We start from the raw sequence: 55,524 nt of genomic DNA on the forward strand, positions 1-55,524 counted from the left end.
TATTCAAAACACCCCCTTCAATAGAAGGGGGTGTTTTTTTATGCGTGGGAAAAAGAAATTTAAAAACCAAGAATAAAAAATGCTATATATGTAGACATAAAAAAGCCCCAACATCCTGTCGAGGCGTTTTCGTATTGATTATTAATTTATTAATTGTTGTCGTGCATGCTTTAGAGCGGTTCTTAAGCCTTCTTCTAAAGTAGGATGATAGAACGGTTTTTTCAAAATATCATCAATGGTTAGCTCTTCTGAAATCATCCAAGCCAGCAAATGAGCCATATGTTCTGCAGATTCCACTAAAAATTCAGCACCTAATAGTTTACGAGAAGTTTTATCTACATACACTTCTATAGCACCTGCATTTCGACCAAGAATTAAAGCACGTCCTTGCTTTTCATAGGAAACAATACCTGTAACAAAATCAATTTTTGCATCTATTAGCTGTTTGAAATTTTTTCCAACCGTGGCCATTTCAGGTGAGCTAAACACAATGCTTAAGGGCGTAAGTGTCTTTAAATTCTCAATTTTTGGATAATTTAAGCAATTATGCACTGCACCACGTCCTTCATGAGCTGTTTCATGCTGAATTGGAGTATTGGTATATGCATCACCTGCAATAAAAATGGGATAATTACCAACTTGTTTAGTTTGATTGTCGATAGGAAGTTTTTTATGGTCTGTAAATGTATTATCGATATTTACGAGCTGAAGTGTATCTAAATAACTTTTTCGGCCCGTTGCAACGAGAAGATATTCTGCATTTAGTTGTTGCGGCTGATCATTTTCCTGAAAGTGAATCATAACTCCTTGAGTGCCAAGCTGAACTTTAGTCGGTAATGTTTCGAATTTAATATTTAAATTTTTACTGATTTCCTCTTGGGCTAACTTTTGTAAAGTTGGGCTGCTTAGGGCACCCACTTTGCGACTACGTGCGAAAACAGTGGTTTTAACGCCTAATCTTTGCATGGCTTGTGCTAGTTCAATAGCGATCACTCCGCTACCAATGACCGCTAAAGATTTAGGTAGTTTTTCTAGTTCAAAAATCTGATCTGAAGTGATGAGACGATTACCAAGTTGTTTTTTCCATTGTGCATCAAAAGTTGGGGTAGAGCCTACAGCAACGATAAAGCTTTTTGCTTGATATTCTTTTCCATTTACGGCCACCGTATTGGAATTAATGAATTGTGCCTGTCCTAAAACTTTATGTTCTGTTGGCCAGCTATTTACATCTTTAAGTGTGGCATGAGTAAAATGATCTCGGAGTATACGCACATGTTGCATGACTTGTGATGTATCAATTTCTGGTGCAACAGAAAGACCTACTTTGTCAGAAGTTTGAATATCATGCATACGATTTGCAGCAGCAATAAGAACTTTACTTGGCATACAGCCGACACGGGCACAGGTTGTATCCCATGAGCCTTCATTAATAATTAGAATATTCTGGGTGTATTTAATGGCTTCTTTATATGCAGCAATACCTGCTGTACCTGCACCGATAATAATAATGTCATACATTGTGAGACAGCTCTCATTTTTATATTTTTTTAGGTTAACACGGTAAAACATTTATCATGCTTTTGTTTACATAAACTACTAACTATGATTACATATCAATCAATATAAATTAAATGACAACACTATTTTTATAGGGATTTTGGGGATTTTTAATGAGTAAAAATGTTGGATTGAAACTATCAACAGTTGCTTTGGCTGTTTTACTTGCAAGTTGTGGTGGAGGAGGGAGTGAGGGATATTTTAATCAGCAGTCTGGTTCAAGCACTAGTCCTACTACCAATCCAAATACAGGTGAAGCTGTTCAATCACTGAATATAGGCACAATTCAGCTAAAAGACTTAAGCGGGAATGTGACCTCAGTTATTACAGGGGAAGGTGTAATTGCAAATGTTAAAGTTACAGATCAGTCTGGAAATGGGGTTAGTGGAGCTTTGGTAACATTTGCTTCTACTGGCGGGGTCGTTTTTGGCACTTCAAACAATGCTGTAGTGACAAATGCGAATGGTGAAGCAAGCATTTCTGTAAAACCTATAGATGCAAGTAGCACCGGTGCATATAAAATTTCAGCAAGTGCTGAATATGATAATAATACAGCTACTGCTAAAGATGTGATATTTACTTTGCAACCTTTAAATGTCGTTCTATCGAATTTAGCTGCAGCAAATACAAGTCTTTCATCTGGTGCGTCAACGAATATTACTTTAAAGACCTTAAATCGAGATGCTGCTACTCAAAACAATGTAACGGTTAACTTTACTGCAAGTTGTGGTACTTTTGAGCCAGCATCTGTAATTTCATCAAATCAGGGCGATGTTATTACTTCGTATAAAGCGATTGCGTCGAATGGTAATTTATGTGAAAACTCAGCTGTGATTACAGCATCTTCACCAAGCAGTTCTTCATCTACAGCAACTACGGTTAATATTGCCGCAGTTCAAGCCGATTCTTTGGTATATACAACAACTTCTGATGTCAATCTTGGTATAAAGAGCAGTGGCTCAGCAGCCTCAGGATCTATTGAATTTACTCTTTATGCTAATGGTGTTCCTGCGAAGAATAAAGAAGTTCAGCTGTCATTGGAAAAAGCGCCAATTGATCTAAATTTTGTGTCGCTCAATAACCGTGATCCACAAGTTGTAAAAAGTGACTCTAACGGAAAAATTCTTGTTAATTTATATCCCGGCGATATTCCGGGTCCTGTAGAGATTAAAGCGACGTTGGTGTCCTCACCAAATATCTCTGCAGTTTCTAGAGGGGTTAAGGTTTCCTCTGGCCGTGTCACCCAAAAAGGCGTAAGCCTTTCTGTCTCTAAACAATCTTTGCGTACAGATATCGATGGTGATGTAGCAACTATTGTGGCCCGTTTAGTTGACCGTACAGGTAACCCCGTACCAAAAGATACAGTGATCAGTTTTGTTAGTGAAGGCGGCAAAGTTGATTCCAACTGTATGACGGATGAGAACGGTGTTTGTTCAGTCACTTTAACTACACAGAGTCCAAGACCTTTAGATAACCGAGTAACTGTTTTAGCTTATCTTGAAGGAGATAAGAGTTATAACGATAATAATGGCGATAATTTATATACAGTGGGTACCGATACTTTAACCAGCAATATTGGTGATTTCTTCAGAGATGATGATGAAAACACGCTTTATACCGTAGGTGAGTTCCTCTACAAAAAAGCGGCCGGTGCTTTGCAATGTGCAGCATCATCTATTACACAGCCAAATATTCCAAATACTTGTGATGATAATTTAAGTGGTGTTTTACGTCAGCAAATTTTATTTGCTTTTGCACATGATACGCCAACCTATGTTTGGAATAACGGTTTTGAAAGTAATGGATTAATTTCTAGTGGTTCGGGTAATTTTAGTTTCCAAGTTTTTGGCAATACGCAAAAAACGGTGCCAATGCCGTCTGGAACCCAAATTTCCGTAGAAGTTAAGGATAATACTGACTCAAACAACTTATCATGCGAAGCGGACATTAGGGCTGGTAATATTACCGTACCAAATGTAATGGGTTTATTAACACCAAGTACTTTTGCAAATTCTGGAAATGAGTTGGTGAGTTACTCAGTCCGTTTAAAAGGTTGTGTTGCTGGAGATGATGTTAATGTTATTTCAAGTGTGCCAAACGGCAAGATTCAAAAGTCTTTCCTAGAAATTAAATAGACATAAATAAAAACAGCGCTTCGGCGCTGTTTTTTTGCTTTATATTTTTAAATCGAAGTTCCTACACTCACCCCAACCTTAGGTCGAACATTCATTGAATGACATCCAACAATTACACATGAAATAAGAAATAAAAGAATAATTTTATTCATAGAATAATCCTAATTTTTGCTTCATTAAAGAATAGGCAAGGGCATATATCACTTCGATCTATCATTCATATAGGTTTTTGAAGCTCATAATCATATTTTGTAAATTCCACCTGGTCTGTTTTAAAATATTATTATATTAAATAGGTTGATAAATACCGCTGATATGAGATTGTTCAGCAATATGCCTGAATTGATTGAATCAAGCCAAATGGATGTATCAACAACCGGAATGGGATGATAAATTTAAAATCTTAAGAAGTTTCATTTATTTTTTGTCATTTGACCAATAACACCCATAACAAAGATTAAGCTAATGATTAAATTAATAATTTATACGAATAACTTGGTATTAAAGGTCAAAATGAAACTGAAAAAGCACGCTCAGCAACGTGCTTAGTCATCCAATAAATCCATTTGTTTTGCCAGTTGGAATAAATTGTTTGAGCGATTACCGGTACGACAGAACATCAAAACCGGTTTTGGCAACTCATTAAAGTGATTGGCAAATGTACGCACATCGACTTCAGTAATTTGACCTGCAACCACGGGTTGAAAAACATAGTCTAAGCCTGCATTACGTGCAGCTTCTTCAATTTGTGCACTTGTAGGCTGCTCTGGACCACCTTCCATATCTGGACGATTGTTGATAATGGATTTAAACCCTTTTTCAACAACTTGTGTTACCTGTTCTGGGCTAATTTGACCTGCAAAGCCGACATTTTCACTCATTTTGTCACTCCATAATTTGCTCTATAGATATATGCTTTATGATAGCATTAAGCTGAAACTTGAGTTTAATCTGTTGAAATTTTTATAAGCAATTACAATCATAAAATAACGCACTGGAGCGCGTATGCATTCCTATACGGTTGAACCACTCTATGTAAATAGTGGGCAAGAGGTCATTGCTGCGGATTTTTATCGTCCCAAAACCGAGCATAAACCTGCTGTGATTATTATGGCACACGGTTTAGCAGCTTTACGTCAATTTAAACTGGTTCAATATGCCAAGCGTTTTGCTCAGGCGGGTTATGCCGTTGTACTGTTTGATTATCGTTATTGGGGCGGAAGCACCGGTCGTCCACGTGAGCTGGTCTCGATTCAATCTCAATTGGAAGATTGGCGAACTATGATTGCGCATGTAGTAGAGCGCAAATCAATTGATTCACGGCGTATTGTACTCTGGGGAACCTCTTTAAGTGGCGGCTATGCCTTAAATTTAGCGGCAGAATTAAAAAATGTCCAAGCGGTGATGGTGCAAGTACCCTTTGTAGATGGTACAGAAAGCGCCAAGCTTTATCCTTTACAGCAATTGCCGAAAGCACTCAAGATATCCAGTCAGGACTATATGGGGGCAAAAGTGGGGATGTCACCAAAAACATTACCTGTTGTGAGTAAAAAAGGCTTATGCTTTATACCGACAGCAGATAGTTATGAGGGATATCTCTCCCTTATTCATCCAGATTATTACTGGAGTGGCGAGATTCCTGCACGCGTCTTTTTCAATCTAATCCGTTATCGTCCTATTCAGGATGTGCGTAAAATCAGTGTGCCTGTTTTATTTATTGCCTCCAAACAGGATAGCTTGATTCCGATTGAATCGAGCCGTGAAACAGCGACCAATATTGCACCTTATGTACAATACCATGAATGGGATATGCAGCATTTTGATATCTATCATGGTCAATGGTTTGAAAAAGCCATATCAACCCAATTAGAATTTTTACACCAACATATTGGAGTAAGCTAATGATTATTGTATGTCCTGCGTGTGGTGCCAGAAACCGAGTACCTGAAGATAAACTGGAAGCCAACCCAAACTGTGGTCAGTGTCAGCATGCACTTATTCCACTGGCGCCAATTGAATTGAATGAGCACAATTTTAGTAACTTCGTTACCCATAGTGAATTACCTGTACTAATTGATTTGTGGGCGGAATGGTGTGGTCCTTGCAAGATGATGGCACCTCATTTTGAACAGGTCGCCAAACAGAATCCGCGAGTGATTTTTGCGAAAATTAATACCGAAGAATCACCTCGACTCAGTGGTGCATTTAATGTGCGTAGTATTCCTACCCTGGTTTTGATGAATAAAACCAATGAAATTGGTAGAATAAGCGGCGCGCTACGATCTACAGAGCTACAACAGTGGCTGGATCAACATTTAAATGCCAATACTGGGAGTTAACGTGTCAGATATTCATGTAAAACCGGAAGGAACGCTTTCCCTCCAAACAATTGCAATGCCAGCAGATACCAACTGGAGTGGTGATGTTTTTGGTGGATGGATCGTTTCACAAATGGATTTGGCAGGTGCAATTCACGCAGAGCGTTTTAGTAAAGGACGCTGTGCAACCATTTCAATTAATCAGATGACTTTTTTGGTTCCCGTAAAAGTCGGTGATGTGATTAGTTGTTATACCAAAATTTTAAAAGTGGGTAATACCTCAATTCAAATGCAGATTGAAGTATGGGATAGCCACGACAGTTCTCGTGAACCGGTTCGCGTGACAGAAGGGGTATTTACCTTTGTTGCGGTAGACGTAAAAGGTGGAAAGCGTCAGATTCCTGAAGATGTCAAACAAAAATATTTAGCTTCCCAGCAAGAGAAATAATTGCAAGTGTGAAAAAGCCCAATCTTGATTGGGCTTTTTTATCAGTTCATTTTTTTAGCATGGTCTTGCAGAGTACTTAGAATGATTCATGTTTAGTGATAAGCAAGCATCAGCAAAACCATATTAGTTGTTTAACTGTGACTTAGAAATCCAGGCCCAAAGCATTTCACATTGAATGGGTTGTTCCCCCGATTCATCCGTTACCTGGACAGTTACCAGTGTTTCGCCTTTCTCAGTGCTCTGCATTAATTTCTGCTGCTCATCGGTCAAGGTCGCGGTTGCAACCATTGCACCTTTGGATGGACGTTTAAAATCAATTTTAAAGCTTTTGATTAAAACAACACAGGAGTCCGGAACATTCATCCCGGTGACAAAACCTGTGGCGGTTTCAGCAATCAATGCCATCGCACAGGCATGAACCTGGCCAATATGGTTTTGCATGGCCCGATGGTTTTCAATCTTGACCACCACTTTGCTATGACTGACTTCCATGTAGCGAATATTGGCACTACCGACCATTGGCACGACACGACCAAACACTTTGCTCCACAGTCTGCTGCGGATACCTTGCGGTAATTTAGCCGTTGCTTTTACCAGTTTTGATAAGCGATTGGTCGGTGTCATGCGGTTCCTCGACTGTGATTACATCACAGTATTAGTCTTTGAAATTATTGAACTGTAAAGGCACACCAAATTGTTGTTCTTTTAAAAATGCCATCACTTGTTGCAAAGTATCGCGCTTTTTATCAGTCACACGAATCTTGTCGCCTTGAATAGAGGATTGCACTTTCACACCGCTTTCTTTAATGGCTTTATTAATTTTTTTTGCGGTATCGGAGTCAAGGCCATCTTTAAGCTTGATCACCTGAATCACATTTTTGCCAGAAGCGGTCATTTTTTGCGGGTCAAGCGCTTGAATATCCACTTTACGTTTAAAGAAGTGATTTTCCAGCATGCTATAAACTTGTTCACATTGGAAATCGCTTTCGGTACTGATTTTGATTTCCTTGTTTTTTTCATTCAGTTCAATAGAAACGTCTTGTCCACGGAAGTCAAAACGGGTTGCAATTTCTTTTTGCGTGTTTTGAACAGCATGATTTACTTCAAAAATTTCTAATTCAGATACAATATCGAAAGAAGGCATGGTTTAGACCTTTACAAAGGGAAAGAATATCTGAGATGCTAGGGATGTTTTCTTCATTTGCCAAGTGTTGTTTACATCAAAGGAGTGCGCAATGATCCGTAAACAAGAAATTACAACATTTGAGTTCCCAGAAAATGCAATTATCTGGGATGTTCGTGATACAAAAGCCTTTGCTGAAGGTCATGTGAAAGGTGCTGTTAATCAGCCCATTGATGGCTTGAGTGCAGACAGCTTAACTCAGGTGGAGTCGGATCAGCCTATTTATATTTTATGCGGTGGTGGTAGTAAGGCTCCACGTGCAGCTGAGAAGTTAGAGGGTCTTGATAGCTCACGTGAATATGTCATTCTGATGGGTGGCACTCGCGCTGCTCGTGATGCAGGCATGTCACTAGAACAAGGTGCATAAATCATCTTGTGAAAAAAAGCGCCGAAAGGCGCTTTTTTATTGGGGGTAATATTTTTTCCTCTCCTTTTAGGAGAGGGGGCAGGGAGAGGTAAAATATTTTCACAATAAAATAAAACCCTCACCCTAGTCCTCACTTGCGCTGCGTTTTAAAGCAGTGCTTTAAAATTTGCTCAGGAGAAAGAAACGCCTCCCTTTTTCAAAGGGAGGTCGGGAGGGATTAAATTTGAGGCTTAAAATAAGGTTTCTTTGCTTTCACTTTCTTTTCGAAACGTCTAGCACTGAGTTTTTTCAGTAAATTCGATGAAACAGGACAGGCTTCACCCAACACCTGAGCAGCCAAAACTTCACTGCACAGCGGTGCAAATAAAAATCCTTTCGAACCCAATCCCGTCAGTGTGTAAATCTGCTGATCTTCTTGTAGCCACCCCACGACAGGAAAATAATCCTGAGTTTGTGCACGTACTGAAGCACGGCCTTGGCAAGTTTCAAGCGGTGGCAAAGTTTTGGCATATTCAGGAAAAACGCTGTGAATTAGTTCATAGTTATGCACATGATCTTCCGCCAGGACTTCATCATCAGCCCGGTTTGGATAAAAAGATGCGCCTAAAATAAGGTGATCGGCATCGAGCTGCATGCAATAGCCGCCATAACTATAGGCTTGGTTGGCATCTAAAGGCAGTGCAGAGTTGTTTAACCAGCTGACTTGACCGCGAATTGGTTTTAAAACAGGAAAATGCTCAAAGAAATTTTGGCTATTGCGCGCAGCACAGACTATGACGTGATCAAACTCACCCAATAATTGCTGTGAACTGGAAAACACATTTACTAAAGCCGCTGGTTTGATTTCGGAAACTTCCGCCTGCTTATATTGAATCAGAGGATGTTCTAAAATTTGATCACGTAATTGATGCGGTAAAACTGCACCAGCCTGCAATAAATTCAGGTTTGGATAGGAAGTGGTGAGGGAACTATCCATTGCCTGTTCGGCTTGAAGAATGTTTTCCGGATATTGCTCTGCCAGCTTGAGTAATTCATCAGCATTTTTCAGGGCTAGCTGGCTGACCTGAATCGGGCGAAATGCTTTAAATTTTGCATAATGATTTATGGCATGCTGCCAGGCCAGAGTCATTAAATGATCTGCACTTTGTTCAATCGGACACAGCTTGGGATTCAGCAAAGCTAAAGGATTGCCGGAACCTCCAGAAAGAGGAGCTGACTGGTCATAGATCATCACTTGATGGCCACGCTGAGCAAATGCCCAGGCACAGCTTAAACCTGCGATTCCTGCGCCAATAATCGCTATCTGGCGCTGTTTAAAAATCGCGGCGCGTAGCTCAGTTTTTTTTTCAGTGGCATCTAAATCATTAGACGATTCAGACTGTTTTTCAGGTGCATTCCAGATGGCTTTGAGCATTTCCCGTTTATGTCTAAAACCACGCGGACGTGAAATAGAAATACCGTGATTTTTTAACCCACGTTTCAGTACACCAGCCACACTGAACGAAGCAAAAGTGCTGCCGAAATCGGATAAACGCACAATGTTGTTTAAAACATTTTCTTCCCACATATCCGGATTACAGGATGGGGCAAAGCCATCTAGAAACCATGCGTTGACTGTTACTGTTTTTTCCATAACAGGAAAGACATCATGGGCATCACCTAGCCATAAATCCAGGCTAAAACGCTCATCAGGGAAAGATAAACGGTGACAGCCGGCAATCGGCATTGGGTACTGTGCAATCAGTTGATCAGCTAAAGGCTTGAGTTCCGGCCAGGCATTTAAAGCGCGAATCAGGTCAGTTTTGCTGAGTGGAAATTTCTCGACTGAAATGGCATGCAGATGGCTATGATTATCTGGACGGACTTGCTGCCAAAGCTGCCATAAGGCTAGAATATTTAACCCGGTACCAAAACCGGTCTCACCAACACAAAAATATTCAAAGTCATTCAGGTTTGCCAAGCGGGTCGATAAATCATTGCCATTTAAAAACACATGTCGTGTTTCAAGCAGGCCATTATCTTTAGAGAAGTAGACATCGCCAAACTGTTTGGAAACGGGAACATCAATGCCATCGACGTGTTGCCAATCCAGATCGGCAGTTTGGATAGGATGAGACAAAACCTAAGTAACCTTTAAATTCATCGGTAAAAACGAAATGAAGCCGTAAATGTAGCCATTACCACTGACGACGACGTTTGGTATAGACATAACTTGCAATTAGAAATCCGAGCAGGACACCAACGGCAATCGTTGCTGCACCGTATAAAAACATCTGTGCACTACGTTCACTTTGCAATACTTGCACCTGAACGCCCAAACTGTCATTTTTTAATTGCAGTTCCTGGTTCTGTGACAAGGCATCTAAATTGGCTTTTTCCAATTGCTGTAAACGCGTAGCCTGATCTTTGACCAGAGCCTTCACTTTGGCATCTTGCACTGCTTTATTCTTGGCAATTTGTTCTGCGGTTAGGGGCTTGGCTTCTTGCGGTAAACCGTTGGCATCCAGACTAGCAGCAGGAACAGTACCAGGTTTATTTGCAGCTAAAGTTTGAAGTCTAGTCTGTGGTGGAGGTGTTGCAATCGTTGCTTGAGCAGCAGGCGCTACAGCGGGTGTTGGAGCAGGGGTAGGTTCCACTGCCCAAGCTGTTGAACAGATGAAAGCGAAACCCAATAAGCTTGAAACTACAACACGCATGATTTTATCCTTGAGGGAAAGCTTTATTAAAAGGTTTCACATCAATATGACCATAGATGCCTTCTTTTAGGAAAGGTTCATCTTGCAGCCATGCATCTAACGACTCGCGGTTTTCAAAGTCAACAATAATCGTGCTGCCATAAAAACCTGCTTGTGGATTACCAGGATCTTTAGGCATTGCACCTGCCACAATCAAACGACCCTCATCATTTAATTTTTGCAGGCGTTCCAGATGTTTTGGACGTGTAGCTAGGCGTTTTTCGACTGTACCTTCGTTATCGGTACAGGTTACAACGAATAAAGGCATATTTTTTCTCGATCAGTTGACCTGAATTAGGCTTCAGGCGACTTAAAATATTTGCGCAAGACAATAAACTGAATAATGATAAAGGAAAACATCACAATCATGTCACCAAATGCAGTAAATTCGCCCCAATATTTTCCGCCAGCAAATAAAAATGCGAAGAAAACATGCAAGAACGACATGAAGACAAACATTCCCGCCCAGGCGAAATTCAAATTTTTCCAGCCTTTTGCGGTTAAATTGAAAATAGGGCCAAATAAACGCTGAATCAGTGGATTTTTGTCTTTGGTAAAATAAGGCGAAAGCAGGAAAGCACCTGCAAAAACAATATTTAAAAGAGCTGCTTTTAGCCGGATATAAAAATCATCGCTCAGCATCAAGGTGATACCACCAAAAATGACGGTCATAAACAGCACAATCCATTGTTGTTTATCCAGGCGGAATTTTTGGGTGACAAATAACACACCATAAACCACCAGCATTGAGATGATCAGACCTGCGGTAGCCACCAAAATGTTATTATTATCTACACCCCCTGCCGAACCGATCAAATGTAATAGCGGATGATCGGTATCTTTTGGATCAACAGTTTTATATAAATAAAAGAAAATAATGAGGGGCACAAAGTCTAAAAGTGCTTTCATGTTAGAGTATCTAAATCTGATCAAATAAATGACATAGTATAAGTTATGCAAGGCGTAGATTTACATACACATAGTAATATTTCTGATGGAACTTTGTCTCCAGAACAACTTGTGCATGCGGCCGTAGAAAAAGGTATTCATACCCTTGCGCTGACGGACCACGATAGCATGGATGGCTTAAAATTAGCTGAAAAGATTGCACAGGATTTGCCGCTGCATATTATTTCCGGAGTGGAAATTTCCAGCCAATGGTCACGTCCGGCAACGAAAAAAAACTATGCTGTACATGTGGTTGCATTGAATATGCAAAATCCGCAACCTTTACTTGTCTTGCTGGAACAGCAAAAACAGATTCGGGCGATTCGTGCCAAACAGATCTGCGATTTACTCGTTCCTCTAATTGGTGAAGATATTTATGCCGATGTGATTGCCAAAGTGGATAACATTCCTGACCGAGTGACACGCACCCATATTGCTAAAACCCTAGTCGAAAAAGCTTATGTGAGTCGTCCACAACAGGCCTTTGATAAATATATTAAAGAAGGCAAAAAAGCCTATGTGAAATTTGATGGCTTGGGTTTGCAAGAAACCATTCAGGTCATTCATGAGAGCCAAGGTTTCGCCGTACTTGCGCATCCGACTAAATATGATTTATCAGCAACTAATATTCGTTATCTGATTGAAATATTTGCCCAGTTTGGTGGAGATGCAGTAGAGCTTCCTCCTGCCATTGAACCAGCTTCAACCCGGCAGATGGTCGATCGGATGATTGAGCAGTTTGGACTTAAAGTGTCGGTAGGCAGTGACTTCCATGGTGACAATATGCCGTGGATTAAACTGGGCAATATCCCGCGTGTTAAAGAAGGGCAAGTGGGCGTTTGGGAGAGTTTTCGTTGATTAATATTTTTAACCTCTCCCTTGCGAATTCAGAATATATTCTGAGAATTTTCATCTCCTAAAAGGAGAGGAGACTCCTTCCTTTTAAAAGGGTGGGCAGCACTACTGCGCAAGGAGAGATTTTTATAAAAGATTATGATCTTGTGCCTGAATCGGTGGCGGAGTCGGTTTACCTAAAGTTCCTAGCAGTTCAATCTCGATAGTCCGTACCATTGAATCTAAAGGTAAGTCATTACTTTGTGTACCAAACGGCTCTTCAATTTCTGAACTTAAGGCATCTAAGCCTAAAAAAGTATAAGCCAAAATACCGACCATTAAAGGCGTCGCCAGACCTAAGGTTGCGCCTAGACTAAAAGGCAACATAAAACAGAAAAAATACACGGTACGGTTCAGCAAAACCGAATAAGCAAAGGGTAAAGGTGTGGTGGCAATACGGTCACAACCGGTTTGCACCAGGCTCAATTCGGTCACATGCTGATTCATCTGGGTATAAATAATATCGGAAATTTCACCCTCTTTAAGTGCCTGCATTAGCTCCCATTGAATCAGGCTTAAAGTATATTGCGGTGCATTGGCTTGCTGATACAGCTGGGTTATGGCCTGTTGGCTCATGCCGCTGGTTTCCACCAGAGCCAGGGGATTGGCTGTTTGATGACGTAAACGATCACGCAAGACATTGGCAAACACAATTACGTGCTGGATGATGCGTTCACGGCGACCTTGGCTGAACATACGACAGTCACGGTCAAAATGTCGCGCATTGGCTATCAGCATGCCCCAGAGTTTACGGGCTTCCCACCAGCGGTCATAACAGGCGGTGTTTTTAAAGCCCAGAAAAATCGACAGGACGACCCCAATTAAAGTAAAACCCACCAGTGGAAGTTCTGGAAAATGAAAGTAACCAATATAAGACAGCCCGCCAATCACTGAGGAGATCAGCATGACCACACCTAAAGGCGGCAAAACCTTGGGCAGAATGGTCCCGCGCCAGGAAAAGAGCAGCTTGAATACACTAGGTTGATCACGAACAATCATGTTATTAGTATCATCAAAATTTTTGTTGATCTTCAGTGTTGGCACGGCTTTTGTCAATAATTGTTACATTTTTATTGAGGCTGAATAAGCCCATGTTCAGCAAAAGAATAACTCCCTTCCGGGGAAATAATACAATGGTCAATCAGACGGATTTCTAATAAGTCACAGACCGTTGCAATATTCTGGGTTAATTCGATATCGGCTTGCGAAGGAAGGCCCAGACCAAAGGGATGATTATGTGCAATCACGATGCTACTGGCATGTTGATTGATCGCATAGCGCAGCAACTGATTTGTAGAAATTTCACACGAATTTAACGAGCCATAGAACATTTTTTTAAAGCTTATTTTTCTTAAATGGGCATCGAGGCAAAGCACGGCAAAAACTTCCTGCGTTTCACCCAGTAATTCGAATTTTAAAAAATCCAGTAATATTTTTGAATTGCTTAATTCAATTTTTTCCTGCTTTAAATGGGCGGAAATATAACGTCGTCCCAGCTCCCTTACCGCAATCAGTTGGGCATATTTACTTGCCCCAATACCATGAAACTGGCTTAAATCCTGAAGCTCGGCATCAAAAATAGGGTTGAGCCCACCAAAATGCTGCAATAGCATTCGGGACAGTTCCACCGCAGAATGTTGCTTAGAGCCTGAGCGTAAAAAGATGGCCAGCAGTTCCGCATCCGACAGGCTAGCGGCCCCTTGTAAAATCAGCCTTTCGCGTGGACGTTCCTGTTCAGGCCAGTGTTTAATCGATAAATTCATTGTTTTTAGACTTTTTTGTTATTAGTAATGGTCATTACCGCAAGTTGCTGACTTGGGTATGACTTTATTTAATGCTATTGTGAGCGCCACTGCAACAGAAAGGTAGCCTGTTCGTGAGCTTCGACTTGAGTGTGATTCCAAATAAAAACATTGTTTTAGCGGTAACTGGTGGTATTGCGGCATATAAAAGTGCCATTTTGGTCCGTCGTTTAAAAGATGCCGGCTTTAATGTCCGTGTGGTGATGACGCAAGGTGCGCAAGCATTTATAACGCCGTTGACTTTCCAGGCTTTGTCGGGAAATCCGGTGCATACTGAATTACTCAATCCTGAAGCTGAAGCGGGCATGGGGCATATCGAACTGGCACGCTGGGCCGATTTATTGCTGGTTGCGCCTGCAAGTTGCGACACGCTGGCAAAATTTGCTGCGGGTCTGGCCGATGATTTACTTAGTACTTTATATCTGGCAACCAAAGCACCGGTTTGGGTAGCCCCAGCCATGAATCAGCAAATGTGGGCAGCCAAAGCCACGCAGCGTAATTTAAATACCCTTGTGGAAGATGGCGTGCATGTGATTATGCCGGATGCCGGATCACAGGCCTGTGGCGATGTCGGTTTAGGACGTATGCCTGAACCGGAAGATTTAGCCCGTCAAGTCACCGAATACTTTCATAAAGCACAGCGTGCGATTGCGGAAAAATTTGGCATGCTGGCTGGTAAGCATGTGGTGATTACTGCGGGTCCAACGCGTGAAGCGATTGATCCTGTGCGTTATATTTCTAACCATAGTACCGGCAAGATGGGCTTTGCCTTGGCTGCGGCGTGTTATGCAGCTGGTGCGAAGGTCACTTTGATTGCAGGTCCGGTGAGTCTGGATACGCCAAATGGGGTACGCCGTATCAATGTGCAATCTGCAATGCAGATGCTGGAACACAGTATGGATCAGCTGGATAAAGGCTGTGATATCTTTATTGCCACGGCTGCAGTGGCGGATTACCGTGTGGCTGAAGTTGCCGAACATAAAATCAAAAAATCCGGCGATGAGCTAAATGTGGCTTTAATTAAAAATCCGGATATTGTCGCAACCATTGCCCAACAACAAAAACGTCCATTTATGGTGGGATTTGCTGCCGAAACACGTAATGTTGAAGAATATGCAGCGGGCAAACTGGTGGCGAAAAAACTGGATATGATTGCCTGTAATGATGTTTCACGTCCAGATATTGGTTTTGCCTCGGATGAGAATGCCATGATTGTGTTCTTTGCCGAGCAGTATCAGATGCAGCAGCGCGATCTAGAAAAAGCATCGAAACAGGAAATTGCCCAACAGTTGGTGGAAGCGATTCATGATGCTTTGCATCATGACATGCAACCGGTTTAAAACTAACTGACTTGATTGATAAAAAATGCAGCGAATCCGTTGCATTTTTTATGCAAGGTGCGCTATGTTTAAAGCTTTAAATTCAAATTTGAAGAATAAGTAAATAATAACAATAGCCCTAATTTTTGAAATAAATCTTTAAAAGGACATCCACATGATTAAAAAAACCTTAATTACAGCGCTGCTTTCAGTTGCTTTGTCGTTCAGTAGCCTGAGTTTTGCCGGTGAGCTTGGGCAGAGTATGAGCACGCTTGCGAAAAACTTTAAAATATTTAATAAGGCGGAGAATCCGAACGATGCACTGCAAGCACTGGATAATATGAAGGCTGCGGCTTTAGATGCAAAAAAAGTGAAATTAAAAGCTCATGATGAGAAAGCACCGAGCTCAGATGCTTTATTTGATCAGCTGGTGGCAGACATTGATAAAACCAGAATATTGGTTCAAGCGGGTCAATTAGATCAGGCCAAAGTGGAAGGTAAAAAAATTGCTCTAGTGAAAGATCAGGGGCATGCAGTTTATAACCATCACTGATTTAATGCACATTTCACCGTTCAGGGTAAAGCGTGGTAAAAAGCTAAATTAAGCTCATTTCCTACTTTTTAGTCACTATCCTCTGAACTGTGCAAATCATGCTACAGCCAACAGCCTGAAAAATGAAAATAAAAATGCCAGCCTACTTTTGAATGAGCTGGCATTGTTTTTTTATTAGATTGCTGGCAATTAATTTGCAGCCAGATTTGACTGATTTTCTTTCACGTATTCTTCAGTACGTTGTATCGCTTCCTGAATATTAATTAATGCGATTTCGACATCTTTTAAGGTTTTGGCATTACCGCCACTTAATGCCTGACGCCATTTTCGTGCACCCGGCAAATTCTGGAATAAACCTAAAATATGGCGGGTAATAATCGAAAGCGGAGCGCCTTCCTGCATGCGTTTGGCAATATATGGCATCATTTGCGCCATAATATCAAAACGGTCAGGGGCTTCTAGATTCCAGATTTGTCCAAGTTCAGCCAGTAAATATGGATTGTGATAAGCTTCGCGCCCAATCATCACGCCATCGACATGTTTTAAATGCTCTTGTGTTTCAGCCAGAGTTTTAACGCCACCGTTAATTTCAATGAGCAGATTTGGACGTTCGCGTTTTAAACGGTAAACATCTTCATAACGTAAAGGCGGAACATCGCGGTTTTCTTTAGGCGATAGGCCTTGAAGCAGGGCAATACGTGCATGCACGATAAAATTGTCACAACCGGTTTGGGCTATAGTATCGACAAAATGCAGCATTTCTTCGTACGACTGCATGTCATCAATACCGATACGATGTTTGACCGTAACAGGTATATCCACCGCATTACGCATTTCAGCAATACATTCTGCTACCAAGTCAGGTTCTGCCATTAAGCATGCGCCAATTTTATTGTTTTGTACGCGGTCACTTGGGCAGCCGACATTTAAGTTGACTTCGTCATAGCCCCAGTCTTGGGCCATTTTAGTACAAGTCGCGAGGTCTTTCGGATTCGATCCACCGAGTTGCAGCACAATCGGATGTTCTTCGTTGTTATAGTCTAAATGGCGATTCGCACCACCAAACAGAATGGCACCAGTCGTCACCATTTCGGTGTACATGATGATATTCGGATTAAACAGGCGAGCAAAAAAACGATAGTCACGGGTAGTCCAATCCATCATCGGCGCGACCGAAATGCGAGGAGTTAGGGACTGGAGATTAGACATAAAGTAGACCTGATTACACGAACAACAAGACAGCAAATTATACGGGGTTTAGCAAAAAAATCGACCATCTTGAGGGATTGATTCATTTCAGAATAAATTATGTTAAGAAGATGAGGACAGGTAAAAGTACTTATTATTTGTATTGAAATAGAATTTCTGCATAAATCCTGAACAGTTTTATTTTTCTGTATACGACTGAAGTATGAGTTTGTCTTGAATGAATAGATTTATTCAGTTAGCATTGCTTTGGGTAAATTTAAATGATTTTATCATTTAGAAAAAAATCAAAAAGTTACATCAAAAAACTTAATAAATTTCTTCAGACTTAGATTTATGAAATTAATACCAACAATTCTTTGTGGTGGATCCGGTTCCCGACTCTGGCCGATATCTCGTGAGCAACATACCAAACCATTTATTCGTTTAACGGATGGTGAAAGTTTGTTGCAAAAAGCTTTTCTACGTGGAGTTTCATTGCCAGCGGTAACCGAGATTTTAACTGTGACGAATAGGGAATTACAGTTTAAAACATTAGATGACTATATAGAGGTGAATAAAACTGAAATACCAACCAGTTTTATTTTGGAACCTTTTGGTCGTAATACTGCAGCGGCTGTAACTTTGGCTGCTTTACATGTCATACAAAACCATGGTGAGGAAGCTCTGCTATTAGTGCTCGCTGCCGATCACTTGATCAATAATTATTCTGCATTTTCAGAGGCCGTAAATCAGGCAATTACTCTTGCAAGTGAAGATAAGCTGGTGACTTTTGGTATTACTCCGAATGCACCAGAAACTGGATATGGCTATATCGAGGCTGATGGAAATAATGTTAAGCGCTTTGTAGAAAAACCATCTCTAGAATTAGCACAGGAATATGTCACTTCTGGTCGTTTTTATTGGAATGCAGGCATATTTTGCTTCTCTGCTGGAACGTTAATTCGTGAAATGATGGAGCATTGTCCAGAGGTTGTGGAATCTGTGCGTACTTGTCTGGAATCTTCTCAGACCATACAAGGTGATAATCGTAAGCAAATTGAATTGAATAAGACTTTATTTGCAGCTGTGCCTGATATTTCAATTGATTACGCTGTCATGGAGAAATCTTCCAATGTAGCGGTGATTCCTTGTGATATCGGTTGGGATGATATTGGTTCCTGGACTGCGATGGATCGCTTGGGCGAACATGATGAAGCGGGTAATACCGTCATTGGTGAGGCAATTCTTCACGATGTTCAGAATAGCTATATTCATAATAATGGTACAGGAAGACTAATTGGGGCAATTGGGGTAGATAATCTGGTGATTGTTGATACTCCTGATGCTTTGCTGGTGACAGATAAATCACGGGTTCAAGACGTTAAGATTTTGTATAACGCACTTAAAGCGCAAAATCATGAAGCTTATAAACTTCATAACACAGTGGTTCGTCCATGGGGCACATATACTGTTCTGGAAGAGGGTGCCCGTTTTAAAATTAAACGTATTGAAGTGAAACCCGGCGCAAGCTTAAGTCTGCAAATGCATCATCATCGCAGTGAACACTGGATCGTGGTCAGTGGTATGGCTAAAGTGCTCAATGGAGAGCGTGACTTTTTTGTTAATACCAATGAATCCACTTATATCCCGGCCGGCCATCAACACCGCTTGGAAAACCCAGGCGTACTTGATTTAGTGATGATTGAAGTACAAAGCGGTGAGTATTTGGGTGAAGATGATATCGTCCGTTTTCAAGATAATTATGGACGCGTTTAATGATTGGCTTTTTAAAACCTTTATGGGGATATCGTGGTTTTATCTATGGAAGTGTCAAGCGGGAATTTCAAAGTAAATACCGCAATTCCTTATTGGGAGGAGCATGGACTTTTCTAAACCCATTAGCCATGATTGTAGTCTATACAGTAATTTTCTCTCAGGTGATGAAGGCTAAATTACCCGGTATTGAAAGTGGCTTTGCATATAGTATTTATTTATGTGCAGGCGTGCTGACCTGGGGATTGTTTGCTGAAATTGTGGGTCGCGGTCAAAATATTTTTTTAGAGAATGCTAATTTATTGAAAAAAATTAGTTTTCCACGCATGTGTTTACCCATTATTACTGTGCTGAATGCCAGCGTGAATTTTGCTATTATTTTTTCTTTATTTTTGATTTTTCTAATTATTGTTGGCTTTTGGCCAAGTTGGGCGATTTTTTCGATTATTCCTATACTACTGGTTCAACTTATATTCTCAATAGGCCTGGGCATGACTTTAGGCGTGCTCAATGTCTTTTTTCGAGATGTCGGTCAGTTTTTTGGAATTTTTTTACAATTTTGGTTCTGGTTAACACCTATTGTTTATCCAGTCGCTATTTTACCAGAATCCATAAAATCCATAATAGTAATAAATCCAATGTATCCAATTATCCAAGCATATCAGGGGGTTTTAGTTTCTGGTCAAATGCCTGATTTTATAACTCTTGTTTATCCATTGATATTGGGTTTAGGGCTGTGTGCCTTAGGCTTAAGCTTGTTTCGTAAACATGTTGGTGAAATGGTGGATGAGCTTTAATGGGCACAATTACAGTTACTAATTTGGGTAAAGCATATAAGCAATATTCCAATAGATGGATGCGTTTGCGGGAGTGGTTTACACCTGGCAAGGCTAAATATCATGAACTTAAATGGGTATTGCAAAATATTAATTTTACCGTTCAACCAGGTGAGGCAGTAGGCATCATTGGGATAAATGGGGCGGGAAAAAGTACATTACTAAAACTCATTACTGGCACCACGCAGTCCACAACAGGCAGTGTCCAAATAGAGGGTCGAATCGCAGCAATGCTCGAGTTGGGGATGGGATTTCATCCTGACTTTAGCGGTCGTCAAAATGCCTATATGGCTGGGCAGTTATTGGGAATGACCAGTGCAGATATAGATCGGTTGATGCCAGATATAGAAGCATTTGCTGAAATTGGTGACTATATTGACCAACCTGTACGGGTATATAGTAGCGGTATGCAAATGCGTCTGGCGTTTAGTGTAGCAACTGCAATTAGACCTGATGTGTTAATTGTAGATGAAGCACTTTCAGTTGGTGATGCATATTTTCAGCATAAAAGTTTTGAACGGATTCGAGAGTTCCGTAAACAAGGCACTACATTATTAATCGTTAGCCATGATAAACAAGCCATTCAAAGCATTTGCGACCGCGCTATTTTATTAAGTCAAGGCCGAATCGAAATGGAAGGTGAGCCAGAAGCAGTCATGGACTATTACAATGCTTTGTTGGCTGAAAGAGAAAATCAGACTGTAAGACAACACGTTTCTAATGACGGGAAATTGCAAACTATTTCAGGTACAGGCGAAGCGACAGTAGATGAGGTGATGCTGCTCAATGAACAGGATCAGCGAGTTGAATTTATAAATGTTGGTCAACAAGTTAAATTAAAAGTTGTGGTAAGAGCTGTTAACGATATTCCCGAACTTGTTCTTGGTTATATGATTAAAGACAGGCTGGGCCAGTCCATCTTTGGTACAAATACACATCATCTGAAACATAAAATAAAAGCAGTAAAAAAGGGTGCTGTAGTGAATTTTACCTTTCAGTTTGCTGCTAATTTGGGGCCAGGTACTTATTCAGTTGCAATTGCTTTACATGCTGATGACACCCATATAAATAAGAATTACGAATGGCGAGACTTGGCGCTCGTTTTTAATGTTCTTAATATAGATAAAGAAAATTTTGTTGGGGTAGCCTGGTTACCATCTACTGTGGAGCATTCTCAGTGAGCGATAATTTTTATAGGGCTTTTGAGGAAAAATATCGGGGACCAAGTGAGTTAATTATCTCACGCCTACGGGCATATCTTCCTTTTATTTCACCTTTGAAGGAAATCTATCCAGTAGCACCAGCGACTGATTTAGGTTGTGGGAGAGGTGAGTGGCTTGAATTACTCCTACAGGAAGACTTTTTACCTCAAGGTGTAGATCAAGATGAGGAAATGCTTCAAGGCTGTGTTGATCGAAATCTTCCTGCTCAGAAAGGAGATGCTACTGAATATCTTTCAGCACTTCCTGATGAAAGCCAAACTATAGTTTCAGCTTTTCACGTTGTAGAGCACATCTCTTTTGATCAGTTACGTACATTAGTTTCAGAAGCGCTACGCGTATTGAAACCAGGTGGCTTATTGATTATGGAAACTCCGAATCCTGAAAGTATTGCTGTTGCCACTAAATTTTTTTATTTAGATCCAACTCACCAAAGACCAATCCCCCCCCAACTACTTTCTTTTTTGCCAGAGTATTATGGTTTTTCCCGTACAAAAATCATGAGATTACAAGAATCTAAAGAACTTGTAGGGAAATTATCACCTACATTAAATGATGTATTTGAAGGTGTAAGTCCTGACTATGCGGTGATAGCACAAAAGACGGCTTCAACTGAAATACTGGAGCTATTTGATCATGCATTTAATCAAGAATATGGTTTACAACTAAATACTTTAGCTGAACGTTATGATACGGCTTTTTTAGATAAGGTACATCAAGCTGAAGTAAAAGCCCGACAAGTAGATAATATTGAAAATCAGTTAAAACATATTATCCATTTAACAGAAAATAAGGTACATCAAGCTGAAGTAAAAGCCCGACAAGTAGATAATATTGAAAATCAGTTAAAATATATTAGCCATTTAACAGAAAATAATGCTCATAATTTAGAGTTAGAGCTAAGCAAGCTACAGCAGGAGATCGCTAGTTTCGAACTAACTCAGCAGGAATTACACTCACAAATAGGCTATTGGCATGGAAGAGTTTTAGATCTACACCAAAGTACGTCTTGGAGAATAACCCGTCCTTTAAGATTTATAAAAAAGGTTATATCGGGTGAAATATTTGAAACTACTCATCGTATTAGATCCTATGATATGAGTAAAAAAGTATTATATCTACTGATCAGATCTAGCATTAATTTTGTTTCAAATAAACCATACCTACGTTCTGGAATCATATCAATTACCAAGAAATTTCCTCGATTACATCAACGTCTTGTTCAGTTTTCGGCAAAAGGAAATCTAACTTTCAATACAAAAGTAGAGGGCATTAGCTTAAACAGCAATGAAACTATAATTTTGACTCCTTATGAATCTGAAATAAATAAAAAACTTAAGAAAGTTATTAATGAAAAAGGAGCCGATAATGCGGATTGTTGTTGATGTGCAATGTGCCCAAAGTGAGGCCTCAGGTCAAAGAGGTGTTGGCCGATATGTTGTAGAAATTGTTAAAGCACTGGCTAAATTAACTAAAGATAAACATGAGCTAATTTTACTTGCAAATTCATCACTCGGATCTAGTAAAGCTGAAATTTATGATATTTTTGGTGCCTCAGTTCCGCCTGAAAATATTAAGTTCTGGCTGCAACATTTTGACGATATAAGTGGGATTTCAGGTAATCCTGCACATAGAGCCGTTGCAGAATTAATCAGAGAATGGTGTATTTGTAAGCTTAATCCTGATGTGTTGTGGATTCCTAATTTTCAAGAAGGATGGAACGAGAATGCTGCTACGAGTATAGGCAGATATCATAGTGACATGATTATATGTACAACCTTACATGACGTAATACCACTGATCTATGAAGATAAATATCTCAGCAGTTCTATTCGAGGTTGGTATTTAGAAAAGATTGATCAAACAAAAAAATCAGACTTAATTTTAACTGTTTCTAATTATTCTAAACAAGAAATATGTAACCGTCTTTATATTGATCCAGATGATGTTGTAGTTGCTGCAAATTCTTATAGATCAGATGTTTTTTTTCATAAGTCATGTTCTGTTAAAGATGTTATAGCGTCCCTTAATGATGAAAAGTTTTTTCTATATGTGGGAGGGGCTGATGATCATAAAAATTTAAGTTCCTTACTTAAGGCTTATTCAAAACTTAGTCCTAACCATCAGAATTCCTATCCCCTTGTTATGGTAGGAAAGGATATCCAGCAGGCAGAAGAACATTTTAGAAAAATTGCAGAGAAATATTTAATACCTAGACAATGTTTAATATTCTTAGGTTACGCACCAGATGAACATATTTCTATACTATATAATAAATGTGCTGCATTTGTTTTTCCCTCCTATAGTGAAGGCTTCGGATTACCTCCATTAGAAGCAATAGCATGCGCTGCCCCAGTTTTGGCTGCAAATTCTTCGAGTTTACCTGAAGTAGTGGGTTGTCCAGAGGCCCTATTTGATCCATTTGATATTGATGAATTAGCAGGAAAACTTAATAAAATTATTATTGATAAAAATTATCGTTCTTTATTGATTGAACAGGAAAAAAAACAGCTTGAAAAGTTTTCTTGGGACAAATCTGCTGGCTTAATTTTAGAAAAGTTTGAAGATCTTTATTTAAATAGAAAAATTAAAGATCAAAAAATAGATGAAGAAGATCTAATTATTAAAGAAGCAGGAGAGTTAATCAAAACTTATCATTTGAATGACAGGGAAATCAGAGTAATAAGTAAATCTATCGGTGCAAATCACCCAAGTGTTAAAAATAAGATTTATATAGATATTAGTTGTTTAATTCATTTTGATCATGCCACAGGTATACAACGTGTGGTAAGAGCCATACTGCATGAATTATCGACTAACGAATTTAGTAATTATTCTGTTGAACCAATTTTTTCTTATAGTGGACATCATTATTTTTATCATTCTTTAAATATAAATGGAAAACTGCATCCTGTTGAAGAATCTTCTCTTAGAGAGTCAATTGTACATTTTTTCCCTGGTGATCATATTTTAATTCTCGATCTTCATCCCGGCAGTTTTATTGCCAAAAAACCAATATTAAATGAACTACAGATACGTGGAGTAGTTGTCGGTGTAGTGGTTTATGACTTGTTGCCAGTTCAGTTCCCAGAATTTTTTGTACCTGACCTATCTAATGAGTTCATAGAATGGCTTAAAGTTGTTGCACTCGCAGATTATGCCCTATGTATCTCTCAAGATGTTGCGACAAAATTAAAAGAATGGATTAACGATAATGTAACTGAGCCAAATCGATTTCTTAAAATCAGACATTTTTATCTTGGGGCTGATATAGATAGTTCGATACCATCTACAGGGCTCCCGAATGATTCAAATTATGTATTAGAAAAAATAAAAAATTCAAAGTCATTTTTAATGGTAGGTACTGTTGAGCCACGCAAAGGGCATGATTTAGTATTAGATGCTTTTGACATTTTTTGGTCTCAGCCTGACTCTGACAAAGTGCTTGTTATTGTGGGGAAAGAAGGTTGGCGCAATGAGAAGGTTATCAACAAGATAAGAAATCATAAACAACTTGGAAAAAGATTATTTTGGTTACAAGGAATAAGTGATGAATATTTGAATTTGGTATACAACTCTTCAACGTGTCTAATAGCTGCAAGTGTAGGCGAAGGATTTGGTCTTCCACTTATTGAAGCAGCAAAATACAATATTCCCATAATCGCCAGAGATATTCCTGTATTTCGAGAGGTTGCAGGGAGTCAAGCAGCTTATTTTAATTGTACTCATGATAGGGAATTAGCCACCTTTATAGAGAATTGGATTGAACTTTTTCTACAGAATAACCATCCAAAAACTTCTTCTATTAATGCTTTAACATGGAAGCAAAGTACAGTTCAACTTATGAAAGCATTTGATTTAACTTGATATTTATATTGCGGAATTACTAATTTATTATTAGGTATATTATGATGAAAATTTCAATTATTACGGGTATTACCGGTCAAGATGGTGCTTATTTAGCACAGCTATTACTTGAAAAGGGGTATACAGTTTACGGGACTTATCGCCGTACAAGTTCGGTGAATTTCTGGCGTATTGAAGAATTAGGGATTGATCAACATCCGAACCTTCATTTGGTTGAATACGATTTAACGGATTTGTCTTCGAGTATTCGACTTTTACAAACTACCGGTGCGACTGAAGTATATAACCTGGCAGCACAAAGTTTTGTCGGCGTGTCTTTTGATCAACCTGTAACGACAGCAGAAATTACAGGTATTGGACCTTTAAATTTACTTGAAGCTATCCGAATTGTGAATCCAAAAATTCGTTTTTACCAAGCTTCAACTTCTGAAATGTTTGGTAAGGTTCAGGCGATTCCACAAGTGGAAGACACTCCATTTTATCCGCGTAGCCCATACGGTGTTGCAAAGCTGTATGCGCATTGGATCACCATCAATTATCGTGAAAGTTATAACATTTTTGGTTGTAGCGGCATTTTATTCAACCATGAGTCTCCGCTACGTGGTCGCGAATTTGTGACCCGAAAAATTACCGATTCAGTGGCAAAAATCAAACTGGGTAAACTGGATGTACTGGAGCTCGGTAATCTGGATGCCAAGCGTGATTGGGGCTTTGCTAAAGAGTATGTAGAAGGCATGTGGCGTATGTTGCAGGCAGATGAGCCTGATACATATGTGTTGGCAACAAACCGTACTGAAACTGTTCGCGACTTTGTAGCGATGGCATTTAAGGCTGCGGGTTATACGCTTCGTTTTGAAGGAAAAGACGAAAATGAAGTCGGAATTGATAGCGCAAGCGGTCAAGTTCTCGTACGTATCAATCCAAAGTTCTACCGTCCTGCTGAGGTGGAATTATTAATTGGTAATCCTGAAAAAGCCAAAGAAAAATTAGGTTGGGAACCTAAAACAACCTTGGAAGAGCTTTGCCAAATGATGGTAGAGGAAGACTTACGTCGTAACACACAAGGTTTCTCATTCTAATGATTAATGCAGTCAAAACAGTATTGATTACTGGCAGTGAAGGTTTTACTGGACAATATATGGCAGCAGAAATGCAAGCTGCCGGATATCATGTAGCAGGCTTAGGTTCTAAGTCTGCTCTTACTGTTGACTATTATCAGGCTGACCTGACGAATATTGCAGAATTAACTGCAGTAATTGCACAAGTACAACCTGATATCGTCATTCATTTGGCTGCAATTGCATTTGTTGGACATGGCGATGCGAATGCTTTTTATCAGATTAATTTACAAGGCACACGTAATCTTTTAGAAGTATTAGCAAAAGCTGAAAAAAAACCAGAAGCAATACTGCTTGCAAGTAGTGCAAATGTATATGGAAATACCTCGGAAGGAAGCCTTTCTGAAAATACATCGCCTGCACCTGCCAACGATTATGCGGTAAGTAAATTAGCCATGGAGTATATGGCCAAACTTTGGCAAGACAAATTGCCTATTATTATCACTCGACCTTTTAATTATACCGGTGTCGGTCAGACAGAAAATTTCCTATTACCCAAGATAGTTGCTCATTTTAAATCTCAAGCGAATGTAATTGAATTAGGTAATCTTGAGGTATGGAGAGATTTTAGTGATGTACGAGCAGTGGTTAATGCTTATCGTTGCTTAATCGAGGCAAAAGCATTTGGACATACGGTTAATGTCTGTTCTGAAGAGGTCTATTCATTACGTGAAATAGTGGCTATGTGTGAAGAAATTACTGGTCATCACATAGACATTCAGGTCAACCCGGCATTTGTTCGTGCCGGTGAAGTCAAAACCCTGTGTGGAGATGCGACCTTACTAAAAACAATAATAGGGGATTGGCAAGTCCCCAAACTTCATGAAACTTTAAGCTGGATGTTAAAAAGCGAATGAAAGTTATTTTATCTATAGACGCTGTACGCTTTCCGCTGACCGGTATTGGCCGATATACTTATGAACTGGCAAGACATTTACAAGATTCTCCGGAGATTACAGATCTGCGCTTCTTTACTGGTAAAAAATTTTTACCAGAGTTACCTAAGGTGACTGAAGAAGCAGGAAATCAGCATAAACTTAAGCAGTTGGTTCAAAGTAGTTATTTAGCGACAGAAGCTTATAGATTATTAATGCCTTGTTTAAAGGCAAGAGCTTTACGTGGCAATAAAGATTTCTTGTTTCATGGTCCCAATTTTTTTCTTCCGCCCTTTGCCGGTCCAAAAATCGCCACTTTTCATGATTTATCTCCGTTTACCTGGAGTGAATGTAATACGCCACAGCGTATTAAATACTTGCAAAAAGAATTAAAAAACACATTAAAACAAGCAGATGCCTTAATCACAGACTCTGAATTTACCCGACAGGAATTGTCTAATTATTTTTCTTGGCCGATCGATAAAATTCATGCAGTACCCCTAGCATGTGGTCCAGAGTTTCATCCCCGGTCAGCGGATGAATTGGCTCCATGTTTACAACAATACGGTTTAAAAAGTGGCGAATATGCACTTTTTGTGGGAACGATTGAGCCACGTAAAAATATTATGGCTTTATTAAATGCCTATGCCATGTTACCTATGAGTCTTAGACAACGTTATCCACTGATATTGACCGGATATCAGGGCTGGCGAAGTGAAGACATACATCAAAAAATTCAAAAGGCTGAAAAAGAAGGTTGGGCAAAGTATTTAGGCTTTTTGCCTGCAGAGCATTTACCTTTTATTTTTTCTGGAGCTAGACTGTTTGCATTTCCTTCTTTATATGAAGGTTTTGGTTTGCCGGTCTTGGAGGCTATGGCTTCGGGTATACCTGTGGTATGTTCAAACAGTTCATCATTGCCGGAAGTGGTCGGTGATGTAGCGTTAATGTCCGAAGCTCAAGATATAGATCAATTATCTGAACTTTTAGCTCGGGGATTGCAGGATGATACTTGGCGAAAATGGGCCATTGAAAAGGGCCTAGAACGAGCATCGGTATTTTCCTGGTCGCTTTGTGCACAGCAAACTACTCATGTATATAAAAAAATAATGGTGTCTTCTTCTTGAAAGTTTTACATTTTTATAAGGCTTATTATCCCGATAGCCTGGGCGGTATTGAACAACTCATATGTCAACTTGCTGAGGGGGTAAGAACTCATGGAGTTTCTGCTGAAGTCTTGACACTCAGTAAGCGAGGCGCGACCCGAAATCAGCCATATGCTCATCATATTACGCATACGTCCAAGCAAGATTTTTATTTAGCATCGACTGGATTTTCACTATCCGTTTTTAAAGATTTTCAGGAATTAGCTGAACAGGCAGATATTGTACATTACCATTTTCCATGGCCATTCATGGACTTGGTGCATTTTGCCACCCATTGCCAGAAACCTACTGTATTAACTTACCACTCAGATATTGTTAAGCAGAAGCTACTATTACAACTATATAGCCCTTTGTTGCATCGATTTATGAATAGTGTGGATCACATTGTTGCAACTTCTCCCAACTATACGGTTACCAGCCCAATCCTGCATCGTTACCAGCATAAAACGAGCATTATTCCAATTGGACTTGATCGGGCGTCCTATCCTCCAAGTGATAGAGCACGTCGGGAATATTGGCAGCAGCATTTGCGCGGGCGTTTCTTTCTGTTTGTTGGTGCACTACGTTATTACAAGGGGCTGCACATTCTGGTCGAGGCTATGAAAGATGTGGATTTGCCCGTTGTCATTATGGGGGCAGGGCCTATGGAAGATGAATTGCGTCAGCAAGCTGACAAAATGGGTTTAAAGAATATTCATTTCTTGGGGCGATTGCCTGATGAAGATAAATTTGCTCTGCTTGAACTATGTTTTAGTGTAGTGTTTCCATCACACCTTCGTTCAGAAGCCTTTGGTATTTCTTTACTGGAAGGAGCGATGTATGGCAAGCCTTTAATTTCAAGTGAAATTGGAACTGGCACAACATACATTAATATTCATCAAGAAACGGGTTTGGTTATCCCGCCATCAGATCCGGTAGCTTTACGCGATGCCATGCTCGCGTTGTGGCATGATCCTATTTCAGCTCAGCGATATGGACAAAATGCCAAGCAGCGTTATGAAAAACTTTTTACTGCTGATCTTATGACAGATCAATATGTAAAATTGTACCGTTCGCTACTCGATAATAGTCATGATGCAGTAAAAAGTTAGAAGCTCAATAATAAAAATGCAAGAAAATCAGGCCTATCTGTCCTTTCTGCTCAAAGCAACAACACAGCAGAAAGGAGTGGATAGGCCTTTTATATGGCTATATGAATTATTCAATACAAAACCACTGACTAGTCAATTCTGTATATTGTAAATTTCATAAAATTGAGTATGTTTAATTATGAGAATAATAAAGTATGAGCAGATAAATGATGCTTTTAGAAGAGATTTTTAAAAGTAAAAAAGCAGAGCATTCAGATTACTTCAACTTAAGAATCCACCGGGGCTTAAGCTGGCTAAAAAAATCAGTCGAACTGGATAGCGACCTTGATCTTAAATTCATGAGTCTGTGGATTTCATTCAATGCCATTTATGCACAGGACGCCGGATTAAATCAGGACAAGCAGTCATTACGGCAGTTCTTATATTTAATCTGTCAAAAAGATCAGGAACATAAAATCTATCATATTTTGTGGGATAAATTTAGCCAACCCATCCGCCTGCTTTTAGAAAATCCCTATGTATATCAGGGCTTCTGGGATTATCAGAATCAGAAAATTAGCCAGCGTAGCTGGAAGGAAGACTTTGATCAGGAAAAGAAAAAGGTTCATAAAGCCTTACAGGAAAAATCCTCGGTAGATATTTTATTTGTTGTTTTTAATCGCCTTTATACTTTACGTAACCAGATGATCCATGGCGGTGCAACCTATAATAGTTCGGTTAATCGCCGGCAATTGCAGGATGCCTGTAATATCTTGGTGGCCTTATTGCCCATATTCATGTTGGTACTTTTGGAAAATGCCAAAACCCTAGATTTAGGCAAACCGTTTTATCCCGTGGTGCAAGTATCCTAAAATAAATTCTGAAACTGAAAATCCAGATAAAAAGCTGTTTCAATAATCAGATCCAGCTTTTATTTTACGAAGGGGAAGATGCACGAGTGTGATAACGCATATCCAGAAATGCAAAAAAGGCAGCGCAAAGGACCAGACTCAATCCGGCCATACAGGTCATGTTCCAGCCGCCATGATGCCATGAATAAACGCCGAGTGCCGAACCACACGCCCCACCAATAAAGTAAGAGGTCATATAGATGGAATTAATGCGTGATTTGGCATCTGGACGCAACCGGAAAATAATACTCTGATTACTGGTATGCACCACGGTCAAACCCAAGCTGATGATACCGTAACCCACAACATAGCCCCATAAAGCCTGGCCGCCAATATAGAAAAACAGCCAGCTGATCATCAGCAATGCCAGACCGATCCATGTGAGAGCCAGGGTATGTCCCTGATCGGCAATTTTGCCGATTTTAGTGGTCGAGAGAGCTCCAAATACACCAATTAAAGTCACTACACCCACCAGAACATCTGATAAATGAAAGGGTTCGGAACTAAGTAAAACGGCAATGGTAGAAAACAGGGTACTCATAGCAGCAAAAATAAAAGCACCAATCAAAGCGCGCAATCCCAAACGTGGTTCCTGTTTTAGTAAAACCGCCATAGATTTAAAAATTTGCGCATAGCTCATTTTTAATACTGTGATGTGAGGCAGTTTGGCTTTGAGTAAAAAAGCCAAGATCAGCATTAATACCCCACTGACTGCATAGATGAGTTTCCAGTTGAACAGATTAGAAAGTAAGCCTGCCAAACTGGTAGACAGCAGTAAACCGACGAGCAGCCCACTCATCAGGAAGCCAACCACTTCACCAGTTTTTTCCGGTTTCACCGCCATAGTCGCAAAGGGAATAAGAATCTGGGCTGCAACAGAAAACAAACCTGTAATCATGGTTCCCAGCCAAAGCATGGGTAAATTGACCGCGAAAGCACAAATGAATAGTCCAATGGCAGCGAAAAACATGAGCAGTGGAATGAATTTGGTTTTATTGACAATGTCACCCACCGGCACAATAAACAGCAAGCCAAGTGCATAAGACACCTGGGCAAAAGTCACCGTTAACGCCACTTGTGACTCAGCTACATTAAAATATTGCTGGATGGAATGGATTAAAGGCTGGCAATAATAGTTGGCTCCCGCACACAGACCACAAGCCATGGCCATTAGCCAGAGCAAGGATTTATCCTGGCTGATGTCGAGAGAAGTCTTCATAACAGTCCTTGTTTTATTTCAGGCAAGCAAAGATGGCTGGCATTGCCAAGTCTATGCAGAGTATACAATCTGGAAATGCAAATATACGGGAAAAGCACTCTCTTGTTTGGTTTTTTAGGGCTATTTTGCAAGCCTTGTTTTTAGGTTTAGTCTGATCTGAATTAGACCGGACAAAACTTAATGCGAGAATTTCTTTTTCGACAGGGTAATCATCATTACCCCAATAATATTCAGCACACAGCCCAACCACTGCATGGCATTTAAATGCTCACCCAGAAAAATGGTGGCCAAAATAATGGTCAGAATCGGGCCAATAGAGGCAATCATGGCCGACTGTGCAGCACCCAGCCGGGCAATACTTTGCGCCATCAGAATGGTGGGTAAAACAGTCACTAAAAAGCCCAGGGCAATCCCGTACCCAATTACACTGGAAGGAAGCTGTGCCAATAAATACAGCGGTTGTGGTGTGGCAACAAAATAATGGATTAATGTACCCATACAGGCCACAGAGAGGGTCAAACCGGTGAAATTCCAGGAACCAAATTTTTCAATCAGGCGAGGGGTGAGCAATAAATATATGGCAAAACTAATGGCACTGGCGAATACCAGACTTGCCCCAAGCCAGAAATTACCTTCATGAGAGACATTGCTTTGTTCCTGCAACATCACAATGACCGTACCCCCGTAACTTAAAGCGATGGCCAGCATACTTTGCAGGCTCAGTTTCTGTTTATAAATAACACTGGAAGCCAAAACGGTCAGGGTGGGATAAAGAAATAAAATAATCCGTTCGAGGGATGCACTGATATACATCAGACCGGCAAAATCCAGCCAGCTTGAAAAGTAGTAACCGATCAGCCCGGCAACAATCAAAAGAACCCAGTCTTTGGCTGCCATGTTTTTATTGTGATGACGGTTGAACCAGCAAAGCAGCAAGAAAAACGGTAAGGCGCTGACCATTCTTAACGCCATCAGCACCGTGCCATCGACCAGAGGTGACAAGGCATAGGTTTGCTTAATAAAAATGGCTTTGGTACTAAACAAGAAAGCAGCACAGATCGCAAACAATGAACCTAGTTGTGTTTTCGTTAGACTCAGTTTCATTTTATCTACCTGATGAAGGCTTCTGATCTGAAAGTAGGAAGGTAAGCGTGAATTGTAGAGTTTTTAGTCCTCAAGGTTAAATACAAAAATATGATGGCTATGATTCCAATATGGAATGATTAAGTCTAAGAAATCAGGCTAATTGAGGTGAATCGACATAATTCTTAATCCCTATCACAAATCAGGCGCATAAATATTGGGTAAATTATATTCAGACAACCCGTGTTAAAGGTATGGCTGAGCTGTAAGCTGAGGATTAAATTGAATAAAAAAACCTAAATGAGCCTAAAATATGATTATCTGCACCAAGTTGGTGCGAAAAACACACAATTGACTGGGGTCAAGATTAAAACATCATCAAGCGAAATGGTGAGGAAAAAAATATTCATGCATTTTTTTATCTTATTAGACTTATGATGAATAAGCATAAAACATCAAAAAAAATATAAAAATAAGGAAAATAAGCAATTTTTATGGCAGATTTAATCTTCATTTTCAGGAAAAATAGTAGTTCTTGCAATGATCATCTTTTCATCTGAAAAAATAGGCGAAATCTGTCAAATCTGCCAATTGGGTAAAGACAAGCATCTAAATTTAATAATTTTATAGATAAATCAGGCAACTTTGCAGACTTATAGGAAATCTAGCCGCCTAATTACACCTGTCAGAAAGATCAATCCTGTATTTTGAGCGGCGATCCAATCCCAGTTTGCCTTATTTAAATTGCATAACGCTGTTAAGTTTGAAACTGGTCTATAAAGTCAAACAGAACAGTTCAAATGAAAGTCAAAGCAATAAATGAGGTATTGCACGATTATTTTTATGAATCACCAGTTCAAAATATGGGTATTTATTAAATAAATATTGGGTGGTAATTTAAAAAAGTTCAATTAGAATCCAAAAATTCAACAAAAACGCATCCTGGGGGAAACATTGCTTACCGCGATGTTTACTTAAGAAAAATTAGCTTGAGGAACGCTCATGCAGATCGGAATCCCAACCGAAACTGTGGTCGGTGAAAATCGTGTGGCTGCAACGCCAGAAACAGTAAAGAAGTTGATCAGTGCTGGTCATACTGTAGTCATTGAACGTAGAGCAGGTGTAAAAGCTGCTTATATTGACAGTGCTTATGAACAGGTCGGCGCCAAAATTACGGATGATGCCTATACCGGCAGTCAGATTATTTTGAAAGTTCGTGCTCCTCACGGCGACGAAATTCAAAAGCTTGCGCCAAATACCGCAGTCATTGCGATGTTTGACCCGTATCGCAATACTGAACTTGATCAGTTTGCATCGCAGCAGGTTTCTGCATTTGCATTAGAGCTTTTGCCTCGTACGCTTTCCCGTGCTCAAAACATGGACGTGTTGTCTTCTCAAGCTAACTTGGCCGGTTATAAGTCGGTACTTTTAGCGGCAGCAGAATATCAACGCATGTTCCCCATGCTGATGACTGCAGCAGGTACGGTAAAACCGGCTCGTGTTGTGATCATGGGTGTAGGTGTTGCCGGTCTGCAAGCGATTGCGACTGCAAAACGTTTAGGTGCTGTGGTAGAAGCAACAGATTTACGTCCAACTGCACGTGACCAGGTGGAATCACTTGGCGGTAAGTGGTTAGACGTTCCGATGTCTGATGAAGAAAAACAAAAAGCTGCTGACGCTGCTAAAAATGGTTATGGATGGATGCCAGGTGAGCAATACATCAAAGACCAGGCTGCCATTGTCGACAAAGCAGTTTCCAATGCTGACATCGTGATTACCACTGCACTTTTACCAGGCCGTGATGCACCGCGTTTAATTCGTACTGAAACGGTTGCCAAAATGAAACCAGGATCAATCATTCTGGACATGGCGGTTGAATCGGGCGGTAACGTTGAAGGCTCAAAATGCGGCGAAAACGTGGTGACCGATAATGGCGTAACCATTCTCGGTATTCCAAATATTCCTTCTACAGTTGCGACTGAAGCTTCAGCGCTGTATGCACGTAACGTTTTTAATTTCCTCGAGACACTGTTTGATGCAGAGAAAAACTTTGCCATCAATCCGGAAGAAGAAATTCAAAAAGCCCTTCTAGTAACTCATGGCGGTCAAGTACTGCTGAAGCGTGGTTAAGGAGATAGATCATGGTTGAAACGATTACAATTTTCGTCCTTGCCATCTTCGTAGGTTACTACGTGGTTTGGGGCGTAACACCTGCTTTACATACGCCATTGATGGCTGTAACCAATGCATTGTCTTCGATCATTATTGTCGGTGCGATGATTCAAACCGTAGGTTTACCAGTCATTGGTGTTGATGCCAACGTAGCTTTTCAAAGCGTGAATATCGTAAGTATTTTAGGTGCAGTAGCTGTGTTCCTGGCAAGCATCAACATTTTCGGTGGTTTCGCCGTGACTGCACGTATGCTTGAAATGTTTAAGCCAAAGCAAAAGAAGAAAGAGGGATAATCAATGGAATTTATTCGAGAATATGCCAATTGGTTCTACTTGATCGGTGCCATTCTTTTTATCTTGACGCTACGTGGCTTGTCAGGTCCTAAGACTGCAATTGCCGGTAACCGTTACGGTATGATTGCGATGGCAATTGCCGTGATCACTACTTTCTTTGTCGCTGAACATCCAGTCGTTTGGATGATTGTTGGTGCAATGGTTCTGGGTGCTGTTGTAGGTATTGCCCGTGCACGTACCGTTCCTATGACACAAATGCCTGAAACTGTTGCCTTGATGCACTCGCTCGTTGGTTTGGCTGCAGTTTTAATTGCCATTGCTGCAATTTTGCATAACAACCAGTTAACAGCGTTATTTGCACAAAATGAAGCGGCTTTAACTGCTGCTGGTGTTCAGCATGCACACATGAGCAGCGTTCATTTATTTGAATTGTTTGTTGGCTGTTTCGTGGGGGCGATTACCTTTACAGCATCTGTATTTGCTTACGGTAAACTGGCTGCGAAGAAATGGGCAAAAACCATCTCGGGTACCTGGGTTAAACCGGTACAAGCGATTATTTTCTTGGCAATGCTGGGTTGTGGGATCAACTTCTTCTTAACCGGCGACATGACATCGTTCTGGGCAATGACTGCACTTGCACTTGCATTTGGCTGGGTATGGATTGCACCGGTCGGTGGCGGTGATATGCCAGTCGTGGTATCACTGTTGAACTCATTCTCTGGCTGGGCAGCAGCGGGTATTGGTTTCACTTTAGAAAACAATATGTTGATTGTTGCAGGTTCACTGGTAGGTTCTTCAGGCGCAATTCTGTCTTACATCATGTGTAAAGCCATGAACCGTTCTATCATCAACGTATTGTTTGGTGGTGCAATGGGTGGTGCAGCAGTTGCTTCTGGCGACAAAGGCGAACAGGTTCAGCGTAACCACCGTTCAGGTTCAGCAGATGATGCGGGCTTCCTGATGTCAAATGCAGACAGCGTGGTAATTGTACCGGGTTATGGTATGGCGCAAGGCCGTGCACAAAATGCGGTGAAAGAGCTATGTGAAATCCTGAAAGAACAAGGTGTAAAAGTACGTTTTGCGATTCACCCGGTTGCAGGTCGTATGCCTGGTCACATGAACGTATTGCTTGCTGAAGCTGACGTGGCATATGAAGACATTCTGGAAATGGATGAAATCAACTCTGACTTCCCGGCAACTGACGTGGTGTTAGTCATCGGTGCAAACGACGTAGTGAACCCTGCGGCAAAAGATGACCCAACTTCACCAATTTACGGTATGCCAATTCTGGAAGCGCATAAAGCACGTACCATCATGGTGATCAAGCGTTCTATGGCGACTGGTTATGCAGGTCTGGACAATGACTTGTTCTATAACGAAAAAACTATGATGATCTTCGGTGATGCCAAGAAAGTTGTGGAAGACATGACTAAAGCCATTAACGGCGGCGGTCACTAAATCCACGCTTCAAAAGTCCCTCTTTATGAAAGAGGGATTTAGGGAGATTAAAACCACCTTCGGGTGGTTTTTTATTGCCAACGCAATTTCTTAATCATTGAGGCTCATTGAAACAAAGACTTCTATATTCAGTGCCTGTTAAGCTATTCTTTTGCAAGTTTTTAGCAATAGCCAATTCACAGGAATGAATAGCCAATGGAACTTAGACAGCTACAGTCCTTTGTCACAATTGTGGAACAGGGAAGCATTGGCAAGGCCGCGCAAAAGCTGGATGTTGGAACCTCAGCTTTAAGCCAGCAAATTTCCAAACTGGAATCCGAACTCTCGACCCGATTACTTCAGCGTTCCGCTTTAGGCGTTACTCCCACACCCGCTGGTTTGGCATTTTTTAAACAGGCTCAACTGGTGCTGCGTCATGCCAATCAGGCAATTCAAGCGGCACAGTCATCGCGTTTGGTGGGCTATGTCAGTGTCGGTTTTCCACCGAGTACAGCCTCCATTTTAGCGGTGCCTTTCCTGAAAATTATGGCAGAGCGTTATCCTGATATTAAGGTTCATCTGGTGGAAAGCTTATCCGGTAATCTGGTGCAACTGATTAATTCCAGACAGCTGGATGCTGCCATTATTTTTAGTCAGGACATAGATAAAAACTGGTCTGTACAGCCGCTGGTATCTGAGTCTATGTTTCTAATTGGGAATGATGAGTTCTACAGGATTTATCATTTAGAAGATTATTTAAAGCAGGGTTCGCTACCATTAAGTGCAGTCGAAAATCTGCCTTTGGCATTGCCGAGTACCAATCACGGTTTAAGGAAACTGGTAGAACAACAGCATTATGAATTGAACGTGGCCTATGAAATTGATGGTTTAAGTTTGCTGATGAATACTGTTGCGAATTTGTGTGTCGGCACCATTCAACCCGGAAGTGCTTTTATGAATGTGAGTGGACAGCATTTAAATTTTTTAAAAATAACCTCACCTTCCATTGACCGGACAAATTATCTGATTAGTTTTCCTGAAGATGAGCTGTCTCCCGCAAGCCTGGCTGCAAAGGCTGTGATTCGTTCATGTATGACTGAGCTGATTCAGCAGCATGCCTGGCCGAGTGCAAAACTGCTTTAGTCTTTAAAAAAATTAAACACCCCATCGCTTTTAGCCTCTCACTCCAAACTTGAGTTATCCCCTACAGTTGCGCCAAAGAGTAGGGGATCTATCACATGTACGATGTTGTAGTAATCGGTGGTGGCAATGCAGCTTTATGTGCTGCAATCACTGCACGTGAAGAAGGTGCAACGGTTCTATTATTAGAAGCTGCACCAAAGGAATGGCGTGGGGGCAACTCTCAACATACACGTAATTTGCGCTGTATGCATAACCAGCCTCAAGATGTACTGATCGATGCCTACCCAGAAGAAGAATATTGGCAAGATCTTTTAAAAGTAACTGGCGGCAAGACCAATGAACATCTGGCACGTCTAGTCATTCGCAGTACCGAAACCTGCCGTGAATGGATGAAAAAGCACGGAGTCAACTTCCAGCCGCCATTATCGGGCGCACTGCATGTCGCACGTACCAATGCCTTTTTTATGGGTGGCGGCAAAGCTTTAGTCAATGCCTATTTCCGCAGTGCCCAGGAATTGGGTGTGGTGGTGAAATATGAAACCAAAATCCAGGAACTCGTTTTAGACCAGGACAAATTTGTTGCAGCCATTGCTGAAGATGACACCCGTTATGAAGCCAAAGCCTGTGTATTGGCGGCGGGCGGCTTTGAATCGAACCGTGAATGGTTGCGCGAAGCCTGGGGGGAAAACGAAGCTGGGGAATGGCCGGCAGATAATTTTATTATCCGCGGTACGCGCTTTAATCAGGGCAACTTGCTGAAATTTATGATTGACCAGGGTGTAGATGTGATTGGTGATCCTTCACAGTCGCACTGTGTTGCAGTCGATGCACGTGCCCCGCTTTATGATGGTGGCATTTGTACCCGGATTGACTGTGTGTCACTGGGTATTGTGGTGAACAATCAGGCCAAACGCTTCTATGACGAAGGTGAAGATTTCTGGCCAAAGCGTTATGCGATTTGGGGACGTCTGGTTGCCAAACAGCCACAGCAAATTGGCTATTCCATTATCGATTCAAAATCGGTCGGGCGTTTCATGCCGCCTGTATTTGAAGGGGTGCAAGCCCATTCCATTCGTGAGCTGGCGCAAAAAATTCATCTTGATCCGGATCAGTTAGAACAAACCGTAAAAGAGTTTAACCAAGCCTGTGTCAAAGGCGAGTTTAACCATACCGTTCTAGACAATTGTCATACCGAAAATTTAAGTCCTGCAAAAACCCATTGGGCCGTACCGCTGGATACACCACCTTTTTATTCCTATGCCTTAAAACCTGGCATTACCTTTACCTATTTAGGTTTAAAAGTCGAAGATGATGCTGCCGTACGTTTTAACAATGTGCCCAGTCCAAACCTGTATGTGGCGGGGGAAATGATGGCAGGGAATGTACTCGGACAGGGATATACCGCAGGCGTGGGGATGTCGATTGGAACCACTTTTGGCCGAATTGCCGGGAAAAATGCAGCAGCAGCTGCTTTAAATAAAAGCGCCTTAATCACGGAGGCGATGTAAATGAACGCACCCACTAAAAATTTAATTCCTACCGTTCAATTGACAGACAATGAAGAACAAGTCAAACAAGCCCTACAGATTTGTAATGCTTGCCGCTACTGTGAAACCTTCTGTGCTGTATTCCCAGCTATGACCAAGCGTCTGGAATTTAATGAAGCCGATATCCATTACTTAGCCAATCTTTGCCATAACTGCGGTGCGTGCTTACATGCTTGCCAATATGCACCACCACATGAATTTGGTGTAAATATTCCTCAAGCGATGGCACAAGTACGTCTTGAAACCTATCAAAAATTTGCTGTGCCACAAAGCTTTGGTCAGCTTTATCAAAAAGCGGGCATTACCTTGGTCAGCGCATTGATCGTGACTTTTATCTTCTTCTTGCTTGCAGGTTCACTCATGCAAGGCAATGATTTATTTGGGCTATATGAAGGTAATTTTTACGCTATTTTCCCACATAACTTTCTAGCTGTGCTGTTCGGATCTGTATTTGCTGTGGCATTTATTCTTTTAGGATTAGGCATACGCAAATTCTGGAACCAAACGTCCGAAGTAGTTTTAGGCGGTGTTGAACAGCCAGATATTCTGCAAGCAGCAAAAAATGTACTGACCCTCAAATATCTCGATGGTGGACATGGAAAAGGCTGTAATGAAGAAGATGACCGCTATACACAAATTCGCCGTGTATTTCATCATTTCACCATGTATGGATTCTTACTCTGCTTCTTGGCGACCAGTGTGGCGACAGGCTATCACTACTTCTTAGATCTGCATGCACCTTATCCCATTTTTAGTCTGCCTGTGATTTTAGGAACATTGGGTGGCTTAGGGCTGGTGATTGGTCCCATGGGATTGCTCTACCTTAATTTAAAACGTGACCCTAAACATGGTGATGCGAAGCAAAAACTAATGGACCGTGGGTTTATCTTCCTTCTCCTTCTTATCAGTTTGACTGGTCTCGCCTTATTGGCATTCAGAGACAGCGGCATGATGGCGCTGTTATTGATTACTCATTTAGCCACAGTCATGACTTTTTTCTTAACCATTCCATTTGGCAAGTTTGCGCATGGCTTCTACCGCAGTGCAGCGCTATTGAAATTCGCTGTAGAAGAGCGCCGTAGTAAAAAAACCAAATAAATCAACATTATTAATTTGTATTTCGACTTGATCTTATGACCAGGGAGGTTCGATATGACTGTACAAAATACAAAAAGCGGAACATTTAGAAAGATTCTGAATGTGACCAGCGGCAATTTTCTAGAACAGTATGATTTTTTCCTGTTCGGGTTCTATGCGACGTATATCGCAGCAAAGTTCTTTCACTTGGAAAATGAATATGTTTCATTGATGATGACATTTACAGTCTTTGCAGCCGGGTTTCTAATGCGTCCTCTGGGTGCCATCTTTCTCGGTGCCTATGTGGATAAAGTGGGACGTCGTAAAGGTTTGATTGTGACTTTGAGCTTAATGGCTTTAGGCACCATCTTGATTACCTTTGTTCCAGCGTATGACCAGATCGGGATTATTGCCCCTATTCTAGTGGTGGTGGGGCGCCTGTTACAAGGTTTCTCGGCCGGGGTAGAAATGGGAGGGGTATCTATCTATCTGGCGGAGATTTCAACAGACAAGAACCGTGGTTTTATTACCAGTTTCCAGTCGGGTAGTCAGCAAATTGCGGTAGTGTTCGCAGCCTTGCTCGGTTATTCCATTAACATGATGCTGACACCGGAGCAGGTAAGTGACTGGGGCTGGCGGATTCCATTCCTTGTGGGCTGTTTAATCATTCCACTGATTTTCCTCCTGCGTCGTACTCTGGAAGAAACAGAAGCATTTAAAGCACAGAAAACCCATCCAACCGGCAAAGAAATTTTCCAGACCATGGTCAGCAATTGGAGAGTGGTAATTGCAGGTATGCTGATGAGTGCAATGACCACGACCACGTTCTACTTCATTACAGTTTACACCCCAATTTACGCTAAACGAGAGTTGGACTTATCGACCACCGACAGCTTGCTTGCTGCGGTCATTGTGGGTTTATCCAATTTTCTTTGGTTACCGATTGGTGGCTGGATTTCAGACCGTATTGGGCGTCGTCCGGTATTATTAAGCATCACCATTCTTGCTATTTTTACCGCTTATCCAGCCTTAAATTGGTTGGTACACAATACGACCTTTACTAACCTGATCATTGTATTGTTGTATTTTTCATTCTTCTTTGGAATGTACAACGGCAGTATGGTTGCCACACTGGCAGAATCTATGCCTGTACGCGTAAAAACGGTCGGTTTCTCTTTGGCCTTCAGTTTGGCAACCGCATTGTTTGGTGGGGTGACGCCTATGATGAGTACCTTCCTGATTGAGCAAACAGGAAATGTAAGTATGCCGGCAGTCTGGTTAATGTTTGCTGCGACCTGTAGCCTGTTGGCAAGTTTGTATTTATGCAAACGTTTGCCGAATAAAAAGACGGTATATCAGCAAACGGAAGCTTAAGGTCTTCTATCTTCATAACAACCACCTTCGGGTGGTTTTTATTTTTTAGAATAGATGATTTTTCAATAGAGGATGGATGCAAAATAATGAAGCAAGATATAAGGTCTCAGCCCATATTTTAACTGCTTTGGTGCAATATTGACCAAACATGTGGCTGCTATGCATTATGAAGTACCATTTAACAATTTATTTTTATTATTCATTTAAAAAGTAGAATTTCTTTGTGGTTTCAAAAACTCCACGTCTCTTAAGTTAAGCGTGTTTCTTAGCCTATTTAAAATAAAAAATATATCCCGAGAAATTGGCATTTGTTTTGCATTTTTGAACATGAGTTTTAGGGGACTGTTCATGAAAATAATAAAGTGTCTAGTGGTGCTGTTCTGCGTATGTTCATTACCTGCATTTGCAAGTGAAACTGCGACAAATACAGCCAATATTCAAGAAATACGTTTATCACTCGACAGCGTCTGGGTGGTCATCGGCGGGATTTTGGTCTTCTTGATGCAGGCCGGTTTTGCAATGGTGGAAAGTGGTTCTGTACGCAGCAAGAATACCGTTAACGTGTTAATGAAAAATTATATGGATGCTTGTCTTGGAGGATTGGTCTTCTGGCTGGTGGGATTTGGACTCATGTTCGGCGTGAACTCTTCAGGCTGGATTGGCACCAGTCATTTTGCACCCAATGAAATGGATGGCTGGCATTGGAACTTGCTGTTCTTTCAAATGATGTTTGCTGCTACAGCAACCACAATTGCCAGTGGTGCCATGGCAGAGCGCATTCATTTTGTCGCCTATATTGTAAGTGCTGCCGTGGTCAGTGGCCTGATTTATCCTGTTTTTGGCAGTTGGGCATGGGGCAGTATTTTTGATGGAGCAGGCTGGTTGAAAGCATTAGGATTTATCGACTTTGCCGGTTCGACCGTGGTGCATTCCATTGGGGGGTGGGTGGCTTTGGCCGGAATTATTGTTTTGGGTCCGCGCTTGGGGCGCTTTGGCCGTAATGGGCAAAGCCATTTTTTAGCCGGACATAACTTACCCTTGGTGGCCTTGGGTGGTTTTATCCTGTGGTTTGCCTGGTTCGGTTTTAATGCGGCATCGACTGTAAATGCCAGTGTCAGTATTGGCCGTATTGCCTTAAATACCCATCTGTCGGCCTGTGCCGGTGCAGTAGCTTATATGCTGTATGCCTTAATTCGTGGCAAGGCGATCCTTATGAAGACCACTATCAATGCGTCATTGGGTGGCTTGGTGGGGATTACGGCGGGTTGTGCCACCATGTCGCCACTCTTTGCAGTTATTACCGGTGCCATAGCCGGGTTACTGGTGAGTACCTTACCTGCGTTAATAGAAAAATTAAAACTGGACGATGTGGTGGATGCAGTTACCGTACATGGTTTTTGCGGGGCGTGGGGAACAGTCGCTGCCGGCCTGTTTTTTGAAGCCGATATGTTCAACTCGCAAATTGTGTCTATTCAGGTTTTAGGTGTACTGGCAGCATTTGCCTGGGGATTCGGAATCGCGTTGATTACCTTTAAAGTGCTGGAAAAAATGTTGGGTGGCTTACGTGTCAGCACGCAACATGAACAACGTGGCCTGGATTATACCGAACATGCCGAGCTGTCTTATCCTGAATTTCAGCGTGATGTGACTTTTGAAACAGATGATATTACCAAACGCCACTAAACCAAAAAGGGGAGTTTTGCTATGCCAAATGAATTACTCAGTGTAATGCAAAAGAAACAGGCGATTGAGCGCGGTTTAAGTCATTATTTGCAAGGGACGGTATTGGAAGGAGTCTTGAGTTACTGGGAACAGGAGTATGGAGATAAACCCTCATTTGTGCTCAACCGTTTTATGAGTGACATTTGCAATACCGATGAATTACGCTTTCTGCGTAAGGAAATGCTGAAGCAGGTATTATGTGAAATGTCAGCAGTTGAAAAACAGGTGCTACTGGATAGCAAGCCGAAAGTACAAACCGAAGAGCCGGTTTCAGCCGATTGTACGGAGGCTTTTTTTGATTTGATCAATACGGTAGTCAAGACCGTGGCGGCAGCTGATCTGAATGATTTCAATGCTGAAGTTAAAAAGCATTTACAAGCCATGGGCATTGCGATTCAGGCATCTGCAAATCTGAATGAGGCTGCTTTTATAGAATCTTTAGCTTTAACCAGTTATGCTCAGGTGATTACCGCGCTGTATGAATGCTATTGTGAATTCTATGGACCCACCAAGGCCGATCAGGTCTATGCTCGGGTGAAAATGGACATTAAGAACAAATATCCATCTGTAGATTTACACTATTTATTATAGTTCGAACTACTCTGATCAGATAAATGCTCAGCTTAATTAGGCTAGAGTATTTGAAAAAACAGCAGCACAAAAAAAGCGACCTGAAGGTCGCTTTTTTACTTTAATTTTTTAAGCTACAGATTCTGGTGTAGCGCGCCATAAGCTTTCCAGGTCGTAAAATTTACGCGCTGTTGGAAGCATGACATGAACCACGACAAAACCGAGATCGATGAGGATCCATTCAGCATCACGTTCGCCTTCAACGCCAAGAGGGCGGAAACCCGCTTTACGTGCTTCTTCAGCAACATTGTCTGCGAGGGCTTTAATGTGACGGGTTGATGTACCGCTTGCAATCACCATGGCATCTGCCACGTTGCTGATCGAGCTGACATCAAGTTCTAAAATATCTTTTGCTTTTACATCTAAGAGGGCTTCATGTACAACTTTTAAGCAAGCTTGTACATCTTTAGCATGAGCATTCATTGCGTGTTCGAGAGAATTAGAAGCGCTGGGCGATGGTTCTAAATTCATAAAAGGTTTAATTTCCAGACAATATCTCATCGTGTAATATAGCGGTTTTGGTGCTGAATTTCAAATCAGTTCATAATTTAACTTTGTGGATGTTTTACAAAATATTTATCTTTCCAGGCAAAAGAATGGCTGGAATGCGCCTGTGGCTTATATTCCGCGGCAGTGAAGCCAGTATAAGGACTTTGGTTTAACCACTGAAAAATTTCTGCATAATGAATTTGTGCCGTATCCGGTTCATGCCGCCCTGGACAGTCTGCAAACTGGATGTGTCCAATATCGTGGATATTTTCTTGAAGCGCTTGCAGCACATCTTCACCCATCATTGCCATGTGATAGCAGTCATATTGCATTTTTAGCGCAGGGTGGCGTACGGCTTCCAGCATTTCTTGGGCCTGGGCAATGTTTTGCACCAGAAAGCGCGGCATATCGGTGCCATTAATCATTTCAAACACCGGTTGAATATTATGTGCAGCAAACATTGAACACGCCAGTTTTAAATTTTTTGCCAGTGTATTCAAGCAAGGCAATAAATCGGCATCCAGCGGTTGCTTGCCAGCCAAAATATTGACACTCGGTACATTCAACGCTGTGGCATATTGAATCGACTGTTCCAGCGCACGATGAAATTCAATTTCTTGACCCGGTACGCCCGCCAAACCATTGCCGCCCTGCATTAAATCACCTGCGGGTACATTGATTAGGCACAGGCTCAGATCATGCAGGGTGAGCTGGGTCTGAATCTGTTCGATGCTGAGCTCATAAGGAAACTGAATTTCAACATGCTGAAATCCATGCGCATACGCCAGAGCAAAACGCTCAATTAAAGGCACTTCAGTAAAAATCATGGATAAATTTACCGCCAGCTTAATCATGCTTTTACTCCTTGCCTGCTAAAGAAAATGCTCTGCTCAAGATTCAACAAGTTGAATCACGGTCGCCAGATCAGCCTCAGCATAGCCTTTATTTTGATGGGTTTTCAATTGCGAAAGTGCCTGTTTTGCGACAGGAATATTCAAATTGAACTGCTCGGCCAGCTGCACGGCATTATTCAGGTCTTTGGACAGGGTTTGCACCTTCCATTGCACTGGCTCAAAAGTATGGGTTGCCATACGCGGGGTTAAAATCTGAAACGGTTTCGAGTCGGCAAAACCACCGGCAAGCGCAGGAGCCAGCAGGGTGGTATCGACACCGGCTTTTCCAGCCAAAGCGACTGCTTCGGCAATTAAGGTGCTATTGGCTGCAACAATCAGCTGATTGCAAATTTTGGTTGCTTGTCCGGTACCCGTTTCACCCATACGCGTCACACGTTGTGATAAGACATTATAAATCAGTGTTAAATCCTGAATGGTTTGCATGTCGCCACCGGCAAAAATCACCAAGGTTCCGTGTTCCGCACCTGCCGTACCCCCCGAAACAGGCGAGTCAATCCACTGGACTTTCCGGGTGTGAGCTTGCTGTGCCAAGGCTTTGGTTTTATCCACAGACAGACTGGAGAAATCCACAAGCACTTGTCCAGCTTGCACATGGTTCTGGATTTGGTCAAAAACATTTTGTACGGCAGTATCATCTGCCAGACAGGTTAAAATAACAGGATAGTTTGCAATCTCTTGCAGGTTTAAAGCGCTAGCACCCATATCAATCAGCACATCGCAGGCGGAGGCTGTACGGTTCCAGACAGCGACTTCAAAGCCAGCCTGAATCAGTCGGGTGGCCATACGGCTACCCATCAGTCCCATGCCGAGGAATGCAATTTTTGTATTACGATCAAAACTCATATGTTTTTCTCTGAACGATCCTGTTATGGCTCTATTTTACTTATATTGACGCGGTAAAAACTGAACTTCCGGGTTTTTGTCTTTTTTACGCGCCAATTTACTGTTTTTGCCTAACAGTAATTTCAGTTGCCAGATTTTCTCTAGGCGTAACGATTTGCTCGGTGCATGTTCCATGGCATCAAGAACCTGTTTAGCCGCCGCCAACGCATCTGGAGAACGTTGCAACATCTCTTCTGCAATCGCTTGGGCTTTGCTGATCGGTGATGCATCTAGATGCGTTACTAAACCAATTTCTTTGGCATAGTTGGCATCAAAAATACGCCCTGTCAGGGTGAGTTCTTTGGCCAGGTCAACATTAATAATGCCTTTAATGGAACGGGTGAGTCCCATGTCCGGAACCAGCCCCCAACGGCTTTCCATAATCGACATTTTGGTGTCTGGGTGGGCAATACGGATATCCGCAGCCAGAGCCAGTTGCATCCCTGCACCCAGGCAATAGCCTTCAATTGCCGCAATCACCGGAACAGGCAGTTCCTGCCAGATTAAAAAGGCTTTTTGAAACAGGCTTTGTCCCGGTTTAAGCAATTCCCAAGCGGCATAAGCGGTATTTTTCGGTGCGTTTAAATCGGCCAGATCAATTCCCGCACTAAACACATGCGCTTCGCCAGTTAAAATGACACAGCGGATGGAACGGTCTTTTTTAATTTGTTTGGCTGCATTGACCAGTTCGCGCAATAAAGCAAAGCTCATGGCGTTACGTTTTTCTGGGCGGTTTAAAGAAACGGTTGCGATGCCATTGTTTTTTTCTATGCGAAGTAATGCCATGAGGTAGACCTGTATTTTTCTATTGTTTTGAGCATAACATGGGTATTTCTCTGATACATGCCACGATACATGACAGCAGAGTCACATCTAAACATAGACGTGACTTCGAAAACTCGGCTAGACCATGATCAGATACTTTGTTTGTTTAAAATTTGCTGTGAAGCCTGTTCCACCTGCTGAATGACCGACTGCAATTCATCAAAGCGTTGCAGGGTTTCCTGAATAAAGGCTTCATCCGCTTTACGACGTTCTTTACGTAAAGAAGAAATAAACTGTTCAAATCCACCCGCGACCTCCTGTAGATGAGGAACACCCACATAACGAGTTGCGCCATATAAGCGATGCAGCACATGTTCCAGTTGTGGGAAATCTTCCATCTCAATCAATTGCTGCATTTCATCCAGCTCTGTCGGGAAGCTGTCCGTGAGCATTTTCAGTAGATCGAGAGCCAGATCTTCTTTATTGGCTGCCAGTTGCAGGCTTTGTTGCCAGTCCAGAATATTTGGATCGAGGGCTTCAATCATAATGGATTGCTCTACACTTTTGGCTTTCTTAAAGCTTTCCGAGGTCCAGTGGGTCAGAATCTGGATAATCTGTTCCATCTGAATCGGTTTGGTGACGTAATCATCCATGCCGACCTGCAACAGTTTTTGCTTTTCATCGGCCAGCGCATGTGCGGTCAAGGCAATAATTGGCAAGCGCTTATGGTTTTCTAAAGTGGATTCTAGCGAGCGAATGGCGCGGGTGGTATCAATACCGGACATTACCGGCATTTGAATATCCATAAATACCACATCAAATGCCGGCAATTCCTGTTCGATGCGCTGCTGAATAATTTCAATCGCTTCCTGACCACTTAAAGCCTTGGTGGTGGTGACATTCAGTTCAGCAAGTAGTGCTTCCAGAACAATCAGATTCGGCAGGTGGTCATCCACCGCCAGCACATGCAGACCTTGTCCATTAAACTCTTCATGCACATCCTGCTCGAAAACAGGCTGATTGCTGAGTAGCTGGATCAAGGCGCTACGGCTTAAGGGTTGATACAGAGGACGTGCACGGTACTCGTTCAGCATGTTTGGATCAAGCGCCATCTGATAGCCATACACTGCAATATTGCCGTGGTAGCGGTTCCGGATTTCTTTCAGTAGCGCTTCACCATCGCCACTATGATCGACAATCAGCCAGGTATTTTCATCACTTTTCGGGATTTTATTCAGCTGACTGAACAGGTCCAGAATCGAGCTGGTCTCGACATGATGCACACCATAATTTTCCAGATAATGGCGCAGAATGTTGGCTGTCGCAGGATGGGCTAGGTAAGAAACCACCTGCATCTGTTCAAAGTGCGGATGCACAATTTCAATGTCTTCATCGACCACAAACATGGCGGTAAACCAGAAGGTGGAGCCTTTTTCGGTCGGAGCGCGTTCCTGATTGTCTTCAAAGCCGATTTGCCCTTGCATCAAATGCACCAGCTGTTTGGAAATGGCCAAACCTAAGCCTGTACCGCCAAACTGACGCGTCACCGAAGCATCGCCTTGCGAGAAGGATTCAAACAGTTTTTTCCGGTCTGTACCACTCAGGCCAATACCACTGTCCTGCACGCTAAAGTGCAACAGGCATTGTCCGATATCATCATGTTCCATCCGGGCGCGGACAATAATTTCACCATCGGGGGTGAATTTGATGGCATTTGAAATCAGGTTGGTCAGAATTTGCTTGAAGCGCAGTGCATCGCCAACGACTTGGGTTGGCACATTATCGGCATAATAAAATGCCATATCGATATGTTTCTGTGCGGCCAAAGGCGAGAGCATGTCCATGACATCGAAAATGGCTTCTTCCAGATCAAAGGGTGCGGTTTCCAGTTCCAGTTTGCCGGCATCAATCTTGGAAAAATCCAGTACATCGTTAATCAAAGCCAGCAAATGCGCAGATGATTTACGAATGGTTTGTAAATACAAGCTTTGCTCGTTGCTCAAATTACCTTGGCGCAGCAATAAATGAATAAAGCCATCAATACTGTTCAGCGGAGTCCGCAATTCATGACTGATATTGGCCAAGAACACCGACTTGGACTGGTTGGCTGAAATGGCCTGGTCACGGGCTTGGCGATAGGTAATGTTTTGAACTTCCAGAGTATCTAGAGTACGGCGTAAATCATCTTCAGTCTGTTCGGTATGTTCTTTTAGTTCTAAAAAGCTGAAGTGCAGGCGTTTCACCACATTGGCAATATCGCGCTGTAGCAGTCGTAATTCACCGGTACTATTAATCACCATGTGCTGATCTAGGGTGTCAGCATTCAGGCGTTGTAACTGCATCCGGATTTCATACATTGGTGCAATCCAGCGCCGTGAATAGAAATTCAGGCACAGTAACAGTAGTAATAAGGTCAACAGACCGGTTGCAATCAGTACAATCATGACCCGGTAATGAGCAATTTCTAAAGGCTGGTTATCCAGTTCAATCACCAGCCATGCAGGTATAGATGAATGCTCGTTAATCTTCAGGGCATAAACATTATTTTTATTAAACAGAATAGGCCCGACAAAAGATGTTTTAGCATTAATTACAGGCCATGGATCTTGATCCTGAAAGCCGATACTTAGGCGGTTGCGGCCTTTTAGGTCGATAATGGCAGCTCGAATTAAATGCTTTTCATTCAGCATGACCTGTAAGGTGTTACGGGCCTGATCATACTGCCAGGGATAACGATTTAAAAGATCAACCGCAGCTTCGGCGGTAAGCTGATAACGGGCTGCAATGGCAATGGCCATTTGACGCTGCTGTGCACGTGAGGCATTCGAAGTTTCGGATAAAACCAGTAATGCTCCCACACATGCCAAAACCATAATGGGGACAAAAATCATGGCGATGAGTTGTCCATAAGCATGATTTAAATGTAAACGCTTAAATAACTTTTTATTGATATTTGACATGGTTAAAGCAGTTAATTCCCTATGCACCGCAGTTTAGCACGCTTTATAAAAAATCGGCTGTGCTTTAATCACTTTCAATAAAAAGCCTGCTAAATGGGTGCAGGAGGAAGCATTTTTTCATACAATAGGGGCACCTCGATATAGGTGCAAATAATGAGTAATACCACCCCTGATTTTCAAGCAGACGAATTTTTGTTAGACCACTATGTAGGTAAAACGCCTCTGGTGCGTTTACAGCGTCTGGCAAGTCACACTCAAGCAACAGTATTGGCTAAACTTGAAGGAAACAATCCTGCAGGTTCGGTAAAAGACCGCCCAGCGTACAACATGATTATGCAAGCTGAAAAACGCGGGCAAATCAAGCCAGGCGATACATTGATTGAAGCGACCAGCGGAAATACAGGAATTGCCTTAGCCATGGTCGCTGCTATGCGTGGCTATAAAATGAAACTCATTATGCCTGCAGGTTCAAGTCAGGAACGTAAAGATGCCATGCGCGCTTACGGAGCTGAACTAATCGAGTCGGAAAATATGGAACAGGCGCGTGATATAGCGCTGCAAATGGAAAAAGAAGGGAAAGGACTGGTCTTGAACCAGTTTGGCAACCCGGACAATGTTGAAGCCCACTATCTGACCACTGGTCCAGAAATCTGGCAGCAAACCGGCGGTAAGATTACCCATTTCGTCAGTTCCATGGGAACCACTGGCACGATTATGGGGATTTCCAAATACTTAAAAGAGCAGAATCCGGATATTCAGATTGTTGGTTTACAACCTTCTGAAGGTTCAAATATTGCCGGTATCCGTCGCTGGCCGCAAGAATATCTGCCAACCATTTTCGATCCGAAACGCGTTGACCGGATTATGGATATTCCGCAAATTGAAGCGGAAAAAACTGCACGTCAATTGGCACGCAAAGAAGGCATCAGTGCGGGGACTTCATCGGGTGGTGCTGTTTGGGCATCGATCAAACTCGCTGAAGAAAATCCGGGTGCGGTGATTGTCTGCATCATCTGTGACCGTGGTGACCGTTATCTGTCTACCGGTTTATTCTCTGTAGTAGACCCTGAATAATTAAAAACTGTGAGATGAAATGCGCTTACCTGTCTTGATTTTTGATATAGAAACTCTGACTGACTTGAAGTCAGGTGCGCATTTATATCATCTGGATTTACCCGAAGCAGATCTGGAGCAGGCACTGACAAAATTGCGCCGTCAGGAATCGGGCATGGATTTTCAGCGTTTGCCACTGCATGAAATTGTCTGTATTTCTGGGCTATGGATTGATGAAAACGGGGCGATGAAACTATTTTCATTTAGCCGCGAACAGTATAACGAAGCGGAAATTTTAACTCGATTCCTGTCCATTTTTGACAAGCGTCATCCGACTCTAGTCAGCTGGAATGGTTCACAGTTTGATTTGCCGGTGATTCTGTTCCGTGCCATGTATCATGGCCTGTCTGCACCCAGTTTGTTTGATCAGGGCGAAATTAATCAGCAAAAGCGCTATAATAATTACCAGAACCGCTACCACCAGCGCCATGTCGATTTAATGGATGTCATGGCCATGTTTAATGGTCGTCACTTCCAGAAGCTGGATGATGTTGCACACTTACTCGGTTTTCCGGGCAAGCGCGGTGATGGTGCTTACCATGTTCCGGAATATGTCCGTTCACAACAGTGGTCACAGTTGACCAGCTACTGTGAAGGCGATGTGCTGAATACCTGGCTGATCTATTTACGCTGGTTATTGCTTAAAGGTCAGTTATTGACTGAAGATCACCGTTACTGGATTCAAGCTACCATTCAGTATTTACAACATCAACCCCAACACGCAGATTTTCTTCAGGTATGGCGTGAAAATTCACAACATACCGAATTTACCGCTACAGATTTTATCTCTCCCACACTCTAGGTATTCATGAAACATAGACCCAAGCCACGTCCAGCTCAACATCCGATTTACACTTTTCAGGTTGAGTCACTTTCACATGAGGGACGGGGGATAGCACACTATGGATCACATCCTGATCATCCGAGTGACAAGCAAGGTAAAAAAGTGTTTATTCGCTATGCCTTGCCGGGAGAGACTGTCAAAGCGCAAATTACCAATGTGGTCAAACGCCTGGAAGAGGCGGATTGCTTGGATGTGCTGAGTGAAGCCTCGCATTTGCGTGTTCAACCGCCATGCCCGCATTTCGGTATTTGTGGTGGATGCAATATGCAGCATATCCAGCAAGATGAACAGATTCGCTTAAAGCAAGATGTCTTAAAGTCACATTTAGAACATTTTGCCGGAATTCAACCCGAGCAATGGCTGGAACCCTTACGTTCAGAGCGTGAGGATTACCGCCGTAAAGCCCGGATTGGGGTGCGTTATATTCCAGGCAAAGACAAGCTGGTGGTCGGTTTTCGAGAGCATCAAAGCAATAAACTGACCTCGATTGACCGCTGTATGGTGCTGGATCGGGAGTTTGGCTCCATCACTGCACTGAAACAGTTACTCCAAAGTCTAACAGCCAAAGCCGCGATTGGTCATATAGAATTGGCCATGGGTGATCATGAGATTGCTCTGGTGGTGCGTCATACTGAAAAATTATCTGTAGATGATGTCAACCGATTAAAACAGTTTGCGTTAAACAAAGAGTGGCAATTGTATTTGCAGCCAGCAGGTGCAGACAGTTTGCATCGTGTGGACGATCCGACAGCTGCCATGCGTTTGCATTATGCACTGGATAAATTTAAGGTGGAGTTTGGTTTTAATCCGCTGGATTTTACCCAGGTCAATTCCACCATTAATCCGCAAATGGTGAAGCTGGCATGTGATTTGCTTCAATTGCAGAAAGGGGAGCGTGTGCTCGACCTGTTTTGTGGTTTAGGTAATTTTTCTTTACCGCTGGCTCGCTGTGTCGGTGAAAGCGGAAAAGTGATTGCGGTGGAAGGAAGTGAAGAAATGGTTCAACGTGGGGCTGAAAATGCTGAAAAAAACCACATGACTCAGGTTGAATTTTATTCACAAGATTTAACAAAAGACTTTTCGCATCATTCTTGGGCAAATCAGGGATTTGATGCATTATTGATTGATCCTCCACGCTCCGGGGCGGAGGAAGTAATGTATTATGTGCCCAAATTTGGTGCAAAAAGAATCGTTTATGTATCATGTAATCCTGCAACACTGGCGCGAGATGCGGGTGTGCTGGCCAAACATGGTTATCGATTAAAAAAGGCTGGGGTAATGGATATGTTCACTCATACTGGACATGTTGAATCTATTGCCTTATTCGAAAAATACAACGAAATAAACGATTTATAATATGAAGTGTAAAAAAGTAGGAGTAGGGTATGGTCACAGTACGTGAGCAACTTCCTGGACGTCTCAATGAGCTGTCAGAGGAAGCGACTGTAGAACATGCCGAACAAGCTCGACATGATTTGGCTGAATGGTTAAATCGGGTTCGTGGCATATTAGATGATACGGCGCTAAAACAACTCGAAGATGTTGCGCATTTAACTTTACAGAAAGAATTGCAAACCACGGTTAATCATCGCTCGAATACCTTTTATACCGGTATTGAAATGGCCGATATTTTGGCACATCTGCATGTCGATGAAGCGACCTTGTCTGCCGCAATGCTGTACCGGAGTGTGCGTGAAGGCGTAATGACGCTGGAAGAAGTACAGGAACATTTTGGTGAGCAAGTCTATGGCCTGGTGCAAGGCACACTGGCGATGGGTAAGCTTTCCGAGCTGATTGAAAAAAACAAACGTCTGGAAGACCACTTTAACAATAACCAGCGTGAACATTTAAGCGGCATTTACAAAATGTTGATTGCTGTGACCGAAGATGTCCGCGTGGTGCTAATCAAGCTGGCAGAACGTACCTATGCCTTGCGTGAGCTGACCAAAGCGTCCCGCGAGCGTCAGGAACGGGTGGCGCGTGAAATTCTCACTATTTATTCGCCTTTGGCGCATCGTTTAGGGATTGCCCAGCTTAAATGGGAACTGGAAGATTTAGCTTTTCGCTATCTGGCCCCAGAACGCTATAAAGAAATTGCCTCGCTACTCAATGAAAAGCGTCTTGAGCGCGAGCAGTATATTCAGTTCGTGATTGATAAGCTGAAAAGTGAATTAGGCAGCTACGGGATTGAAGCCGAAATTACCGGACGGGTGAAGCACATTTATTCGATTTATCGGAAAATGAAAAGCAAGGACCTGAGCTTTGACCAGCTTTACGATATTCGTGCAGTGCGGGTATTGGTAAAAAGCGTGCCGGAATGCTATCACTCTTTAGGCATAGTGCATCAAATCTGGCGCCATATTCCGCATCAGTTTGACGATTACATTACCAATCCTAAAGCCAATGGTTACCGCTCATTGCATACGGCGGTCATTGCCGAGAACAAGTCGCTGGAAGTACAAATCCGTACCATGGATATGCATGAAGAGGCTGAGCTTGGGGTATGTTCGCACTTCAACTATAAGGAAGGCGCAAAAAATACCGATCATTCCTTCAATCATCGTTTGCATTCATTGCGCGCCGTACTGGAACATTATCAGGAACGTAATGATGCCAGCGCGCATAAATCAGAAGATGAAACCGAAAATTTTGAACAGATTCAAGATTTTGAAGGCTTTGAAAAGATTTATGTATTTAGCCGTGATGGGGATATTAAAGAATTACCGCGCGGTTCAACGGTGTTGGACTTTGCCTATCATGTGCATACCGAAGTAGGTAACAAGTGTTATGCGGCACGGGTCAACCAGCGTTATGTACCGTTGACTTATACGCTGAAAACCGGTGAGCAGGTTGAAATCCTGACCAAGAAAGATCGCGAGCCAAATCGTGACTGGTTGGTGAATTCACTCGGCTATATTAAAACCGCCCGGGCGCGCGATAAGTTGCGTCACTGGTTTAGACAGCAAGACCGCAGTAAAAATCTGGAAGTGGGCCGTGAAATTCTAAACAAAGAACTTTCACGCCTGGCAATTCATCCCAAAAGTATTGATTTAAATGACTATTGCAATCATTTCAATGTCAAACTGGGTGAAGATATTCTGATTGGTCTGGTGAATGGTGATATCAGCCTGCATGCCTTGATTAATCAGGTTAATCGCCATATGCATATCGGTCAGGATGAACCTGAACTGGTGCTGAAACCGACTTTAAATCCGCGTGCCAGCCATACATTGTCTGCACACGGAATTTTAATTGACGGTTTGGATAACGTGGAATTGCATATTGCACAATGTTGCCAGCCGGTGCATGGCGAGTCGATTGGCGGATATATTACCCTGAATCGTGGTGTCAGCATTCATAAGGTGACCTGTCCGGATTATGTGCGCATGATTTCTCACGAACCTGAACGTGCCGTCGAAGCGGACTGGGAAATGCAGCCGACCCGTGGTCAAAGCGTGCAAATTGTGGTGGAAGCGTATGACCGCCGTGGTCTGCTGAAAGATCTGACTCAGGTGATTTTCTCGGATCAGATCAATATCCGTCAGGTAAATACCATTTCCGAATCGGATGGTATTGC

49 protein-coding genes are annotated in these 55,524 nt (G+C 41.9%); 31 read left to right on the forward strand and 18 right to left on the reverse strand.

What is annotated here, in order from left to right:
- Positions 1-141 precede the first annotated feature (141 nt).
- Positions 142-1,518, reverse strand: a complete 1,377-nt coding sequence (locus B4C48_RS12445; protein WP_291357221.1) for a dihydrolipoyl dehydrogenase — start codon at positions 1,516-1,518, stop codon at positions 142-144.
- A 152-nt stretch (positions 1,519-1,670) separates the two neighbouring features.
- On the opposite strand from B4C48_RS12445, the gene B4C48_RS12450 reads away from it, so the two are divergent.
- Positions 1,671-3,692: an Ig-like domain-containing protein gene (locus B4C48_RS12450; protein WP_291356977.1), complete on the forward strand. Its 2,022-nt coding sequence runs from the start codon at positions 1,671-1,673 to the stop codon at positions 3,690-3,692.
- 545 nt (positions 3,693-4,237) lie between these two features.
- Here B4C48_RS12450 and B4C48_RS12455 read toward each other — a convergent pair.
- Positions 4,238-4,573, reverse strand: a complete 336-nt coding sequence (locus B4C48_RS12455; RefSeq protein WP_291356979.1) for a TIGR01244 family sulfur transferase — start codon at positions 4,571-4,573, stop codon at positions 4,238-4,240.
- A gap of 124 nt (positions 4,574-4,697) precedes the next feature.
- Here B4C48_RS12455 and B4C48_RS12460 point away from each other — a divergent pair, with 124 nt between their 5' ends.
- Genes B4C48_RS12460 through B4C48_RS12470 form a run of 3 tightly spaced genes read left to right on the forward strand, consistent with a single transcriptional unit; the run spans position 4,698 to position 6,458 of the window.
- Positions 4,698-5,594: an alpha/beta hydrolase gene (locus tag B4C48_RS12460; RefSeq protein WP_291356981.1), complete on the forward strand. Its 897-nt coding sequence runs from the start codon at positions 4,698-4,700 to the stop codon at positions 5,592-5,594.
- On the forward strand, positions 5,594-6,031 hold the full coding sequence (trxC, locus tag B4C48_RS12465; protein ID WP_291356983.1) for a thioredoxin TrxC: 438 nt from the start codon (positions 5,594-5,596) through the stop codon (positions 6,029-6,031). The genes B4C48_RS12460 and trxC overlap by 1 nt, the downstream gene beginning before the upstream one ends.
- A 55-nt stretch (positions 6,032-6,086) precedes the next feature.
- A complete protein-coding gene (locus tag B4C48_RS12470; protein WP_414631515.1) occupies positions 6,087-6,458 on the forward strand; it encodes an acyl-CoA thioesterase in 372 nt (123 codons plus the stop codon).
- Positions 6,459-6,581: 123 nt separating this feature from the next.
- On the opposite strand, the gene B4C48_RS12475 is transcribed toward B4C48_RS12470, so the two are convergent.
- Both B4C48_RS12475 and B4C48_RS12480 read right to left on the reverse strand, forming a co-directional pair.
- Entirely contained in the window at positions 6,582-7,082 is a 501-nt protein-coding gene (locus B4C48_RS12475) for a DUF4442 domain-containing protein (protein WP_291356987.1), read from the reverse strand.
- Between the two features lie 31 nt (positions 7,083-7,113).
- Complete coding sequence (locus tag B4C48_RS12480) at positions 7,114-7,602, reverse strand: YajQ family cyclic di-GMP-binding protein (protein WP_166171424.1); 489 nt, start codon at positions 7,600-7,602, stop codon at positions 7,114-7,116.
- A gap of 91 nt (positions 7,603-7,693) precedes the next feature.
- On the opposite strand from B4C48_RS12480, the gene B4C48_RS12485 reads away from it, so the two are divergent.
- Positions 7,694-8,008, forward strand: a complete 315-nt coding sequence (locus B4C48_RS12485; protein WP_291356990.1) for a rhodanese-like domain-containing protein — start codon at positions 7,694-7,696, stop codon at positions 8,006-8,008.
- Between the two features lie 217 nt (positions 8,009-8,225).
- On the opposite strand, the gene mnmC is transcribed toward B4C48_RS12485, so the two are convergent.
- Genes mnmC through B4C48_RS12505 form a run of 4 tightly spaced genes read right to left on the reverse strand, consistent with a single transcriptional unit; the run spans position 8,226 to position 11,652 of the window.
- Positions 8,226-10,127, reverse strand: a complete 1,902-nt coding sequence (mnmC, locus tag B4C48_RS12490; RefSeq protein ID WP_291356992.1) for an FAD-dependent 5-carboxymethylaminomethyl-2-thiouridine(34) oxidoreductase MnmC — start codon at positions 10,125-10,127, stop codon at positions 8,226-8,228.
- Positions 10,128-10,185: 58 nt separating this feature from the next.
- Entirely contained in the window at positions 10,186-10,704 is a 519-nt protein-coding gene (locus B4C48_RS12495) for a hypothetical protein (RefSeq protein ID WP_291356995.1), read from the reverse strand.
- Between the two features lie 4 nt (positions 10,705-10,708).
- On the reverse strand, positions 10,709-11,011 hold the full coding sequence (locus tag B4C48_RS12500; RefSeq protein ID WP_291356997.1) for a YciI family protein: 303 nt from the start codon (positions 11,009-11,011) through the stop codon (positions 10,709-10,711).
- A gap of 26 nt (positions 11,012-11,037) precedes the next feature.
- Positions 11,038-11,652, reverse strand: a complete 615-nt coding sequence (locus tag B4C48_RS12505) for an inner membrane-spanning protein YciB (RefSeq protein ID WP_291356999.1) — start codon at positions 11,650-11,652, stop codon at positions 11,038-11,040.
- A 45-nt stretch (positions 11,653-11,697) separates the two neighbouring features.
- Between B4C48_RS12505 and B4C48_RS12510 the strand changes: the two genes are divergently transcribed.
- The gene (locus tag B4C48_RS12510; RefSeq protein ID WP_291357001.1) at positions 11,698-12,549 is read left to right on the forward strand and encodes a PHP domain-containing protein; all 852 of its coding nucleotides are present in this window, start codon (positions 11,698-11,700) and stop codon (positions 12,547-12,549) included.
- A 123-nt stretch (positions 12,550-12,672) separates the two neighbouring features.
- Here the strand turns inward: B4C48_RS12510 and B4C48_RS12515 are convergent, their stop codons facing one another.
- On the reverse strand, positions 12,673-13,584 hold the full coding sequence (locus tag B4C48_RS12515) for a bestrophin family protein (protein WP_291357003.1): 912 nt from the start codon (positions 13,582-13,584) through the stop codon (positions 12,673-12,675).
- A 71-nt stretch (positions 13,585-13,655) separates the two neighbouring features.
- Positions 13,656-14,348, reverse strand: a complete 693-nt coding sequence (radC, locus tag B4C48_RS12520; RefSeq protein ID WP_291357005.1) for a RadC family protein — start codon at positions 14,346-14,348, stop codon at positions 13,656-13,658.
- Positions 14,349-14,461: 113 nt separating this feature from the next.
- Here radC and coaBC point away from each other — a divergent pair, with 113 nt between their 5' ends.
- Both coaBC and B4C48_RS12530 read left to right on the forward strand, forming a co-directional pair.
- Positions 14,462-15,727, forward strand: a complete 1,266-nt coding sequence (coaBC, locus tag B4C48_RS12525; protein ID WP_291357007.1) for a bifunctional phosphopantothenoylcysteine decarboxylase/phosphopantothenate--cysteine ligase CoaBC — start codon at positions 14,462-14,464, stop codon at positions 15,725-15,727.
- Positions 15,728-15,881: 154 nt separating this feature from the next.
- Positions 15,882-16,259 carry a cytochrome b562 gene (locus B4C48_RS12530; protein ID WP_291357009.1) on the forward strand — a complete coding sequence of 126 codons (378 nt, stop codon included), beginning with the start codon at positions 15,882-15,884 and terminating at the stop codon, positions 16,257-16,259.
- 189 nt (positions 16,260-16,448) lie between these two features.
- Here B4C48_RS12530 and dusA read toward each other — a convergent pair whose 3' ends face one another.
- Entirely contained in the window at positions 16,449-17,468 is a 1,020-nt protein-coding gene (dusA, locus tag B4C48_RS12535; protein ID WP_291357011.1) for a tRNA dihydrouridine(20/20a) synthase DusA, read from the reverse strand.
- Between the two features lie 333 nt (positions 17,469-17,801).
- Here dusA and B4C48_RS12540 point away from each other — a divergent pair, with 333 nt between their 5' ends.
- The 10 genes from B4C48_RS12540 (at position 17,802) to B4C48_RS12585 (ending at position 30,244) form a co-directional block, all read left to right on the forward strand.
- On the forward strand, positions 17,802-19,223 hold the full coding sequence (locus B4C48_RS12540) for a mannose-1-phosphate guanylyltransferase/mannose-6-phosphate isomerase (protein WP_291357013.1): 1,422 nt from the start codon (positions 17,802-17,804) through the stop codon (positions 19,221-19,223).
- Positions 19,223-20,017 (forward strand): ABC transporter permease, encoded by a 795-nt coding sequence (locus tag B4C48_RS12545; protein ID WP_291357015.1) that lies wholly within the window; start codon positions 19,223-19,225, stop codon positions 20,015-20,017. Before B4C48_RS12540 ends, B4C48_RS12545 begins: the two co-directional genes overlap by 1 nt.
- Complete coding sequence (locus B4C48_RS12550; protein WP_291357017.1) at positions 20,017-21,237, forward strand: ABC transporter ATP-binding protein; 1,221 nt, start codon at positions 20,017-20,019, stop codon at positions 21,235-21,237. Before B4C48_RS12545 ends, B4C48_RS12550 begins: the two co-directional genes overlap by 1 nt.
- Positions 21,234-22,661: a class I SAM-dependent methyltransferase gene (locus B4C48_RS12555; RefSeq protein WP_291357019.1), complete on the forward strand. Its 1,428-nt coding sequence runs from the start codon at positions 21,234-21,236 to the stop codon at positions 22,659-22,661. The genes B4C48_RS12550 and B4C48_RS12555 overlap by 4 nt, the downstream gene beginning before the upstream one ends.
- Positions 22,645-25,143 (forward strand): glycosyltransferase family 4 protein, encoded by a 2,499-nt coding sequence (locus B4C48_RS12560; RefSeq protein WP_291357021.1) that lies wholly within the window; start codon positions 22,645-22,647, stop codon positions 25,141-25,143. Before B4C48_RS12555 ends, B4C48_RS12560 begins: the two co-directional genes overlap by 17 nt.
- A 41-nt stretch (positions 25,144-25,184) precedes the next feature.
- Positions 25,185-26,222, forward strand: a complete 1,038-nt coding sequence (gmd, locus tag B4C48_RS12565; RefSeq protein ID WP_291357023.1) for a GDP-mannose 4,6-dehydratase — start codon at positions 25,185-25,187, stop codon at positions 26,220-26,222.
- Positions 26,222-27,118, forward strand: coding sequence for an NAD-dependent epimerase/dehydratase family protein (locus tag B4C48_RS12570; protein ID WP_291357025.1), 897 nt, complete (start codon positions 26,222-26,224; stop codon positions 27,116-27,118). The genes gmd and B4C48_RS12570 overlap by 1 nt, the downstream gene beginning before the upstream one ends.
- Entirely contained in the window at positions 27,115-28,263 is a 1,149-nt protein-coding gene (locus B4C48_RS12575; protein WP_291357027.1) for a glycosyltransferase family 4 protein, read from the forward strand. Before B4C48_RS12570 ends, B4C48_RS12575 begins: the two co-directional genes overlap by 4 nt.
- Positions 28,260-29,393, forward strand: a complete 1,134-nt coding sequence (locus B4C48_RS12580) for a glycosyltransferase family 4 protein (RefSeq protein ID WP_291357029.1) — start codon at positions 28,260-28,262, stop codon at positions 29,391-29,393. The genes B4C48_RS12575 and B4C48_RS12580 overlap by 4 nt, the downstream gene beginning before the upstream one ends.
- Positions 29,394-29,599: 206 nt before the next feature.
- The gene (locus tag B4C48_RS12585; RefSeq protein ID WP_291357031.1) at positions 29,600-30,244 is read left to right on the forward strand and encodes a HEPN domain-containing protein; all 645 of its coding nucleotides are present in this window, start codon (positions 29,600-29,602) and stop codon (positions 30,242-30,244) included.
- Positions 30,245-30,308: 64 nt separating this feature from the next.
- On the opposite strand, the gene B4C48_RS12590 is transcribed toward B4C48_RS12585, so the two are convergent.
- Together B4C48_RS12590 and B4C48_RS12595 are read right to left on the reverse strand one after the other, a co-directional pair.
- Entirely contained in the window at positions 30,309-31,502 is a 1,194-nt protein-coding gene (locus B4C48_RS12590; protein WP_291357033.1) for an MFS transporter, read from the reverse strand.
- A 177-nt stretch (positions 31,503-31,679) separates the two neighbouring features.
- Positions 31,680-32,606 carry a DMT family transporter gene (locus tag B4C48_RS12595; RefSeq protein WP_291357035.1) on the reverse strand — a complete coding sequence of 309 codons (927 nt, stop codon included), beginning with the start codon at positions 32,604-32,606 and terminating at the stop codon, positions 31,680-31,682.
- A gap of 981 nt (positions 32,607-33,587) precedes the next feature.
- Here B4C48_RS12595 and B4C48_RS12600 point away from each other — a divergent pair.
- The 9 genes from B4C48_RS12600 to B4C48_RS12640 all read left to right on the forward strand — a co-directional run bounded on the left by B4C48_RS12600 (position 33,588) and on the right by B4C48_RS12640 (position 43,941).
- A complete protein-coding gene (locus B4C48_RS12600) occupies positions 33,588-34,715 on the forward strand; it encodes a Re/Si-specific NAD(P)(+) transhydrogenase subunit alpha (RefSeq protein ID WP_291357037.1) in 1,128 nt (375 codons plus the stop codon).
- A gap of 11 nt (positions 34,716-34,726) precedes the next feature.
- Complete coding sequence (locus B4C48_RS12605; RefSeq protein WP_092820282.1) at positions 34,727-35,050, forward strand: proton-translocating transhydrogenase family protein; 324 nt, start codon at positions 34,727-34,729, stop codon at positions 35,048-35,050.
- Positions 35,051-35,053: 3 nt separating this feature from the next.
- Positions 35,054-36,508 carry an NAD(P)(+) transhydrogenase (Re/Si-specific) subunit beta gene (locus B4C48_RS12610; protein WP_291357040.1) on the forward strand — a complete coding sequence of 485 codons (1,455 nt, stop codon included), beginning with the start codon at positions 35,054-35,056 and terminating at the stop codon, positions 36,506-36,508.
- A 195-nt stretch (positions 36,509-36,703) separates the two neighbouring features.
- Complete coding sequence (locus B4C48_RS12615; protein WP_291357042.1) at positions 36,704-37,630, forward strand: LysR family transcriptional regulator; 927 nt, start codon at positions 36,704-36,706, stop codon at positions 37,628-37,630.
- Positions 37,631-37,725: 95 nt separating this feature from the next.
- Positions 37,726-39,138, forward strand: a complete 1,413-nt coding sequence (gene tcuA, locus B4C48_RS12620; protein WP_291357044.1) for an FAD-dependent tricarballylate dehydrogenase TcuA — start codon at positions 37,726-37,728, stop codon at positions 39,136-39,138.
- A complete protein-coding gene (tcuB, locus tag B4C48_RS12625; protein ID WP_291357046.1) occupies positions 39,139-40,275 on the forward strand; it encodes a tricarballylate utilization 4Fe-4S protein TcuB in 1,137 nt (378 codons plus the stop codon).
- A gap of 54 nt (positions 40,276-40,329) precedes the next feature.
- The gene (locus tag B4C48_RS12630; RefSeq protein WP_291357048.1) at positions 40,330-41,628 is read left to right on the forward strand and encodes an MFS transporter; all 1,299 of its coding nucleotides are present in this window, start codon (positions 40,330-40,332) and stop codon (positions 41,626-41,628) included.
- A 348-nt stretch (positions 41,629-41,976) separates the two neighbouring features.
- Positions 41,977-43,311, forward strand: coding sequence for an ammonium transporter (locus B4C48_RS12635; RefSeq protein WP_291357051.1), 1,335 nt, complete (start codon positions 41,977-41,979; stop codon positions 43,309-43,311).
- Between the two features lie 21 nt (positions 43,312-43,332).
- On the forward strand, positions 43,333-43,941 hold the full coding sequence (locus B4C48_RS12640; RefSeq protein WP_291357053.1) for a hypothetical protein: 609 nt from the start codon (positions 43,333-43,335) through the stop codon (positions 43,939-43,941).
- A 108-nt stretch (positions 43,942-44,049) separates the two neighbouring features.
- On the opposite strand, the gene rsfS is transcribed toward B4C48_RS12640, so the two are convergent.
- The 5 genes from rsfS to B4C48_RS12665 all read right to left on the reverse strand — a co-directional run bounded on the left by rsfS (position 44,050) and on the right by B4C48_RS12665 (position 49,990).
- Positions 44,050-44,451, reverse strand: coding sequence for a ribosome silencing factor (rsfS, locus tag B4C48_RS12645; RefSeq protein ID WP_092820286.1), 402 nt, complete (start codon positions 44,449-44,451; stop codon positions 44,050-44,052).
- A 77-nt stretch (positions 44,452-44,528) separates the two neighbouring features.
- Positions 44,529-45,323: a hydroxypyruvate isomerase family protein gene (locus tag B4C48_RS12650; protein ID WP_291357055.1), complete on the reverse strand. Its 795-nt coding sequence runs from the start codon at positions 45,321-45,323 to the stop codon at positions 44,529-44,531.
- A gap of 36 nt (positions 45,324-45,359) precedes the next feature.
- Positions 45,360-46,226, reverse strand: a complete 867-nt coding sequence (locus tag B4C48_RS12655; RefSeq protein ID WP_291357057.1) for an NAD(P)-dependent oxidoreductase — start codon at positions 46,224-46,226, stop codon at positions 45,360-45,362.
- A gap of 36 nt (positions 46,227-46,262) precedes the next feature.
- Entirely contained in the window at positions 46,263-47,051 is a 789-nt protein-coding gene (locus tag B4C48_RS12660) for a crotonase/enoyl-CoA hydratase family protein (RefSeq protein WP_291357059.1), read from the reverse strand.
- Between the two features lie 128 nt (positions 47,052-47,179).
- Positions 47,180-49,990 carry a GacS-like sensor histidine kinase gene (locus B4C48_RS12665; RefSeq protein ID WP_291357061.1) on the reverse strand — a complete coding sequence of 937 codons (2,811 nt, stop codon included), beginning with the start codon at positions 49,988-49,990 and terminating at the stop codon, positions 47,180-47,182.
- Between the two features lie 153 nt (positions 49,991-50,143).
- Between B4C48_RS12665 and cysM the strand changes: the two genes are divergently transcribed.
- From cysM to B4C48_RS12685, 4 genes are all read left to right on the forward strand, one after another.
- On the forward strand, positions 50,144-51,064 hold the full coding sequence (gene cysM, locus B4C48_RS12670) for a cysteine synthase CysM (protein WP_291357063.1): 921 nt from the start codon (positions 50,144-50,146) through the stop codon (positions 51,062-51,064).
- Positions 51,065-51,083: 19 nt separating this feature from the next.
- Positions 51,084-51,905, forward strand: a complete 822-nt coding sequence (locus tag B4C48_RS12675; RefSeq protein ID WP_291357065.1) for a 3'-5' exonuclease — start codon at positions 51,084-51,086, stop codon at positions 51,903-51,905.
- A gap of 6 nt (positions 51,906-51,911) precedes the next feature.
- A complete protein-coding gene (gene rlmD, locus B4C48_RS12680; RefSeq protein ID WP_291357066.1) occupies positions 51,912-53,303 on the forward strand; it encodes a 23S rRNA (uracil(1939)-C(5))-methyltransferase RlmD in 1,392 nt (463 codons plus the stop codon).
- 29 nt (positions 53,304-53,332) lie between these two features.
- A partial coding sequence (locus tag B4C48_RS12685) for a RelA/SpoT family protein (protein ID WP_291357068.1) occupies positions 53,333-55,524 on the forward strand: 2,192 nt, incomplete at its 3' end.

Origin of the sequence: Acinetobacter sp. UBA3106 (genome assembly GCA_002365595.1) — a bacterium.
Taxonomy (GTDB): domain Bacteria; phylum Pseudomonadota; class Gammaproteobacteria; order Pseudomonadales; family Moraxellaceae; genus Acinetobacter.

Excerpts from the sequence above, each read along its gene's own strand:
- B4C48_RS12445 (WP_291357221.1), bottom strand. The coding sequence starts at position 1,518 with ATGTATGACATTATTATTATCGGTGCAGGTACAGCAGGTATTGCTGCA.
- B4C48_RS12450 (WP_291356977.1), top strand. The coding sequence starts at position 1,671 with ATGAGTAAAAATGTTGGATTGAAACTATCAACAGTTGCTTTGGCTGTT.
- B4C48_RS12455 (WP_291356979.1), bottom strand. The coding sequence starts at position 4,573 with ATGAGTGAAAATGTCGGCTTTGCAGGTCAAATTAGCCCAGAACAGGTA.
- B4C48_RS12460 (WP_291356981.1), top strand. The coding sequence starts at position 4,698 with ATGCATTCCTATACGGTTGAACCACTCTATGTAAATAGTGGGCAAGAG.
- trxC (WP_291356983.1), top strand. The coding sequence starts at position 5,594 with ATGATTATTGTATGTCCTGCGTGTGGTGCCAGAAACCGAGTACCTGAA.
- B4C48_RS12470 (WP_414631515.1), top strand. The coding sequence starts at position 6,087 with ATGCCAGCAGATACCAACTGGAGTGGTGATGTTTTTGGTGGATGGATC.
- B4C48_RS12475 (WP_291356987.1), bottom strand. The coding sequence starts at position 7,082 with ATGACACCGACCAATCGCTTATCAAAACTGGTAAAAGCAACGGCTAAA.
- B4C48_RS12480 (WP_166171424.1), bottom strand. The coding sequence starts at position 7,602 with ATGCCTTCTTTCGATATTGTATCTGAATTAGAAATTTTTGAAGTAAAT.
- B4C48_RS12485 (WP_291356990.1), top strand. The coding sequence starts at position 7,694 with ATGATCCGTAAACAAGAAATTACAACATTTGAGTTCCCAGAAAATGCA.
- B4C48_RS12495 (WP_291356995.1), bottom strand. The coding sequence starts at position 10,704 with ATGCGTGTTGTAGTTTCAAGCTTATTGGGTTTCGCTTTCATCTGTTCA.
- B4C48_RS12500 (WP_291356997.1), bottom strand. The coding sequence starts at position 11,011 with ATGCCTTTATTCGTTGTAACCTGTACCGATAACGAAGGTACAGTCGAA.
- B4C48_RS12505 (WP_291356999.1), bottom strand. The coding sequence starts at position 11,652 with ATGAAAGCACTTTTAGACTTTGTGCCCCTCATTATTTTCTTTTATTTA.
- B4C48_RS12510 (WP_291357001.1), top strand. The coding sequence starts at position 11,698 with ATGCAAGGCGTAGATTTACATACACATAGTAATATTTCTGATGGAACT.
- B4C48_RS12515 (WP_291357003.1), bottom strand. The coding sequence starts at position 13,584 with ATGATTGTTCGTGATCAACCTAGTGTATTCAAGCTGCTCTTTTCCTGG.
- radC (WP_291357005.1), bottom strand. The coding sequence starts at position 14,348 with ATGAATTTATCGATTAAACACTGGCCTGAACAGGAACGTCCACGCGAA.
- B4C48_RS12530 (WP_291357009.1), top strand. The coding sequence starts at position 15,882 with ATGATTAAAAAAACCTTAATTACAGCGCTGCTTTCAGTTGCTTTGTCG.
- dusA (WP_291357011.1), bottom strand. The coding sequence starts at position 17,468 with ATGTCTAATCTCCAGTCCCTAACTCCTCGCATTTCGGTCGCGCCGATG.
- B4C48_RS12540 (WP_291357013.1), top strand. The coding sequence starts at position 17,802 with ATGAAATTAATACCAACAATTCTTTGTGGTGGATCCGGTTCCCGACTC.
- B4C48_RS12545 (WP_291357015.1), top strand. The coding sequence starts at position 19,223 with ATGATTGGCTTTTTAAAACCTTTATGGGGATATCGTGGTTTTATCTAT.
- B4C48_RS12550 (WP_291357017.1), top strand. The coding sequence starts at position 20,017 with ATGGGCACAATTACAGTTACTAATTTGGGTAAAGCATATAAGCAATAT.
- B4C48_RS12560 (WP_291357021.1), top strand. The coding sequence starts at position 22,645 with ATGCGGATTGTTGTTGATGTGCAATGTGCCCAAAGTGAGGCCTCAGGT.
- gmd (WP_291357023.1), top strand. The coding sequence starts at position 25,185 with ATGATGAAAATTTCAATTATTACGGGTATTACCGGTCAAGATGGTGCT.
- B4C48_RS12570 (WP_291357025.1), top strand. The coding sequence starts at position 26,222 with ATGATTAATGCAGTCAAAACAGTATTGATTACTGGCAGTGAAGGTTTT.
- B4C48_RS12575 (WP_291357027.1), top strand. The coding sequence starts at position 27,115 with ATGAAAGTTATTTTATCTATAGACGCTGTACGCTTTCCGCTGACCGGT.
- B4C48_RS12585 (WP_291357031.1), top strand. The coding sequence starts at position 29,600 with ATGATGCTTTTAGAAGAGATTTTTAAAAGTAAAAAAGCAGAGCATTCA.
- B4C48_RS12590 (WP_291357033.1), bottom strand. The coding sequence starts at position 31,502 with ATGAAGACTTCTCTCGACATCAGCCAGGATAAATCCTTGCTCTGGCTA.
- B4C48_RS12595 (WP_291357035.1), bottom strand. The coding sequence starts at position 32,606 with ATGAAACTGAGTCTAACGAAAACACAACTAGGTTCATTGTTTGCGATC.
- B4C48_RS12600 (WP_291357037.1), top strand. The coding sequence starts at position 33,588 with ATGCAGATCGGAATCCCAACCGAAACTGTGGTCGGTGAAAATCGTGTG.
- B4C48_RS12605 (WP_092820282.1), top strand. The coding sequence starts at position 34,727 with ATGGTTGAAACGATTACAATTTTCGTCCTTGCCATCTTCGTAGGTTAC.
- B4C48_RS12610 (WP_291357040.1), top strand. The coding sequence starts at position 35,054 with ATGGAATTTATTCGAGAATATGCCAATTGGTTCTACTTGATCGGTGCC.
- B4C48_RS12615 (WP_291357042.1), top strand. The coding sequence starts at position 36,704 with ATGGAACTTAGACAGCTACAGTCCTTTGTCACAATTGTGGAACAGGGA.
- tcuA (WP_291357044.1), top strand. The coding sequence starts at position 37,726 with ATGTACGATGTTGTAGTAATCGGTGGTGGCAATGCAGCTTTATGTGCT.
- tcuB (WP_291357046.1), top strand. The coding sequence starts at position 39,139 with ATGAACGCACCCACTAAAAATTTAATTCCTACCGTTCAATTGACAGAC.
- B4C48_RS12630 (WP_291357048.1), top strand. The coding sequence starts at position 40,330 with ATGACTGTACAAAATACAAAAAGCGGAACATTTAGAAAGATTCTGAAT.
- B4C48_RS12635 (WP_291357051.1), top strand. The coding sequence starts at position 41,977 with ATGAAAATAATAAAGTGTCTAGTGGTGCTGTTCTGCGTATGTTCATTA.
- B4C48_RS12640 (WP_291357053.1), top strand. The coding sequence starts at position 43,333 with ATGCCAAATGAATTACTCAGTGTAATGCAAAAGAAACAGGCGATTGAG.
- rsfS (WP_092820286.1), bottom strand. The coding sequence starts at position 44,451 with ATGAATTTAGAACCATCGCCCAGCGCTTCTAATTCTCTCGAACACGCA.
- B4C48_RS12650 (WP_291357055.1), bottom strand. The coding sequence starts at position 45,323 with ATGATTAAGCTGGCGGTAAATTTATCCATGATTTTTACTGAAGTGCCT.
- B4C48_RS12655 (WP_291357057.1), bottom strand. The coding sequence starts at position 46,226 with ATGAGTTTTGATCGTAATACAAAAATTGCATTCCTCGGCATGGGACTG.
- B4C48_RS12660 (WP_291357059.1), bottom strand. The coding sequence starts at position 47,051 with ATGGCATTACTTCGCATAGAAAAAAACAATGGCATCGCAACCGTTTCT.
- B4C48_RS12665 (WP_291357061.1), bottom strand. The coding sequence starts at position 49,990 with ATGTCAAATATCAATAAAAAGTTATTTAAGCGTTTACATTTAAATCAT.
- cysM (WP_291357063.1), top strand. The coding sequence starts at position 50,144 with ATGAGTAATACCACCCCTGATTTTCAAGCAGACGAATTTTTGTTAGAC.
- B4C48_RS12675 (WP_291357065.1), top strand. The coding sequence starts at position 51,084 with ATGCGCTTACCTGTCTTGATTTTTGATATAGAAACTCTGACTGACTTG.
- rlmD (WP_291357066.1), top strand. The coding sequence starts at position 51,912 with ATGAAACATAGACCCAAGCCACGTCCAGCTCAACATCCGATTTACACT.